This window comes from Morganella sp. B601, assembly GCF_051172335.1.
GTDB lineage: Bacteria > Pseudomonadota > Gammaproteobacteria > Enterobacterales > Enterobacteriaceae > Morganella > Morganella morganii.
Window position 1 is genome coordinate 631791 of sequence record NZ_JBPIZE010000002.1, and the last position, 57671, is coordinate 689461.

Annotated in this window: 50 protein-coding genes (1 of these 50 only partly in view); 21 read left to right on the forward strand and 29 right to left on the reverse strand. The window is 52.4% G+C overall.

Annotated elements, in window-relative coordinates; genetic code table 11:
- Positions 1-14 precede the first annotated feature (14 nt).
- Positions 15-1478, forward strand: a complete 1464-nt coding sequence (mgtE, locus tag ACSBQN_RS07725) for a magnesium transporter (protein ID WP_004235243.1) — start codon at positions 15-17, stop codon at positions 1476-1478.
- A gap of 670 nt (positions 1479-2148) precedes the next feature.
- A complete protein-coding gene (locus tag ACSBQN_RS07730) occupies positions 2149-3498 on the forward strand; it encodes an MFS transporter (protein WP_036405811.1) in 1350 nt (449 codons plus the stop codon).
- Positions 3499-3560: 62 nt separating this feature from the next.
- Here the strand turns inward: ACSBQN_RS07730 and ACSBQN_RS07735 are convergent, their stop codons facing one another.
- Positions 3561-3983, reverse strand: coding sequence for a DoxX family protein (locus ACSBQN_RS07735; protein ID WP_004239916.1), 423 nt, complete (start codon positions 3981-3983; stop codon positions 3561-3563).
- Between the two features lie 401 nt (positions 3984-4384).
- Between ACSBQN_RS07735 and phoC the strand changes: the two genes are divergently transcribed.
- Entirely contained in the window at positions 4385-5134 is a 750-nt protein-coding gene (phoC, locus tag ACSBQN_RS07740) for an acid phosphatase PhoC (protein ID WP_004235240.1), read from the forward strand.
- 49 nt (positions 5135-5183) lie between these two features.
- On the opposite strand, the gene ACSBQN_RS07745 is transcribed toward phoC, so the two are convergent.
- Entirely contained in the window at positions 5184-5543 is a 360-nt protein-coding gene (locus tag ACSBQN_RS07745) for a hypothetical protein (RefSeq protein WP_004235239.1), read from the reverse strand.
- 286 nt (positions 5544-5829) lie between these two features.
- On the opposite strand from ACSBQN_RS07745, the gene ACSBQN_RS07750 reads away from it, so the two are divergent.
- The 5 genes from ACSBQN_RS07750 to baeR are packed head-to-tail and all read left to right on the forward strand — an operon-like array spanning position 5830 to position 15368.
- On the forward strand, positions 5830-7047 hold the full coding sequence (locus tag ACSBQN_RS07750) for an MdtA/MuxA family multidrug efflux RND transporter periplasmic adaptor subunit (protein ID WP_004239913.1): 1218 nt from the start codon (positions 5830-5832) through the stop codon (positions 7045-7047).
- On the forward strand, positions 7047-10187 hold the full coding sequence (locus ACSBQN_RS07755) for an MdtB/MuxB family multidrug efflux RND transporter permease subunit (protein WP_024473316.1): 3141 nt from the start codon (positions 7047-7049) through the stop codon (positions 10185-10187). The genes ACSBQN_RS07750 and ACSBQN_RS07755 overlap by 1 nt, the downstream gene beginning before the upstream one ends.
- Positions 10184-13276 carry a multidrug efflux RND transporter permease subunit MdtC gene (mdtC, locus tag ACSBQN_RS07760; RefSeq protein WP_024473317.1) on the forward strand — a complete coding sequence of 1031 codons (3093 nt, stop codon included), beginning with the start codon at positions 10184-10186 and terminating at the stop codon, positions 13274-13276. The genes ACSBQN_RS07755 and mdtC overlap by 4 nt, the downstream gene beginning before the upstream one ends.
- Positions 13273-14634: a two-component system sensor histidine kinase BaeS gene (gene baeS, locus ACSBQN_RS07765; protein ID WP_024473318.1), complete on the forward strand. Its 1362-nt coding sequence runs from the start codon at positions 13273-13275 to the stop codon at positions 14632-14634. Before mdtC ends, baeS begins: the two co-directional genes overlap by 4 nt.
- A 14-nt stretch (positions 14635-14648) precedes the next feature.
- A complete protein-coding gene (gene baeR / locus ACSBQN_RS07770) occupies positions 14649-15368 on the forward strand; it encodes a two-component system response regulator BaeR (protein ID WP_024473319.1) in 720 nt (239 codons plus the stop codon).
- A gap of 56 nt (positions 15369-15424) precedes the next feature.
- Here baeR and ACSBQN_RS07775 read toward each other — a convergent pair whose 3' ends face one another.
- On the reverse strand, positions 15425-16186 hold the full coding sequence (locus ACSBQN_RS07775) for a hypothetical protein (protein ID WP_024473320.1): 762 nt from the start codon (positions 16184-16186) through the stop codon (positions 15425-15427).
- A gap of 218 nt (positions 16187-16404) precedes the next feature.
- Here ACSBQN_RS07775 and yegQ point away from each other — a divergent pair, with 218 nt between their 5' ends.
- The 3 genes from yegQ (at position 16405) to fbaB (ending at position 20044) form a co-directional block, all read left to right on the forward strand.
- The gene (gene yegQ, locus ACSBQN_RS07780) at positions 16405-17796 is read left to right on the forward strand and encodes a tRNA 5-hydroxyuridine modification protein YegQ (protein ID WP_024473321.1); all 1392 of its coding nucleotides are present in this window, start codon (positions 16405-16407) and stop codon (positions 17794-17796) included.
- Positions 17797-18037: 241 nt separating this feature from the next.
- Positions 18038-18931 (forward strand): lipid kinase YegS, encoded by an 894-nt coding sequence (gene yegS, locus ACSBQN_RS07785; protein ID WP_024473322.1) that lies wholly within the window; start codon positions 18038-18040, stop codon positions 18929-18931.
- A gap of 63 nt (positions 18932-18994) precedes the next feature.
- Positions 18995-20044, forward strand: a complete 1050-nt coding sequence (fbaB, locus tag ACSBQN_RS07790; protein WP_004235228.1) for a class I fructose-bisphosphate aldolase — start codon at positions 18995-18997, stop codon at positions 20042-20044.
- A gap of 203 nt (positions 20045-20247) precedes the next feature.
- On the opposite strand, the gene rluF is transcribed toward fbaB, so the two are convergent.
- The 3 genes from rluF to cspE all read right to left on the reverse strand — a co-directional run bounded on the left by rluF (position 20248) and on the right by cspE (position 22423).
- Positions 20248-21144, reverse strand: coding sequence for a 23S rRNA pseudouridine(2604) synthase RluF (gene rluF / locus ACSBQN_RS07795; protein ID WP_214177223.1), 897 nt, complete (start codon positions 21142-21144; stop codon positions 20248-20250).
- A gap of 48 nt (positions 21145-21192) precedes the next feature.
- Positions 21193-21990 (reverse strand): bifunctional hydroxymethylpyrimidine kinase/phosphomethylpyrimidine kinase, encoded by a 798-nt coding sequence (thiD, locus tag ACSBQN_RS07800; RefSeq protein ID WP_024473324.1) that lies wholly within the window; start codon positions 21988-21990, stop codon positions 21193-21195.
- A gap of 223 nt (positions 21991-22213) precedes the next feature.
- Positions 22214-22423 carry a transcription antiterminator/RNA stability regulator CspE gene (cspE, locus tag ACSBQN_RS07805; protein WP_004239901.1) on the reverse strand — a complete coding sequence of 70 codons (210 nt, stop codon included), beginning with the start codon at positions 22421-22423 and terminating at the stop codon, positions 22214-22216.
- 479 nt (positions 22424-22902) lie between these two features.
- Here cspE and pagP point away from each other — a divergent pair, with 479 nt between their 5' ends.
- Positions 22903-23508, forward strand: coding sequence for a lipid IV(A) palmitoyltransferase PagP (gene pagP / locus ACSBQN_RS07810; protein WP_046024465.1), 606 nt, complete (start codon positions 22903-22905; stop codon positions 23506-23508).
- 56 nt (positions 23509-23564) lie between these two features.
- Here pagP and ACSBQN_RS07815 read toward each other — a convergent pair whose 3' ends face one another.
- Positions 23565-24965, reverse strand: coding sequence for an amino acid permease (locus ACSBQN_RS07815; protein WP_024473326.1), 1401 nt, complete (start codon positions 24963-24965; stop codon positions 23565-23567).
- 151 nt (positions 24966-25116) lie between these two features.
- Positions 25117-25251, reverse strand: a complete 135-nt coding sequence (locus ACSBQN_RS07820; RefSeq protein WP_004239899.1) for a PhoP/PhoQ regulator MgrB — start codon at positions 25249-25251, stop codon at positions 25117-25119.
- Positions 25252-25458: 207 nt separating this feature from the next.
- Between ACSBQN_RS07820 and ACSBQN_RS07825 the strand changes: the two genes are divergently transcribed.
- The 3 genes from ACSBQN_RS07825 to brnQ all read left to right on the forward strand — a co-directional run bounded on the left by ACSBQN_RS07825 (position 25459) and on the right by brnQ (position 28369).
- On the forward strand, positions 25459-25842 hold the full coding sequence (locus ACSBQN_RS07825; protein WP_024473327.1) for a helix-turn-helix domain-containing protein: 384 nt from the start codon (positions 25459-25461) through the stop codon (positions 25840-25842).
- A gap of 240 nt (positions 25843-26082) precedes the next feature.
- A complete protein-coding gene (gene yidA / locus ACSBQN_RS07830) occupies positions 26083-26889 on the forward strand; it encodes a sugar-phosphatase (RefSeq protein WP_434991642.1) in 807 nt (268 codons plus the stop codon).
- Between the two features lie 157 nt (positions 26890-27046).
- The gene (gene brnQ, locus ACSBQN_RS07835; protein ID WP_214167435.1) at positions 27047-28369 is read left to right on the forward strand and encodes a branched-chain amino acid transport system II carrier protein; all 1323 of its coding nucleotides are present in this window, start codon (positions 27047-27049) and stop codon (positions 28367-28369) included.
- 54 nt (positions 28370-28423) lie between these two features.
- Here brnQ and ACSBQN_RS07840 read toward each other — a convergent pair whose 3' ends face one another.
- Positions 28424-29251 (reverse strand): N-acetylmuramoyl-L-alanine amidase, encoded by an 828-nt coding sequence (locus ACSBQN_RS07840; RefSeq protein ID WP_036405837.1) that lies wholly within the window; start codon positions 29249-29251, stop codon positions 28424-28426.
- 194 nt (positions 29252-29445) lie between these two features.
- Here ACSBQN_RS07840 and ACSBQN_RS07845 point away from each other — a divergent pair, with 194 nt between their 5' ends.
- Complete coding sequence (locus ACSBQN_RS07845; RefSeq protein WP_036406505.1) at positions 29446-30057, forward strand: glutathione S-transferase family protein; 612 nt, start codon at positions 29446-29448, stop codon at positions 30055-30057.
- A gap of 35 nt (positions 30058-30092) precedes the next feature.
- Here the strand turns inward: ACSBQN_RS07845 and ACSBQN_RS07850 are convergent, their stop codons facing one another.
- Both ACSBQN_RS07850 and ACSBQN_RS07855 read right to left on the reverse strand, forming a co-directional pair.
- Positions 30093-30743: a CatB-related O-acetyltransferase gene (locus tag ACSBQN_RS07850; RefSeq protein WP_214167436.1), complete on the reverse strand. Its 651-nt coding sequence runs from the start codon at positions 30741-30743 to the stop codon at positions 30093-30095.
- Positions 30744-30907: 164 nt separating this feature from the next.
- Positions 30908-32362, reverse strand: a complete 1455-nt coding sequence (locus tag ACSBQN_RS07855; RefSeq protein ID WP_004235201.1) for an alanine/glycine:cation symporter family protein — start codon at positions 32360-32362, stop codon at positions 30908-30910.
- A 1087-nt stretch (positions 32363-33449) separates the two neighbouring features.
- On the opposite strand from ACSBQN_RS07855, the gene ACSBQN_RS07860 reads away from it, so the two are divergent.
- Complete coding sequence (locus ACSBQN_RS07860) at positions 33450-33626, forward strand: GhoT/OrtT family toxin (RefSeq protein ID WP_004235197.1); 177 nt, start codon at positions 33450-33452, stop codon at positions 33624-33626.
- A gap of 6 nt (positions 33627-33632) precedes the next feature.
- Here the strand turns inward: ACSBQN_RS07860 and ACSBQN_RS07865 are convergent, their stop codons facing one another.
- Both ACSBQN_RS07865 and ACSBQN_RS07870 read right to left on the reverse strand, forming a co-directional pair.
- On the reverse strand, positions 33633-33803 hold the full coding sequence (locus ACSBQN_RS07865) for a hypothetical protein (RefSeq protein ID WP_158001753.1): 171 nt from the start codon (positions 33801-33803) through the stop codon (positions 33633-33635).
- A 76-nt stretch (positions 33804-33879) separates the two neighbouring features.
- The gene (locus ACSBQN_RS07870; protein ID WP_024473333.1) at positions 33880-34080 is read right to left on the reverse strand and encodes a hypothetical protein; all 201 of its coding nucleotides are present in this window, start codon (positions 34078-34080) and stop codon (positions 33880-33882) included.
- Positions 34081-34996: 916 nt separating this feature from the next.
- Between ACSBQN_RS07870 and satP the strand changes: the two genes are divergently transcribed.
- The gene (gene satP / locus ACSBQN_RS07875; RefSeq protein ID WP_004235192.1) at positions 34997-35566 is read left to right on the forward strand and encodes an acetate uptake transporter; all 570 of its coding nucleotides are present in this window, start codon (positions 34997-34999) and stop codon (positions 35564-35566) included.
- Between the two features lie 65 nt (positions 35567-35631).
- Here the strand turns inward: satP and ACSBQN_RS07880 are convergent, their stop codons facing one another.
- A complete protein-coding gene (locus tag ACSBQN_RS07880; protein WP_004235190.1) occupies positions 35632-36171 on the reverse strand; it encodes a YfaZ family outer membrane protein in 540 nt (179 codons plus the stop codon).
- Positions 36172-36467: 296 nt separating this feature from the next.
- On the opposite strand from ACSBQN_RS07880, the gene ACSBQN_RS07885 reads away from it, so the two are divergent.
- Positions 36468-37910, forward strand: a complete 1443-nt coding sequence (locus tag ACSBQN_RS07885) for a catalase (protein WP_036405845.1) — start codon at positions 36468-36470, stop codon at positions 37908-37910.
- A gap of 61 nt (positions 37911-37971) precedes the next feature.
- On the opposite strand, the gene menE is transcribed toward ACSBQN_RS07885, so the two are convergent.
- From menE to ACSBQN_RS07915, 6 genes are all read right to left on the reverse strand, one after another.
- On the reverse strand, positions 37972-39363 hold the full coding sequence (menE, locus tag ACSBQN_RS07890) for an o-succinylbenzoate--CoA ligase (RefSeq protein ID WP_201893238.1): 1392 nt from the start codon (positions 39361-39363) through the stop codon (positions 37972-37974).
- A complete protein-coding gene (menC, locus tag ACSBQN_RS07895) occupies positions 39363-40334 on the reverse strand; it encodes an o-succinylbenzoate synthase (RefSeq protein WP_354633257.1) in 972 nt (323 codons plus the stop codon). Before menC ends, menE begins: the two co-directional genes overlap by 1 nt.
- Positions 40334-41191, reverse strand: coding sequence for a 1,4-dihydroxy-2-naphthoyl-CoA synthase (gene menB / locus ACSBQN_RS07900; RefSeq protein ID WP_004235182.1), 858 nt, complete (start codon positions 41189-41191; stop codon positions 40334-40336). The genes menC and menB overlap by 1 nt, the downstream gene beginning before the upstream one ends.
- 13 nt (positions 41192-41204) lie before the next feature.
- Positions 41205-41978, reverse strand: a complete 774-nt coding sequence (gene menH / locus ACSBQN_RS07905; protein ID WP_024473337.1) for a 2-succinyl-6-hydroxy-2,4-cyclohexadiene-1-carboxylate synthase — start codon at positions 41976-41978, stop codon at positions 41205-41207.
- Positions 41975-43645 (reverse strand): 2-succinyl-5-enolpyruvyl-6-hydroxy-3-cyclohexene-1-carboxylic-acid synthase, encoded by a 1671-nt coding sequence (gene menD, locus ACSBQN_RS07910; protein ID WP_434991643.1) that lies wholly within the window; start codon positions 43643-43645, stop codon positions 41975-41977. Before menD ends, menH begins: the two co-directional genes overlap by 4 nt.
- 126 nt (positions 43646-43771) lie before the next feature.
- A complete protein-coding gene (locus tag ACSBQN_RS07915; protein WP_036405850.1) occupies positions 43772-45103 on the reverse strand; it encodes an isochorismate synthase in 1332 nt (443 codons plus the stop codon).
- Between the two features lie 184 nt (positions 45104-45287).
- Between ACSBQN_RS07915 and ACSBQN_RS07920 the strand changes: the two genes are divergently transcribed.
- Both ACSBQN_RS07920 and ACSBQN_RS07925 read left to right on the forward strand, forming a co-directional pair.
- On the forward strand, positions 45288-46487 hold the full coding sequence (locus ACSBQN_RS07920) for an alpha-xenorhabdolysin family binary toxin subunit A (protein ID WP_036405853.1): 1200 nt from the start codon (positions 45288-45290) through the stop codon (positions 46485-46487).
- Positions 46488-46501: 14 nt separating this feature from the next.
- The gene (locus ACSBQN_RS07925; RefSeq protein WP_036405857.1) at positions 46502-47488 is read left to right on the forward strand and encodes an alpha-xenorhabdolysin family binary toxin subunit B; all 987 of its coding nucleotides are present in this window, start codon (positions 46502-46504) and stop codon (positions 47486-47488) included.
- A 43-nt stretch (positions 47489-47531) separates the two neighbouring features.
- Here the strand turns inward: ACSBQN_RS07925 and nuoN are convergent, their stop codons facing one another.
- The 9 genes in view from nuoN to nuoF are tightly spaced (at most 49 nt apart) and all read right to left on the reverse strand, a layout consistent with a single transcriptional unit that may run on beyond the window.
- The gene (gene nuoN / locus ACSBQN_RS07930) at positions 47532-48989 is read right to left on the reverse strand and encodes an NADH-quinone oxidoreductase subunit NuoN (RefSeq protein ID WP_024473342.1); all 1458 of its coding nucleotides are present in this window, start codon (positions 48987-48989) and stop codon (positions 47532-47534) included.
- 6 nt (positions 48990-48995) lie between these two features.
- A complete protein-coding gene (nuoM, locus tag ACSBQN_RS07935) occupies positions 48996-50516 on the reverse strand; it encodes an NADH-quinone oxidoreductase subunit M (protein WP_024473343.1) in 1521 nt (506 codons plus the stop codon).
- Positions 50517-50535: 19 nt separating this feature from the next.
- Entirely contained in the window at positions 50536-52377 is a 1842-nt protein-coding gene (gene nuoL, locus ACSBQN_RS07940) for an NADH-quinone oxidoreductase subunit L (RefSeq protein WP_036405863.1), read from the reverse strand.
- Positions 52374-52676 (reverse strand): NADH-quinone oxidoreductase subunit NuoK, encoded by a 303-nt coding sequence (gene nuoK / locus ACSBQN_RS07945; protein ID WP_004235168.1) that lies wholly within the window; start codon positions 52674-52676, stop codon positions 52374-52376. The genes nuoL and nuoK overlap by 4 nt, the downstream gene beginning before the upstream one ends.
- Positions 52673-53209 (reverse strand): NADH-quinone oxidoreductase subunit J, encoded by a 537-nt coding sequence (gene nuoJ, locus ACSBQN_RS07950; RefSeq protein ID WP_004235166.1) that lies wholly within the window; start codon positions 53207-53209, stop codon positions 52673-52675. The genes nuoK and nuoJ overlap by 4 nt, the downstream gene beginning before the upstream one ends.
- Positions 53210-53222: 13 nt before the next feature.
- Complete coding sequence (gene nuoI / locus ACSBQN_RS07955; RefSeq protein ID WP_024473345.1) at positions 53223-53765, reverse strand: NADH-quinone oxidoreductase subunit NuoI; 543 nt, start codon at positions 53763-53765, stop codon at positions 53223-53225.
- Between the two features lie 14 nt (positions 53766-53779).
- A complete protein-coding gene (gene nuoH / locus ACSBQN_RS07960; protein WP_354633255.1) occupies positions 53780-54757 on the reverse strand; it encodes an NADH-quinone oxidoreductase subunit NuoH in 978 nt (325 codons plus the stop codon).
- Entirely contained in the window at positions 54754-57486 is a 2733-nt protein-coding gene (nuoG, locus tag ACSBQN_RS07965) for an NADH-quinone oxidoreductase subunit NuoG (protein ID WP_434991644.1), read from the reverse strand. Before nuoG ends, nuoH begins: the two co-directional genes overlap by 4 nt.
- Before the next feature lie 49 nt (positions 57487-57535).
- Positions 57536-57671 carry the 3' end of an NADH-quinone oxidoreductase subunit NuoF gene (nuoF, locus tag ACSBQN_RS07970; RefSeq protein ID WP_004239866.1) on the reverse strand. The gene runs 1217 nt beyond the window's last position, so only the last 136 of its 1353 coding nucleotides appear in the window; its start codon lies off the right edge, out of view; it ends in the stop codon at positions 57536-57538.

The window sequence follows — 57671 nt, forward strand, 5'->3', positions numbered from 1 at the left end:
TGTAAAGGAAAATCATGTCTGAACACAGTTTCTCCATTGACAATTCATCACCGGTCAATCCGCACTCCCAGCGGCTGGCTCACATTCGTCAGCAGGTTTTGCCCCTGTTCCTCAACGACTCACAGTTTGTGGAAACCATTCTGGGCACCGCCGATGAGCATGCCAGGCTCAGTGATGATGAACTGCATTCAAAATCGAAGTTAGTCAAAAATCTGCTGACTGACCTCCACGCCGCTGACCTTGCGGATATGCTGGAAGCCCTGCCCTATGATGAGCGTCTCGCGCTCTGGCATCTGATTGATAACCACCAGCGCGGGGAAGTGCTGGTGGAAGCCTCTGTGTCCGTGTGGGACAGTCTGATTAAAGATATGTCAGACAAAGAGCTGCTGCGCGCCGTTGCCACCCTGCATGTGGATGAGCAGGCGTATATCGCCGAGCACCTGCCGCGCGATACCATGCGCCGCCTGCTGACCTATCTGGAACCAAGTCTGCGTAACCGCATCCGCACCGTTCTTCAGTACCCGGCGGACAGTATCGGGCAGATGATGGACTTTGAGTTTGTCACCGTGCGCGGCAATGTCCCGCTGAAAACGGTTCAGCGTTTTCTGCGCTACCGCAGCAATATCCCGGAAGCCACCGATAAAATCTTTGTTATCGACAGCAATAATATTTTGCAGGGCGAACTGCCGCTGACTACCATTCTCACCCAGTCGCCGGACAAACTGGTCTCTGATGTGATGAAAACCGAGCCGGTCACCTTCCTGCCGGATGAAAAAGGCGAAGATGCTTCCGGTGCGTTCGAACGTTATGACTTAATTTCCGCCGCGGTTGTGGATAATAACGGGCGGCTGCTCGGGCGGCTCACCGTTGAGGATATCGTTGATAACCTGAATGAAGAGAGTGAAGAAAACATCCGCCGTATGGGGGGTTTAAGCCCTGAAGAGGATGTGTTTGCCCCGGTCGGCCAGGCGGTGAAAAACCGCTGGGCGTGGCTGGCGATTAACCTCTGTACCGCGTTTGTGGCTTCCCGCGTGATTGGTGTGTTTGAGCATACCATTTCCCAGCTGGTTGCACTCGCGACCCTGATGCCGATTGTTGCCGGTATCGGCGGTAATACCGGTAACCAGACCATCACCATGATTGTCCGCGCTCTGGCGCTTCACCAGATCCAGAAAGGCAGTTTTTCCTTCCTGCTGCTGCGTGAGCTGGGCGTTGCCTTTATCAACGGCGTAGTCTGGGGCGGGATTATGGGGGTCGTTACGTATCTGCTCTACGGCGATATCGCTATGGGCGCCGTGATGACGCTGGCTATGGTACTTAACCTGCTGATGGCTGCCATCATGGGTGTGCTTATCCCGCTGACGATGATGAAACTCGGACGCGACCCGGCACTCGGCTCCAGTGTGATGATCACCGCCATCACCGATACCGGCGGATTTTTCATCTTTTTAGGTCTCGCCACCCTGTTCCTGGTCTGATTTTTGCTCAGACAGTCCTCTGCGGCCACGGAAAGAGAAGTTTTGCTTCTGCTCTCCGTGGCCGTTTTTGACTCTTCCGGCTGCGTTTCTGCCCTCTTGTCATCACCCCGCCACAGAGTATTATGATGCCGGACTGACAATATCCGGTGAATATGATCACTTCTGTACTGCTGCTCTGAAATAATCCTCATGCCGCTCACACTTATTTATATTTATTTACCGCTGTTAATTCACGGGTATATTGATAAGCCTTATTCATATAATGCTATTAATCGTATTTTATAAACCCGTATTACTGGTAAATAATAATAAGGGCTGAACCTTTAATTATTCCGCTAATTATCTGTTCCGGTTTTCATAATATGCTGTCATTCCGGATTCCTTAACGTTATCATCCGTGACGCAAATCATATTTAGTTCAATAATCCATCTTATGGCATAAAGCAAGAATGTTCATCTTGTTTTGGCCGATGCTGTTTACAATATACGGAACTTCTTGCTATAACAAAGCATACCCTCCGGTAACAGACAATTCCCGTTTTTTATTTCCGGTTATCCCTGTGATAACCGGGATGCTGTTGCCGCCACCTCTCTTTTGGGAAACACAAATGAGAAAAAAAATGACACGACCCCCGTCATTGAATAAATGAGTAAATAAAAGGACATAATTATGACAACCGATACATCGCCATTAAGTCAGCCTCAGGCAAGGCCATTAAATAAAAACGATTATAAAACACTGGGATTATCTTCCCTCGGCGGCACGCTTGAATTCTATGATTTTGTCATATTTGTCTTTTTTACCGGAACACTAACCCACCTGTTTTTCCCGGGTGATAACGAGTTTATCGCCCAGATGAAAACGCTGGGAATTTTCGCCGCCGGTTACCTGGCACGTCCGCTCGGCGGGATCATTATGGCGCATTTCGGCGATATTATCGGCCGCAAGCGCATGTTTACCCTGAGTATCTTCCTGATGGCGGTGCCGACACTGGTTATCGGTATGCTGCCGACCTATGAAAGTATCGGTGTGGCAGCACCTGTCCTGTTACTGCTGATGCGGATTTTACAGGGCGCGGCTATCGGCGGTGAAATGCCCGGCGCATGGGTATTTATCGCGGAGCACACACCGGAACAGCGCTACGGGCTGGGTGTCGGTACGCTGACCTCCGGGATCACCGGCGGTATTCTGCTCGGCTCTCTGGTTGCTATCGCAGTTCAGGCTTCTTATACTGCGGCGGAAGTGACTGCATGGGCATGGCGTATTCCGTTTATCCTCGGTGGTGTGTTCGGCCTGATTTCGGTGTATCTGCGCCGCTTTTTGCAGGAAACCCCGATCTTTAAAGAGATGGCGGCCAAACGGACATTGTCCGAAGAGATGCCGGTAAAAACAGTTCTGAAAAACCATAAAATGGCCTGTTTTGTCACCGCCGGGCTGACCTGGTCGTTATCCACCGCTATCGTGGTGATCATTCTGATGACCCCGTCCGTTGTGGTGGAAAAGATGTACGGCATTGATCGCACATTGTCATTACAGGCAAACTGCGTGGCCACGCTGACCTTAACCCTCGGCTGTATTTTCTGGGGCTGGCTGGAAGATAAAATCGGCAGCCGTGTGACACTGGCATTGTCCTGGGGCGGATTAGCGATCACCGCATTCCACTTCTACGGTGCACTGTCACCGGATATTGCGGCGGCTTCGCTGGTGATTAACTATGCGGTGATGGGCTTTTTTGTCGGTGCGATTGCCACCACACCAATCATCAGTACGCGGGCATTTCCGCCGGCAATCCGTTTCTCCGGCTTATCCTTTGCCTACAACATGGCTTACGCGGTATTCGGCGGCTTAACGCCGATGCTGACCGGCGCCTGGTTACAGAAAAGTGCAATGGCACCGGCGTATTATGTGGCAGGCGTGTCCGTACTGGCGATTATCATCGGTTTCTTACCGCTGGCACACAAAGGCTGGACAGCGCGTAAAGCACAGAATGTGAAAACTGTCGCAGCACAACAGTCTTAACGAAACAGATAAAACAGTAAGGGCGGATGATTATCCGCCCTTTTTCTTTTCCGTCTTCTGAATCAGCGCCAGGCAGGGTTTTTCATTACCGAATATTTACCCGGGCCGATAAAGGCCAGTGCAATACCGCTGATAAAGAAATACATCAGGCTTTCAATCGCCCATGCCCCGGTCGGATCCAGCATAAAGGTCTTATTCACACCGATCATCAGCCAGGCAACAATCATGGTAAAGGACACCAGCAAGGCGGACGGACGAGTCAGAATGCCGAGGATAATAAAGACCGGCGCGACAATTTCCCCGAAATAGGTACCGTAAGCAATAAACTCCGGTAACCCGAAAGAGGCCAGCAACCCTTTTATCCCCGCCGCGCCGGTGAGTAATTTACCGATACCGTGAAACAACATTAACCCGCCGACCGCCAGCCGCAGTAATAGTTTTCCGGCATCGTCGTGTGATAACAGCCTGTTGATTACACCTGTCATAATATACCCCTGTTGAATGAGAATCTTACTCATTGTGAGTATACGCAGTGATACGCAAAGCGGTAGCGGCAACATTCATTGACGGTAAAAACCGAAAAATCTCATTCATTTTAATTGTTAAGAATATGCTGGCAAAAACAAAACCCAACCCTTTATATTTTCTTATAATATCTGTGTGTTATCTTTTTCAATGCTATCGGTCAGGTCTTATTTATCCGTTCGTTAACAACACCCGCGCTGTTTCTGTCAAATTATCTGAAAATCATCATCAAAAATACTTACCTGTTTTCCGTCTGTTTCGTCACACTTTTTTGAAAGAGTTAACATCAATTTGCATCTCTCCGCCCTACACTGGCAAACAGGTTTCTGAGTAATACTGTTGTATCTGATAAGGAGATGTCATGAAGAAGAATATTATCGCCGGTTGTCTGTTCTCACTGTTTTCCCTTTCCGCACTGGCCGCGATCCCGGCAGGCAACGATGCCACCACCAAGCCGGATTTATATTATCTGAAAAATGAACAGGCTATCGACAGCCTGAAACTGTTACCGCCACCGCCGGAAGTCGGCAGTATTCAGTTTTTAAATGATCAGGCAATGTATGAGAAAGGCCGTATGCTGCGCAATACCGAGCGCGGAAAACAGGCACAGGCAGATGCTGACCTGGCCGCAGGGGGAGTGGCAACCGCATTTTCAGGGGCTTTCGGCTATCCGATAACCGAAAAAGACTCTCCGGAGCTCTATAAACTGCTGACCAATATGATTGAGGATGCCGGTGATCTTGCCACCCGCTCCGCCAAAGAACATTACATGCGCATCCGGCCGTTTGCGTTTTACGGCACAGAAACCTGTAATACCAAAGATCAGAAAAAACTCTCCACCAACGGATCTTACCCGTCAGGTCATACGTCTATCGGCTGGGCAACCGCACTGGTGCTGGCGGAAGTGAACCCGGCAAATCAGGATGCGATTCTGGAACGGGGTTATCAGCTCGGACAGAGCCGGGTGATTTGCGGCTATCACTGGCAGAGTGATGTGGATGCCGCGCGGATTGTCGGTTCAGCCGCTGTCGCGACATTACATTCCGATCCGGCATTTCAGGCGCAGTTAGCGAAAGCCAAACAGGAATTTGCACAAAAATCACAGAAATAAGCAGTGATATCTGGTCAGGGCAGTGCAATATCTGCCCTGAAATCCCTGTTTATTCCCACATCCAGCGATCTTCCCGATCCCAGCCTTTTGTTTTCATGCAGCTGTAGAAATAGCGGTTGCGGCTGTCTTCATTCACATCCATCACATAACTTTCCGTTACCGGTGTCTGCTCTTTGTAGGTTTTGCTGTTACCGCAGTCATCGTCTTTTTTGCAGCGTTTCTCCACATCCCGCATCACACTGCGCTGAGCAACTTCATTTTTCACCGGATAAAGCTTATGTGATTCCGGTTCACAAAAGGCATTTGCCTCTGCCCGTGTGTATTCAGAGCCGCCCGGAACTTCCACCCAGACAGAAGAACAACCGGACAACAGCAGCGCAGAGACAAGAATAAGTCTGTTTTTCATCATTATAGTGTGTATTATCAGTTTGTTAAGAATGCGTAATGTTACTGCACATCATAAACTGAGTAAACCGTACCGGTAATATTTCCTTAAGGGATGATAAAGCCACTGACATAAAGGCAGACTCCGCTGAAACCACGTATATTTACCTGTATCAACGTTATTTTCACAATTCTTCCATTTTTACGTTCAGATTTACCGGTACACTATCCCCATCATATTTCAGGCTGTTTTGTGCCCTTACGCGTACCCCGGCAGTACCGGGTAAAAAGGAATGATGAGTAATCCCATAATGAATAATGTACAAAAGAGAAAGAAACGCACAGGCATTACGATTGCCGTTCTCCTTCTGGGCGCAGCCGGTTACGGCACCTATCATTACTTTAACTCTGCGGCACCGGCCACCCCGCCTGCTGCCGGAAAACCGGGGGCTTCCGCAGGCAAAAACAGCAACCGTCCCGGCCGGCCGCCGCTGGCACCGGTGCAGGTAGCCAAAGCCGTTTCGGAGACCATTCCCCGTACCTTGTCAGCTCTCGGTACCGTGCAGGCGGCAAATTCTGTGACGGTGACCAGCCGCGTGGAAGGCCAGCTCATGCAAATCCATTTTGAGGAAGGTCAGAAAGTGAATGCCGGTGATTTGCTGTTCACTATCGACCCGCGTCCGTTTGAGATCCAACTGGCCCAGGCTCAGGGACAGCTCGCCAAAGATCAGGCCACGCTCGCCAATGCCCGCCGTGATCTGAGCCGCTATCAGAAACTCGCGGCCACCAATGTCATTTCGCAACAGGAGCTGGATACCCAGCAGGCAACTGTCAAATCGGCGGAAGCCGGTATTAAGGTGGATCAGGCCGCTATCGACAGCGCGAAACTGCAACTGACCTACAGCCGCATCACCGCACCTATCAGCGGAAAAATGGGTCTGCGTCAGGTGGATACCGGCAACTTTATTACCGCCGGAACTGCCATGCCGCTGGTGGTGATCAACCAGACAGCCCCTGCCGATGTGCTGTTTACCGTTCCGGAAAATGATATTCCGCTGATCCGCATGGCGCAGCGCACTATGCCGGAACTCACGGTCACCGCGCTGAGCAAAGATAACAGCATCCGCCTGGCTCAGGGCAAACTGCTGACACTGGATAACCAGATAGATGCCGCCACCGGCACAGTAAAAGCCAAAGCACGGTTTACCAATGATGATGACCTGCTGTTCCCTAACCAGTTTGTCAATGTGCTGCTGCAGGTCGGTCAGCTGGAAAATGCGGTAGTGATCCCGAATGCCGCACTGCAGATGGGAACCGAAGGCAATTATGTCTGGCTATTGGAAGCAGAGAATAAAGTCCGCAAACAGATTGTGGATGTGGAATTACAGACCCCGGAACGCGTGGTGATCAAAAGCGGCGTCAGCGCCGGTGATACCCTGGTGACTGACGGAATCGACCGTCTGACTGACGGCGCGCAGGTGGAAGTGGTGTCCGGTGAGAAAAAAGCCGCAGCCGGAGATAAGGCCTGATGTCCGGAAACAACCCTGAAACCCGTGCCGGCGGCCCGTCCCGCCTGTTTATTCTGCGTCCGGTCGCCACCAGCCTGTTTATGCTGGCGATCCTGCTGGCGGGGATTGTCGGTTACCGCATGCTGCCGGTTTCGTCGCTGCCGGAAGTGGATTACCCGACTATCCGCGTGGTCACACTCTATCCCGGCGCCAGTCCGGATGTGATGACCTCCGCCGTGACCGCGCCGCTGGAGCGCCAGTTCGGGCAGATGTCCGGACTGAAACAGATGTCGTCGCAAAGCTCGGGCGGTGCCTCTGTTATTACCCTGATGTTCCAGCTCTCCCTGCCGCTTGATGTGGCGGTGCAGGAAGTGCAGGCATCCATCAACGCAGCAACCAATCTGCTGCCGAATGATCTGCCTTATCCGCCGATTTACAGCAAGGTGAACCCGGCAGATCCGCCGGTGCTGACCCTTGCCGTCACATCTGATGCCATGCCGATGACGCGGTTGCAGGATATGGTGGAAAACCGCATCGCCCAGAAAATCTCCCAGGTGGAAGGGGTCGGTCTGGTGACACTCGCGGGCGGCCAGCGCCCTGCCGTACGGGTGCAGTTAAATGCCAATGCTGTCGCCGCTTACGGGCTGGACAGCGAAACTATCCGCACCGCGATTAACAACGCCAACGTCAACTCCGCCAAAGGGAGCCTTGACGGCCCGGCGCGTTCGGTAACGCTGTCCGCTAACGACCAGATGAAATCAGCGGAAGATTATCAGAACCTGATTGTCAGCTACAAAAACAATGCCCCAATCCGCCTGCGGGATGTGGCAACCGTACAGGAAGGACCGGAAAACACCCAACTGGGTGCCTGGGTTAATGATAAACAGGCCATTGTCATCAATGTGCAGCGCCAGCCCGGCGCGAACGTGATTTCCACCACCGATACCATCCGTGCTCTGATCCCGGAACTGGTGGAAACCCTGCCGGAATCCGTGACCGTAACGGTTCTGACTGACCGGACAGATGCTATCCGCGCCTCAGTCAAAGATGTGCAGTTTGAACTGTTTTTAGCGATCGCGCTGGTGATCATGGTGATGTATCTGTTCCTGCGCAATATGGCTGCGACCCTGATACCGGGAGTGGCAGTACCGCTCTCGCTGGTCGGTACGTTCGCGGTGATGTATTTCTGCGGCTTTTCCGTCAATAACCTGACACTGATGGCACTGACTATCGCCACCGGGTTTGTGGTAGATGATGCAATTGTGGTGGTGGAAAACATCGCCCGCTATCTGGAAAAAGGCGACAAGCCGCTGACCGCTGCCCTGAAAGGTGCCGGTGAAATCGGCTTTACCATTATCTCACTGACCTTCTCGCTGATTGCCGTGTTAATCCCTCTGTTATTTATGGGGGATATTGTCGGCCGCCTGTTCCGTGAGTTTGCCATCACCCTTGCGGTGGCGATCCTGATTTCCGGTGTGGTGTCACTGACACTGACACCGATGATGTGTGCCCGGTTTCTGAAACCGGAATCCGCTCACCGCCATAACCGCTTTAACCGCGCCACTGAACGCTTTTTTGAGCGGGTGATTGCCGGTTACGGCCGCTGGCTAACATGGGTGCTGCGCCATCAGTGGCTGACACTCGGGGTTGCGTTCAGTACCATGGCGATCACCGTCATGCTCTATCTGTTTATTCCGAAAGGCTTTTTCCCGATCCAGGATAACGGACTGATTCAGGGCACCCTGGAAGCGCCGCAGTCCGTGTCGTTTCAGGCCATGAGTGAGAAACAGCAGGCGGTCAGCCGTCTGCTGGCAGATGACCCGGCAGTTGCTAATATTGCCGCCTTTGCCGGTATCGACGGCAGCAATGCCACACTGAACACCGGCCGTCTGCAAATCACCCTGAAACCGCTGTCTGAGCGGGCTGACCGCGCGGAAGCTATCATCACCCGGTTACAGGAAAAGGCCGATACCCTGCCCGGCGTGAAACTGTATCTCCAGCCGTCTCAGGATCTGACAATTGATACCCAGACCTCCCGCACGCAGTATCAGTTTACCTTACAGGCCAATTCCCTGGAGGAGCTGGATCTGTGGGTGCCGCGTCTGATGACAGAATTAGAGAGCAGTGATGCCCTGACCGACACCGGCAATGACTGGCAGAATAAGGGACTGGTGGCCTATATCGATATTGATCGCGACACCGCGTCACGGCTGGGGCTGACCATGACCAACATTGATAACGCGCTGTACAATGCGTTCGGTCAGCGGCTGATCTCCACGATTTATACCCAGGCCAGTCAGTACCGCGTGGTGCTGGAAAATAACACGTCGCTGACACCGGGGGCGGATGCACTGAACAGTATCCGTCTGACCAATAAAGACGGCAATTCTGTGCCGTTGTCAGCCTTTGCCACTGTCTCGCAGCGCTTCGGGCCGCTGGCGATCAATCATCTGGCACAGTTCCCGTCCGCTACCTTCTCCTTTAATATCCCGGCAGGCGGTTCACTGGAAGCGGCTGTTAATGCGGTAAAATCAGCGGAGCAGCGTATCGGCCTGCCGAAGGATATCACCACACAATTCCAGGGTGCCACTCTCGCCTTTGAAAATGCCCTGTCCAACACCCTGTGGCTGATCCTTGCCGCTGTCGTGGCGATGTATATTGTGCTCGGCATTCTGTATGAGAGTTTTATTCACCCGATTACTATCCTCTCCACCCTGCCCACTGCCGGGGTCGGTGCCCTGCTGGCACTGATTATGGCGGGTAATGAGCTGGATGTGATCGCGATTATCGGTATTATTCTGCTGATCGGGATTGTGAAGAAAAACGCCATTATGATGATTGACTTCGCCCTTGCGGCAGAGCGCGAACAGGGGCTGTCGCCGTATGATGCGATTTATCAGGCGTGTCTTCTGCGTTTCCGCCCGATCCTGATGACCACCATGGCCGCGCTGTTTGGTGCGGTGCCGCTGATGCTCAGTACCGGGGTCGGTGCCGAGCTGCGCCAGCCACTGGGGGTCTGTATGGTCGGCGGGCTGATTATGAGCCAGATCCTGACCCTCTTTACCACACCGGTGATTTACCTGCTGTTTGACCGCCTGTCTCACTGGCGCGATAACGCCCGCTTTACCCCGGAAAGTGACAACACGGGAGCCTCATCATGAGGCTGTTCGCCCTGTTTATCGCCCGTCCGGTAGCCACGACGCTGATAAGCCTCGCCATCACTCTGTGCGGGGCGATCAGCTTCCTGTTCCTGCCGGTGGCACCGTTGCCGCAGGTGGATTATCCGGTGATTAATATCACGGCATCACTGCCGGGTGCCTCGCCGGAAACGATGGCATCGTCTGTCGCCACGCCGCTGGAACGCTCGCTCGGGCAGATAGCCGGAGTATCGGAAATGACCTCCTCCAGCTCCCTCGGCAGCACCAGTATCACCCTGGAATTTGAGCTTAACCGCGATATCAACGGTGCCGCCCGCGATGTGCAGGCGGCACTGAATGCCGCGCAAAACCTGCTGCCGTCCGGGATGCCGTCGCGGCCGCGTTACTATAAATCAAATCCGTCCGATGCGCCGATTATGATCCTGACGCTGACATCTGACACCCTCGATACCGGCAAACTCTATGATATCGCCTCCACCCGGCTGGCACAGCGCCTGTCACAGATTGAGGGCGTGAGTGAGGTTTCGGTCGGCGGCGGCTCGCTGCCAGCCGTGCGGGTGGAGCTTAACCCGTCACAGCTGTTTAACCAGGGGGTTTCCCTCGACAGTGTGCGCAAAGCGATTAGCGATGCCAACGTGCTGCGTCCGCAGGGCTCGGTGTCTGACAATGAACGCCGCTGGCAGATTGACAGTAACAGTGAACTGAAAACGGCGGATGATTATCGACCGCTGATTGTGCATTACAATGACGGCGCGGCGGTACGGCTGGCAGATGTCGCCACCGTGAAAGACTCGGTGCAGAACGTCCGCGCCGCCGGGATGAGCAACGGCAAGCCAGCGATTCTGCTGGTGATCCGCCGCGAAGCCGGTGCCAATATTATCGCCACGGTGGCCCGCATCCGCGAACAACTGCCGGTATTGCAGGATACCATTCCCGCCAGTGTGGATTTGCAGGTTGCCCAGGATCGCACCCCCACCATCCGCGCCTCACTGACCGAAGTGGAACGCGCACTGACCATTGCGGTGGGGCTGGTGATCCTGGTGGTGTTCCTGTTTCTGCGTTCCGGACGCGCCACTATTATCCCGGCGCTGGCCGTGCCGGTTTCTCTTATCGGCACCTTCAGTGCCATGTATCTGTGCGGGTTCAGCCTCAATAACCTGTCACTGATGGCCCTGACCGTCGCCACCGGCTTTGTGGTGGATGATGCGATTGTGGTGCTGGAGAATATCGCCCGCCATATTGAAAACGGCCTGAAACCGAAAGAAGCCGCGCTCAAAGGGGTCAGCGAAGTCGGGTTTACCGTGCTTTCCATGAGTATCTCCCTGGTGGCGGTGTTTATTCCGCTGCTGCTGATGGATGGTCTTGTCGGGCGGCTGTTCCGTGAATTTGCCATCACCCTGACCACCGCCATTGCTATCTCACTGGTGATCTCGCTGACACTCACTCCGATGCTTTGTGCACATCTGCTGAAAAACCGCGCGGCACCGGCACGGGAGCGCAAACGCGGCGCAGGCCGGATCCTGTTCCGCATCCAGCAATGGTACGGGCGCAGCCTGACCGTGGTGCTGGCACACAGCCGCTGGGTGCTGCTGATTTTCACCGGCACCATTGCCCTCGCAGTCTGGCTCTATATCTCTGTGCCGAAAACCTTTTTCCCGGATCAGGATACCGGGCGGCTGCTGGGCTTTGTCCGCGCTGACCAGAGCATTTCGTTCCAGTCGATGGAGCAGAAAATGCGCACCTTTATGCAGCGCATTCACAGTGATAAAGATGTTGCCAGTGTCACCGGTTTTACCGGCGGCGGACGGGTTAACAGCGGATTTATGTTTATCTCGCTCAACCCGCTGGATGAGCGGACAGACAGCGCCCAGGATGTCATTAACCGGCTGCGTGTCACCCTCGCGGATGAACCGGGCGCCAATCTGTTTCTGATCCCGGTGCAGGATGTGCGGGCGGGAGGCCGTGAGTCCAACTCCAGTTATCAGTACTCCCTGCTGGCGGATGATTTATCCCTGCTGCGTGAATGGGAGCCGAAAATCCGCAAAGCACTCGGTGAACTGCCGCAGCTGACCGATGTAAACTCAGATAAAGAAGATAAAGGCGCGGAGATGGCGCTGACTTATGACCGTGATGTGATGGCGCAGCTCGGGATCAGTGTCAATGATGCCAATAATCTGCTGAATAACGCCTTCGGTCAGCGGCAGATCTCCACCATTTATGAGCCGCTGAACCAGTATAAAGTGGTGATGGAGGTCGCGCCGCAGTATACGCAGGATGTCAGTGCACTGGATAAAATGTTTGTCATCAATAAAGAGGGACAACCGGTTCCGCTGGCGTATTTCGCACAGTGGCGTCCGGCGAATGCACCGCTGAGTGTTAACCATCAGGGATTGTCAGCAGCCTCGACGATCGGCTTTAACGTGGCGGAAGGCTATTCCCTGTCCGATGCGGTGGCAGCGGTCGAACGCACCATGGTGGAACTGGGAGTGCCGTCCGGGGTGCGCGGAACTTTTGCCGGGACCGCACAGCTGTTCCAGGAAACATTACAGTCTCAGGTGCTGCTGATTATCGCCGCTATTATCACGGTGTATCTGGTGCTCGGCATGCTGTATGAGAGCTTTATTCATCCGCTGACTATCTTATCCACCCTGCCCTCGGCGGGGGTCGGCGCACTGCTGGCGCTGCGCTTCTTTGATACGCCGTTCAGTCTGATCGCCCTGATAGGGATTATGCTGCTGATCGGGATTGTGAAGAAGAACGCCATTATTATGGTGGACTTCGCCATTGCCGCCCAACGCGGCGGGCAAAGTGCGCGGGATGCGATTTTCCGGGCCTGCCTTCTGCGCTTCCGTCCGATCCTGATGACCACGCTGGCCGCCCTGTTCGGTGCGTTGCCGCTGGCACTCGGCAGCGGAGACGGTGCGGAGCTGCGCCAGCCGCTCGGAATAACCGTAGTCGGCGGGTTGCTGGTCAGCCAGATCCTGACACTCTATACCACGCCGGTGATTTACCTGTTCTTTGACCGGCTGCGCCGCAAAAAAACCGGAGAATCCGCCGGGCAATCCGTTATCAGTACGGAGGGAAATGCATGAAAACCGGAATAGGTCACAAACTGTTTCTTGCCATTTTTGCCACCTGTATGCTGGTGGTGCTGACCATGCATCTGGCTATCCGTTTCAGTTTTGAGCAGGGCTTTCTCGGCTATCTTCAGCGCTCCGCCGAAGACCGGACGGAGATGATCGCCGATGTTGTCGCTGAACAATATGCCGATTACGGCAGCTGGTATTTTCTGCGCAATAATCAGCGCGGTTTTATGCAGGCGCTGCGGGCACTGGATACCGACCGCCACATGGAACATATGGAGCGCGGCTGGAAAATGCGTTTCTGGCTGCTGGATGAGGATGACCGCCGCCTGTTCGGGCACGGCCCGGTACCACCCGGCGAGCTCTACCGCAAACCGGTAAAATACAATGATAATATCGTCGGCTGGGTGGTAATGCCGGCGGATGACAATATCAACCGTGCCGCCGACCAGAGCTTTTCACATCAGCAGGCACGCACCAGCTGGATAGTCTCGGCGCTGGTGCTGCTGGTGACTCTGGTGGTCACCTGGCTGCTGACGCGCGGCTTCCTGCGTCCGGTCAAACGGCTGGCAGAAGGCACACATCAGCTGGCGGCGGGTAATTTCAGCAGCCGCGTGCCGGTTCACGGTAAAGATGAAATCGCGCAGCTGGCCAATGATTTTAACCAGCTCGCTTCCGCGCTGGAAAAAAATGAGCTGATGCGCCGTGACTACATGGCTGATGTCTCACACGAGCTGCGCACTCCGCTGGCGGTGTTACAGGGCGAACTGGAAGCCCTTCAGGACGGGATCCGCCAGCCGACACCGGAAACTCTGGCATCCCTGCTGGCGGAAGTGCAGACGCTGACAAAACTGGTCAGCGACCTGCATCAGTTGTCATTATCCGATCGCGGCTCACTCTCTTACCGCAAAGAGTTATGCAATCTGACCGATGTGATCAGCCGGTCTATCGGCGTGTTCCGCCACCGGTTGCAGGAAAAAGGTCTCACTGTCACGACGGAGCTGCCGGATCCCCTGATGATCTTCGGGGATGATGCGCGGCTTGGCCAGCTGTTCCATAATCTGCTGGAAAACAGCCTGCGTTATACCGATAGCGGCGGACAGATTGTGGTACGCGGACAGCAGGATGAAACACAGATCCGTATCGACTGGTCAGACAGTGCGCCGGGGCTGACTGAAGAACAATTTTCACAGATTTTTGAGCGTTTCTACCGCAGCGAATCCTCCCGCAACCGGGCCAGCGGCGGATCCGGGCTCGGCCTTGCGATTTGTGATAAAATCGCGGAAGCGCATCACGGGCAGATAAGTGCATCCGCGTCCCCGCTCGGTGGCGTGACCATCACTCTGATCCTGCCCCGCCCTGACTGACAGGAGTTGACTGCATGGAACAAAATGCTGAACTGATTCTTATTGTGGAAGATGAGCCGAAACTGGCTCAGTTACTGACAGATTACCTGCACGCCGCCCATTACCGCACGCACTGGCTGGCACGCGGCGGTGAGGTGACAGCCTGGGTGCAGGAAAATAAACCGGATCTGATTTTGCTGGATCTGATGCTGCCGGAGAAAGACGGCCTGACACTCTGCCGTGAAATCCGTCAGTTCAGTGATGTGCCCATCATGATGGTCACGGCCAAAACTGAAGAAATTGACCGCCTGCTGGGGCTGGAAATCGGTGCGGATGATTATGTCTGCAAGCCTTACAGCCCGCGTGAGGTGGTGGCACGAATCAAAACCATCCTGCGCCGCTGCCGGCGCAGTAACGATATGTCAGAGGATAAATGTGACACCCTGACTATTGATGAGGTGAATTATCAGGTGCGTTTCGGGACACAGAGCCTGGATCTCACTCAGGTTGAATTCCGCCTGCTGCGCACCATGGTGTCACAGCCGGGCACCGTGCTGTCGCGCAATCAGTTGCTGGATAATCTGTATGATGATTACCGCGTGGTAACTGACCGCACGATTGACAGCCATATCAAAAATCTGCGCCGCAAGCTCGGGCAGTTAGATGGTGACCGCGATTTTATTCATTCCGTCTACGGGCTGGGTTACCGCTGGGAAGGCGGACCGGCTGAGATTATTGCCGCCACCATTATCTGATAAAAAACGGCGGAATATCCGCCGTTTGTTGTTTTTCTGATTACTGAATAACTAAGTTACTGAATAACGGACGGACGCTTCAGCCGCGCCAGGATTTTATCAAGCGTATTTTGCTCATCCTGTAATAAATCCGCTTTTGCAATACGGAATGTCCGATCCAGCTCTGCTGTTCTGATATGCAGTTTCAGCGCAGCGCGGTTGTCTGTTATCACAGTGAAAGCACTCAGCGGCGCTTCATAGCAGACCGCGTACTGCCCCGGGGTAAACAGCAGGTTATCACCGGCAATCGCCAGCATCGGATAATACTGGATACGCCGCGCGTTAATCACCAGCACAATCGCCACCGCGACCATAATGCCGCCGATATCCATCCCGAACACCAGCAGTGCCACGCCGAGTATTCCGTACAGCACCGCCATACTGATCTGGCGCTGTTTATTGAATTTCAGCAGGACCTCAAACGGCAGTTGTGCCAGTTTCGGTACTGTTTTCAGTGAACGGTAGACCACGCGGTTGTAGTCGTAGAGGTAACCGACGATAAAGATAAAGCCCAGCGGAATAAAAATAATACCGCCGATCATGGCAAGAACCAGGCCCAGTTTCGGCTGGTTACGCAAGAATGCCAGACTGGCCAGCTGTGCGGCCATCCCGCCGGTCATCAGAATTTTCACGTACGGTAAGACTTCAATCAGTTGCTGCATCTGATAATCCAGTTCATCCCGGTACGGCTCAAGTGCCGACGGAATATAGGAGATAATCCCCAGGAAAATCAGGTTAAGAGCCAGACCGATCCAGACTGCAATATGACGTTTTTCCATGTATCCACGCTGTAACAGGCTATAGTAAATGATAGCGCGGCAGGAATTATCCGCCGCACCACTGAATTTAACGAAACTATATCAAATCGTTATCCGATATTCATGCCATTTTCAGTAATTCATTTGATACCGGGCGGATGACGCGCTAGAATCCAACGCCTTGATTACGCCTCCCCCTCCGGGGAAGGTTCTGACTTGAACTCAGATCGGAATACATTATGTTTACACCCGAATTACTCTCTCCGGCGGGCTCGCTGAAGAATATGCGCTATGCGTTCGCCTATGGTGCGGATGCGGTCTATGCCGGACAGCCACGTTACAGCCTGCGTGTCCGCAATAACGAATTTAACCACGAAAACCTCGCCAAAGGCATTCAGGAAGCCCACGATCTGGGCAAGAAATTCTATGTCGTGGTCAATATCGCCCCGCATAACGCCAAACTGAAAACCTTTATCCGTGACCTGGAGCCGGTGATTGCCATGGGTCCGGACGCACTGATTATGTCTGACCCCGGTCTGATCATGATGGTGCGCGAGCATTTCCCGCAGATGGATATCCATTTATCCGTTCAGGCCAATGCCGTAAACTGGGCAACCGTTAAATTCTGGCATCAGATGGGGCTGACCCGTGTGATCCTCTCCCGTGAACTGTCACTCGAAGAAATCGCTGATATCCGCAAAAATGTGCCGGAAATTGAGCTGGAAGTGTTTGTTCACGGTGCACTGTGCATGGCCTACTCCGGCCGCTGCCTGCTCTCCGGTTATATCAACAAACGTGACCCGAACCAGGGTACCTGCACCAATGCCTGCCGCTGGGAATATAAAGTCGAGGAAGGCAAAGAGGATGTGGTCGGTAATATCGTCCACAAGCAGGAACCGATTCCGGTGAAAAACATTGAGCCGACCCTCGGTGCCGGTGCCCCGACAGACAAAGTGTTCCTGATTGAGGAAGCACAGCGTCCGGGCGAATATATGACCGCGTTCGAAGATGAACACGGCACCTATATTATGAACTCCAAAGATCTGCGGGCTATCGAGCATGTCGAAAAGCTGACACAGATGGGTGTTCACTCCCTGAAAATCGAAGGCCGTACCAAATCCTTCTATTACTGCGCCCGTACAGCACAGGTTTACCGCCGTGCCATTGATGACGCTGTTGCCGGAAAACCGTTTGACCCGTCACTGCTGACCACGCTGGAAGGCCTCGCACACCGCGGTTATACCGAAGGGTTCCTGCGTCGTCATACCCATGACTCTTATCAGACGTATGAGTACGGTTATTCCGTTTCCGATTCCCAGCAGTTTGTCGGCGAGTTTACCGGCAACCGCGTGAACGGACTGGCTGAAGTGGATGTGAAAAACAAATTCTCCGTCGGCGACAGTCTGGAACTGATGACCCCGAACGGCAACATCAGCTTTACCCTCGATGCCATGAATAACCGCAAAGGGGAAGCCACCGAAGTCGCGCCGGGTAACGGTCATATTGTCTACCTGCCGGTACCGGATGATGTAAACCTGGAATTTGCATTGCTGATCCGTAACTTACCGGGCACCAGCACCCGTAATCCGCATATGCCGGAATTTACCGACGCTGCGGCCACCAACGGGTAAAATTCTGAATTTTCGAATCCGATCACAACAATCACGTTAGTTATTTCGTAGTATCGGACAGGAAAATGAAGAACTAAAACGCAACATGTAATACCAGGAACCACCTCCTTGGTTGGCTCAATCTCCCTTGAGCCAACCTTTTCTTTTTGTGCCCTTCTCTTTTTTCTCCGCTCATTTTTCCCGGCATAAACCGCCCGTGTTTGTTATCTTTAAAAGACGTAATCTGAACACGGAGTCTGATATGGCGGAAACGCATATAGTGGTTCTTAACGGAAAACGTGCCGGTGATGACGGTATTCGTCAGGCTGTCCGGCACCTGCGGGAAAGCGGTGAGGATATTCAGGTACGGGTGACGTGGGAGCCGGAGGATATTCCCCGCTTTGTCCGCGAAGCCCATCAGCTGAAAGCAGCAACCGTGATTGCCGCCGGGGGCGACGGCACGATTAATGCCGTATGCAGTGCTCTGATGGCATATCCGGCTGAAAAGCGCCCGGTTCTCGGTATTCTGCCGCTCGGTACCGCCAATGATTTTGCCACCGCAGCCGGAATACCGGCGGATAAAACCAAAGCCCTGCTCCTGGCCGCAAAAGGCAGCGCGGTCGCCATTGATATCGGCTGTATCAATGAATCTCATTATTTTATCAATATGGCTACGGGCGGATTCGGCCCGAAAATCACCACAGATACCCCGGAAGCCCTGAAAAGCACCTTCGGCGGTGCCGCGTATTTTCTCCACGGGCTGACACGCAGTGATTTGCTGAAAGCGGATCACTGTACTATCAGCTGTGATGATTTCCACTGGCAGGACGACGCACTGGTGATTGGTGTCGGCAACGGCTGCCAGGCGGGCGGCGGACATAAACTGTGTCCGGATGCGCGGATCAATGACGGTCTGCTCAACCTGAGTATTCTGCCCGAACGCAACTGGCCGCGCTCACTCTGGAACAGCCTCTTTAATGAGGGCGAGGCGGAAGGCGTCATCATGAAGCGCAGCACACGGATCACCATCAACGCGGCACATGAGATGGTGTTTAATCTCGACGGCGAACCGCTGACTGGTCAGCAATTCACCTTTTCCGTGCTGCCTGAAGCGATCCAGTGCCGGTTACCGCCACACTGCGGGTTGTTATCTTAAACACAATCCACGACAATCCGTGACAATTTTATAACACGCTACAGGAATCGGAGTTTACATACCATGACTGATATCGTTAAGTTGTTAGGCAATGATGCATCATCTCTTCTTGAACACACCTGCACCACCATTCCCAAAGACAATCTTTATCTGCCGGGCGATGACTTTGTCACCCGCGTGATGATTGACAATAACCGGCCGAATACCGTACTGCGCTCCATGCAGTCACTGTTTAATCACGGCCGTCTGGCGGGAACCGGTTATCTTTCCATTCTGCCGGTAGATCAGGGTGTTGAGCACTCTGCTGCAGCCTCTTTTGCCGCCAACCCGCTCTATTTTGATCCGAAAAATATTGTCGAGCTGGCTATCGAAGCAGGCTGTAACTGTGTTGCCTCTACCTACGGTGTACTGGCTTCTGTTGCCCGCCGCTATGCACACCGCATCCCGTTCCTTGTCAAAATCAACCACAATGAAACCCTGAGCCTGCCTGCGCAGTATGATCAGACACTGTACGCCAGTGTTGAACAGGCTTTCGAAATGGGCGCGGTGGCTGTCGGGGCGACGATTTATTTCGGCTCACCGGAATCCCGCCGTCAGATAGAAGAAATCTCTGCGGCCTTTGAACGTGCCCATGAACTGGGCATGGTGACCGTGCTGTGGGCTTACCTGCGCAACCCGGCCTTCAAAAAAGACGGGGTGGATTATCATGCCAGCGCGGATTTAACCGGCCAGGCAAACCACCTTGCGGCTACTATCGGTGCGGATATCGTCAAACAGAAAATGGCGGAAAACAACGGAGGCTTTAAAGCCATCGGCTTCAGCCATACTGATGAGCGCGTTTACAGCACACTGACCACGGATAACCCGATTGACCTGGTCCGTTATCAGCTGGCGAACTGCTATATGGGCCGTGCGGGGCTGATTAACTCCGGCGGTGCGTCCGGTAATAATGACCTGGCGGATGCGGTCCGTACTGCGGTGATCAACAAACGTGCCGGTGGTATGGGGCTGATCCTCGGCCGTAAAGCCTTTAAGAAATCGATGAAAGACGGGGTGGCACTGATTAATGCAGTGCAGGATGTGTATCTCGATAAGAAAGTGACGATTGCTTAAATGCAAAACAGGCCGGATAACCGGCCTGATTTTGTGCTCCCTGTTTGTTCCGGGGAGCTGCTGATAACGGGCAAAACGAAAAGCCGCTGTAAATACATCCCTGTAAGCTCAGACGCGTCATCCATGACGCGCATGCTTTTCGTCCGCCTGCCCGTTATCCGCTTATTACCTGTACTGCAGATTACTTTTCAGCAGACAGATAATTATCGTTTCTTCTTCTTCCGCCCTGCCTGGGCAAAACGCTGGCGGTTGCTATCACTGTTGCTCTCTTTCTTCTTCTGCTGTTTATCTGAACCCGGATAAACCGGCGGAGCAACTTTAATTTTGTTATCACGCTTCTGCGGTTTTGCAGCCGGCTTTTTGACTTTTTTATCTTCAGAGGAAGATTTCTCAATCGCATCAAAGAGTTCAACCAGCTCGTCATCCGTTAAATCACGCCATTCCCCCACCGGGATCCCGGTCAGGCTGATATTCATGATGCGGACACGCTCGAGTTTCGTCACTTCATAACCGAAATGCTCACACATGCGGCGGATCTGACGGTTCAGCCCCTGAATCAGCGTGATGCGGAAAACAAACGGCGCTTCCTGCTTCACTTTACATTTTTTGGTAACGGTACCGAGGATCGGCACACCTGCACCCATACCACGGATAAAATCATCGGTGATTGGTTTATTTACCGTCACCACATACTCTTTCTGGTGATCGTTACCGGCACGCAGAATTTTGTTTACCAGATCGCCGTGGTTAGTCAGGAAAATCAATCCCTGTGAATCTTTATCCAGGCGGCCGATAGGGAAGATACGGGTACTGTGATTGACGAAATCGACAATATTATCTTTCTCGCCTTCATCGGTGGTGCTGACGATACCCACCGGTTTATTGAGGGCAATCAGCACCAGATCATCCTGCTCCCGCGCCTCAATCAGTTGTCCGTTGACTTTAACCACATCACCCGGCATTACCTGTGAGCCGATAGCCGCACGTTTGCCGTTGATCAGGACCAATCCCTGCTCAATATAGCGGTCCGCATCCCGGCGGGAGCAGATACCGCTTTCGCTGATGTATTTATTAAGACGCACAGATGAACCCGTTTCCATATCTTCCCCCCTGAAAAGCGCGCAATATACACCAATTATCGTGTGATATCACCACCACTGATAAAAATGGTGAACCGGGCCATGTCCGTGCCCCACTTCCAGGCTGTCTGCCGCCGCCAGCGCCCCGTGCAGATACTGTTTTGCCGCCTCCGTGGTTTCCGCCCAGTCCGCACACTGAGGCCGCAGTGCCGCCATTGCCGCAGACAATGTACAGCCGGTGCCATGGCTGTTTTTGGTCGGAATACGGGTTGAGGTAAAGCGGTGGCGGCCATCCGGCAGAAACAGCCAGTCAGGGCTTTCGGCGTTATCCAGATGTCCGCCCTTCAGCAATACGGCGTTTGCCCCGGCGGCCATCAGTGCCTCGCCCTGCCGCAGCATCATTTTTTCATCTGTGGCGACGGACGTTTTCAGCAATGCCGCCGCTTCGGGAAGATTGGGGGTAATAACCGAAACGTGAGGTAATAATTCAGAGATCAGTAAATCAACCGCTTCGGCTTTCAGCAGCGGATCGCCGCTTTTCGCCAGCATGACTGTATCCAGTACCACATACGGCACAGGATACTGACGCAGTTTCTCAGCCACGGTGCGGATCACGCCGCCGTCAGACAACATACCAATCTTGGCGCTGTCAATTCTGACATCCGTCAGTACCGCATCCAGTTGCGCTGCGACAAATTCCGGCGGGACAGAATGAACAGAATTTACACCACAGGTATTTTGTGCCACCAGCGCCGTCATCACCGTGGTGCCGTAAACGCCCAGTGCAGAAAAGGTTTTTAAATCTGCCTGAATACCCGCGCCGCCGCTCGGATCTGTTCCTGCAATGGTTAATGCGTTGATTCTCACCTGATATCTCCTGTTTTACTGTACCACTCTGTATAGTGAATTATACGCATCCGGTGACAGGAAACCACCGCAGAACAGGCAATAAAAAACCCCATGCCCGCAAGGGCACAGGGTCTGAATTTGCGTCAGTGATATACACTCGTCGTTAAAACGGCTATCAGGCTGTCGCGTTGACCACGCTGGTAAAACCAACTATCAGGGGCAATCTTATTGCCGGAGATAATTATGCTTTAGTGACGTTGGCAGCAGCAGGGCCTTTAGGACCATCCTGCACTTCAAATTCAACTTGTTGGCCTTCAGCAAGTGTTTTGAAACCATCGGTCATGATTGCAGAGAAGTGTACGAACACGTCTTTGCTGCCATCAGCTGGAGTGATGAAACCAAAACCTTTTGATTCGTTAAACCACTTAACGGTGCCTTTAAGTTTAGCCATTGATAAAATTCCTATCCTACAAATTTGCCGATAACCGGCGATATACAAACTAGTCGTTACTGCTTAAAAAACAGAAGCGTACCTCGTTTACCCATTTGAGTTATCACATAGGACAGGTCGGAAATCAAGCGATTTTTTCAGCGGGAAGATCTGGTGCACATATTTAGAAATATTAATAACATGTTCAGGTAAATTTATACGGAAAATTGATAACCGCTTGTGTTTAAACATATAAAAAAATTACAACTTTGTTCCTTTCCTGCAAGAACGATAAGCTGCCTTACTTCATTATTTCCGGACTAAGAATCTGCCTGGTTCCGGTGTCCGTTGATATTTTGTTTAGATTTAAGCCGGATTAGCAGTATAAAAATAATATAAAATCTATGTTACTATAATTCTTGTCTATTAATTAGCATCATTTGTTATGAGCAAAATAATCGTTTTAGGATAAATGATTATTGTCACACCAGGAGTCATTCATGAAGCTTTCTTTAAGCACAATCAGCGCCCTGACGCTCACCTCTCTGCTGATGGCCGCACAACCCGGAGCAGCGCAGGAACAGGACACATTAAAAAGTGACAGCGTCACAAATGATACAACAGCTTCAGAAGGACTGTGGGGAACGTTTAAACGCAACGTCACCAACGTCTGGCAATCAGACCAGTATGATTTATATGTCCCGTTCTGGACGTGGCATAACCGCCTGACCTACGACAAAGAAAAAACCGATAAATACAATGAAAAGCCGTGGGGGGCCGGGTTCGGCAAATCCTACTATGATGAGGATAATGACTGGCACAGCCTGTACGCCATGGCATTTAAGGATTCACACAATAAATGGGAGCCGATTGTCGGTTACGGGTTCCAGAAGATGTGGATGCCGCACGGGCAGGACGGGTTCAAAGCCGGTGTCGGCTTTACCATTGGTGTGACGGCGCGGGATGACTATCACTATATCCCGATCCCGGTACCGCTGCCGCTGGCGTCGGTGGAATATAACCGCCTCGCGATTCAGGCCACTTATATTCCGGGCACTTACAATAACGGCAACGTCCTGTTTATGTGGGCCCGCTGGCAGTTTTAAGTACTTTTGAACATAAAAAAACCGGGGATTTTTCCCCGGTTTTTTATTATCTGCAGTTATGCTCTCGCGGCACGGCGGTGTTCATAATAGCGGTATGTCAGCCACAGGAAGCCAATCCAGAACGGCAGCAGGATCACTGAAATCCGCAGACCATCCATCAGGGCAATCAGCACCAGGATAAAGGCCAGGAACACGAGACAGATATAGTTGCCCCACGGATACCACAGTGCCTTAAAGAACGGCTCCACACCCTCTTTCATCTTCGCCTGACGGAATTTCAGGTTGGAGATACAGATCATAATCCAGTTAATCACCAGTGTGGTAACCACCAGCGACATCAGCAGAGAGAACGCTTCTTTCGGCAGCAGGTAGTTGATCAGGATCCCCACTGAGGTGACCAGACCGGACAGAATAATCGAGTTCACCGGCACACCACGCGGACTGATGCGCTTCAGGAATGCCGGCGCATTGCCCTGACGGGCCAGGCTGTAGAGCATGCGGCTGTTGCTGTAAACACCACTGTTGTAAACAGAGAGAGCGGCAGTCAGTACCACCACGTTCAGCACATGGGCAATCCACAGGTTGATATTGCCCTGCACAGAATCCGCAGCACCAAAGGCATGCCCGATTTCACGGAAGATCAGCACAAACGGGCTGACGTTCTCGACAATTTTTGTCCACGGATAGAGAGAAAGGATAACGGTAATAGAACCGATATAGAAAATCAGGATACGGTAAACCACCTGATTGATAGCTTTCGGAATACTGTAACGCGGATTTTCCGCTTCCGCTGCCGCCAGACCGACCAGTTCGAGGCCGCCGAAAGAGAACATAATGATCGCCATTGCGAAAATCAGTCCGCCCCAGCCGTGCGGCATAAATCCGCCGAACTCCCAGAGGTTACTGACAGACGCCTGCGGGCCGCCGTTACCGCTGATCAGCAGATAAGCACCAAAGGCAATCATGCCGAGAATGGCCACCACTTTGATCATGGCAAACCAGAATTCAGTTTCCCCGTAAACCTTGACGTTCACCAGGTTTACCAGGTTTATCAGCACAAAGAAAACTGCCGCAGAGATCCAGGTCGGGACATCCCACCAGAATTTAATATACTCGCCGACCGCCGTCAGTTCCGCCATGCCCACCAGAACGAACATCGCCCAGTAGTTCCAGCCGGATAAAAAGCCGGCAAAACCGCACCAGTATTTATGGGCAAAATGGCTGAATGACCCGGCAACCGGCTCTTCTGCCACCATCTCACCAAGCTGGCGCATGATCAGAAACGCGATAAACCCGGCGACTGCATAACCGAGCAGGACAGAAGGCCCCGCCATCTGAATCGTTGTGGCTGTTCCCAGAAACAGCCCCGTACCCACAGCACCACCCAATGCGATAAGCTGTATGTGTCTGTTTTTTAATCCGCGCTTGAGCGTCTGCTCCTGCTGTACTTCTGACATTAGATCCTCTGTAACGGCTATATTATTATTCTGCGTCGTGCATTACTGCATCCTGAAAAGTTTAAGCCCGTTATTAAAACATCATTTTGCTGCCTTGAATACCGTTAGCAACAAGATAATCAGAGGGAAAAGGCAAAACTCAGCCCTTATCTTACGGAAAAAATTTCGTAATTTCACAGATTCCCAGCATAAAATCCTCACGCTGATCACAGTACTTATCGAGCGCCGCAATATAAAAAAATACACCGGCAACAATCAGCAGCAGGATAATTATGATTTTTTTCATGTTTCGCCTATTTTCATCTGAATTATACCCGTTAACAAGATTTCGTTACATTCCGGTCTCGTCACATACTTTAGCGGAATGAGTGTGCTGTTTCACAAAAAAATTCATTTCATCAGCAGGAAGCGCATAAACAGATAACACCCTGTTTTGTCATAATGAAATAAACTTGTATACTTGGAAAACCCTGAAACTGAGCCGAAATCATCAATGCCGCAAGATAATCATGTCGCACTTGTGTGCGCACTTAGTAAATGGATAGAAAACCACACAGGTCGTGTTATCCACCTCGAAGAACTGGCTGCCTATTCCGGGTACTCGCTCTGGCATATGCAGAAGATCTTCAAAGAAGTTACCGGGATTTCGCTCGGCAAATACATCCGTCAGCGCCGTCTGGCCGGTGCGGTTAACGCCCTGCGCCGGAGTGAACAGACTATCTTTGATATCGCCCTTGATTTCGGTTTCGGGTCGCAATCTCATTTCACCTATATGTTCCGCAAAGAATATAACATCACCCCTTACGACTACCGCCAGAACCCGGATATCACTCTGGATATCAAAGAGCCGTGGCATTTCAGTCATGACTGTAACTAAGGCAACTTAAACAATTAATAACAAAACTATATTTAGTCATATGATTTTAACTATCTTATTCAGCATTCAGATTGGCAGGACAAATCCCTGCCGCAGTACAACATACGGTGTATCCGGCTGTTTTTGATGAATAACGGCAATCTTATCGCGCAACGGGCGGTTTTATTGACATCCCCCCGAAATGGCGGCATAACATTTTAACTGTCTGTTATTTTGTTGCCGCTGTTTTCAGGAGCCTGCATGTCCGTAAAACTTATCGCCATTGACCTCGATGGCACCCTGCTTAACTCTCACCATCAGATTACCCCCGCTGTCAGTGCTGCTGTCACCCGCGCAAAAGAGAAAGGTCTGCATGTTATCCTGACGTCCGGCCGCCCGTTTAACGGCATTCTGTCCTACCTCCGTGAACTGGGGCTGGATAAAGAGAATCATTACTGCATCAGTAACAACGGTGCGGTGATCCATGATGCCGAAACCGGCGAGCCGGTGATTGAAACGCTGATGGATTTTGAGGATTACCGCTATTTTGAGGCGCTGGCCCGGGATATTAACGTGCATTTTCATGTACTGAGCAACGGCGAAATGTTCACCACAAACCGTGATATCAGCCACTACACCCTGATGGATGCTTACCTGACACAAACACAGCTGCACTATCGTCCGCTGGCAGAAATGGACAGCGAAATGCAGTTCAGCAAATTTATGATGATTGATAACCCGCTGCGCCTGAATGAAGCCGCCGGGTATATCCCGCAGGTCTCCTTTGACAGCTACAATATTCTGCGGACAGCGCCGCATTTTGTGGAGATCTCTGCCAAAAACGCCACGAAGGGACAGGCTGTTGCACTAATCACCGAAAAACTGGGGCTGACACCGGATAAAGTCATGTGTATCGGCGATCAGAACAATGATATTTCCATGCTGGAGTACGCCGGGGTGGGTGTCGCAATGGGCAATGCCGCCGACCATATTAAGCAAAAATCCGGATATGTGACAACCTCAAATGATGAGGATGGTGTGGCAGCAGCCATAGAAAAGTTTGTGTGACCGGGATTATATTTTTTCAAATTCCCCTGATTAGTGAATTTGTTCCGTTTACTCTTCTGAGTCTTTTAATCAACCTGTATTTTGTTACTATTTTAACGGTTTCATTTAAAAAATAACTAAATCACAGTATTTAATTTTAACATGTACAGGTTGTTTTATGTTTTCAACAAAAGACATGCTCGTTCTCGGGATGATGGTTTTTGCGCTTTTCCTGGGTGCGGGCAACATAATTTTTCCGCCGATGGCGGGTTATCACTCGGGAACTGACTGGTTCAGTGCCTCTCTCGGATTTATCGTCACCGGCGTCGTTCTGCCATTTCTCACCCTGATTACTGTTGCGGTCAAAGGCCGTGGTGAGCGGCTTTCTGTCGATCTGCCGCGCTGGGTTTCTGTGACATTCTGGGTGGCGCTCTATCTGATCCTCGGCTCAACATTCGCCATGCCGCGTGTCACCAACACCGCGTATGAACTGGGTTTTCTGCCGCTCGGTTTCGTTGAGAAAAGCACCGCCAGCCATCTGATTTTTGCCTTTGTATTTAACTTCGTTTCTATGTTTTTTATGCTTAAACAGGGAACGATGATCAGTGCCATCGGTAAGTTTATGACCCCGGCCCTGCTGTTCCTGCTGGTTGCCGTGGGGATCGCCGTGGTGCGCACCCCGCTCTCCCCGATTAATGAACCGATCAATCAGTATGTGGATTTTGCGTTCTTCTCCGGTATTGTCGATGGTTATCAGACCATGGATGTGCTGTCCGCAATGGCATTCGGCGGTATTGTTGCCCGTGCGCTGGCCTCTCGCGGGATCACCTCACCGCAGGACGTGGTGATTATCACTATCAAAGCCGGGCTGATTGCAGTCGGCCTGCTGGCTGCACTCTACATCTGTCTGTTCTACCTGGGTGCGACCAGTGATGCTGTTTCACAGACAGCCACCAACGGCGGACAGATTTTCTCCCGCTATGTCGATGCCCTTTACGGCGCGCCCGGTACCTGGCTGATGTGCAGTATCGTACTGCTCGCCAGTATGACCACCTTTGTCGGCGTGACCAGTGCCTGTGCGGATTTCTTCGCGACATTCAACCCGCGCCTGGATTACCGTTTCTGGGTGGTGGTATCCACACTGCTGACCACCATTGTCTCCACCTTCGGCCTTGATACGCTGCTGCGCGTCACCATTCCGGTGCTGCTGCTGATCTACCCGACCACTGTTGCACTGGTGTTCCTGCAGTTTGCCCGCCGTAAAATGCGTAACCCGCGCTTTACCTACGGCTTTACTGTCGCGGTGCTGGTGGTGATGAGTGCGTTCGACACCCTGAATAACATCGGTCTGCTCAATGAAAATGCGCTGGCAGTGTTACACCGGATGCCGCTTTTTAAGGAAGGGATCGGCTGGTTACTGCCGGGCGTGATTGCCTTTATCATCTCGTTTGTTGCCGGCAACATGAGACCGGCAAAACCGCAGCCGGATGCGGCCGCGTAAACACAAAAGCCCGGTTATTTAACCGGGCTTTTTTATTCCTGCCGCTGATACTTGTCAGTTATATTTCTTCAGCAATGCTTTCACCAGTGCCAGGGTTTCCGCATCCGCTTCCCCGTTCACCTTGTGAGAGCGGAAATGCATCTGGAACGCTTTAATCACATTGCGGGTTTTTCCGTCCGCCTTACCGGTCAGCGGGATCTCATAACCGTATTTTTTCAGTGCCTGCTGTAATTCACCGACACTGATTTTATCCGACGGATGCCGGTTGCCGAGAAAACGTTTTACATCGGGAGCATCCGGCCAGGCACCGACCCCGCGTTTTGCCAGATATTCCCACGGGAACATCGGGCCCGGATCCAGTTTGCGCTGCGGCGCGATATCACTGTGCCCCACCACATTCTGCGGGGCAATGTTATGCCGCGCTATCACATCCTGTGCCAGTTTTACAATCAGGTCTATCTGTGCAGTCTGATACGGCACCCAGCGCTGCCCGACAGACATTTTCACTGTGCCGGGATTGACAATTTCCACGCCGATCGAGCTTTTATTCAGGCTGCTTTCCCCGCGCCAGTGACTTTTCCCCGCATGCCAGGCTTCATTGCCCTCCGGCACCAGTTGCAATACCACCGGTTTACCGTCACGCACCGCAGGGATTGTCGGCACCAGATACTGAACACTCACTCCACCGGCAGTCAGCACACGCAGCGATGCCTCATCATTCAGTGCGGTATAATGGAAAACCAGATAATTATTCGGTTTGGATAGCCACGGCTCTTTGATACTTCGCTGATCAACAATATACTCACCGCGATCAATATACCGGCTCTGATTACTGCATCCTGTCAGTACCAGCGCACACACCAGACACACACTACGCCACATCTTTCTTTGTCCTGTACAATGTTATCCGGCACGATGCCGGTACAGCCCCTTTCCCGGGAAATATCACGACCGCATTATTCACAACGGACATAATATCATGGCCGTGTATTATGACGACTTCACTGCGGCAGTGCTATGCTCTGAAAGCGAATCATCATGATGTTTTTCAGATTTTTATTCACACGGAGAATAAAATGGATATTTACACCTACCCGAAGTCGCGCTCCATCCGTGCCACCTGGATGGCAGAAGAGCTGGGTCTTGATTATCAGTGTCACTTTACCGATGTGATGTCCGCTGAAAAGCAGGTCCCCGGAAAAAACCAGAAAGTCCCGGCACTGTCTGATAACGGGCTGGTTATTTTTGAATCCTCCGCTATCTGCATTTATCTGGCACAAACTTACGGCAATGGCCGCTTTTACCCGCAGGATCCGAAAAAACAGGCCATCGTAAATCAGTGGCTTGCCTATATTATTTCGGAGCTGGAAGGTCCGCTCTGGATCATACTGAGACACGCCGTGGTTCTGCCGGAAGCTATGCGGCAGCCGGGGGCAATTGAACCGGCAAAAGCGGATTTTCTGCGGGCAATTAAGGTGATTGAGCAGGAGATCAGCGGAAAAACATGGCTGTGCAATGATGATTTTTCTGTGGCAGATATCTTCTTATTTCATATCTCACGCTGGGCAATGATGCTGGGCTTTATATTGTCAGAGGATTTGGTGCATTACACCGGCGAGCTGGAAAAGCGCCCGGCATTGCAGCGCGCCCGTCAGCGGGAGCAACAGGCGGCTGAAAACGCACGATAAAAAATACCCGCCGCAGCGGGTATTCAATAAGTCAGTTATGACTGAGTGAGTTTTTCTGTTCTGTCATACTGTTCTGACGCTGCTTTCAGCCCGGCAAGATCTGCCGAACAAATCAGCGGTTTCAGGGCATCAAACTTCGCCTGCGGCCAGTCATAAAGAGACAGCGCCAGCAATTCGCGGATGGTACTTTCATCAAACCGGCTGCGGATAAAGGCAGCCGGATTACCGCCAACGATAGCATAGGGTGGTACATCGCGGACAACCACACTGTTCGCAGCAATCACTGCGCCCTCCCCGATAGTCACACCCGGCATAATCATGGCCCGCATGCCTATCCAGGCACCATCACCAATCCTGGTATCCCCTTTACCGATATAAGCCTCATCAATCATATCCGGAAACGGATAGAGGCTGAACCAGTCATGGCGGTGTGTATGATTGCCGCCCATCAGGATCACAGCTTCTGCCCCGATACAGACATAATCCCCGATATACAGCTCATCTACTTTCCAGCTGAGCTGCCAGTCGCGGCTGATTTCATCGCCCTGTAAATAGCGGACAACAGAAGCTTCAAAGCCATTATCCCAGCAATCGCTGTAATAACTGTGCGTACCTTTGATATGAATATTCGGGTTTGTAACGGTTTCATGTAGCCGTTCGCAAACGGACCAATGCTTTTGTTTCATGGTAAATCTCATTATTTAATGGATAGTTACCACAGAACGCTATTCTGTGGTGATGTACTCGCGTTCAAAGCACATCACGCCGGGTTATCCTCGCCCGTTTCAGCCGGGGATTGTCCATTATTCTCTCCCATACAGAAAAACACCCGCAAACGCGGGTGTTATCATCAGTTAACCTTTTGTTCGACCAGCGGTTCCGGTACTTCTTCCCAGATGCCGTCTTCGACCTGTTTACGGATTTCAGGATAAAGGTTGATATCAAACTGCGGTAATTTCCCCGTTTTGCGCTGTTGGTTATAATCTTTCGCCAGCTTAAATGCAACGCCGGATAACAACAGAATAGCAATCAGGTTAGTCACCGCCATCAGCCCCATCGAGAAATCAGCCATTTTCCAGACCAGCGGCATTTCTGACAGCGCCCCGAACATCACCATTCCCAGCGCCGCCAGACGCAGCACAAACAGCCCTTTGGTGTGTTTATGCTCGAGAAACACCATATTGCTCTCCGCATAAGCGTAATTAGCAATAATGGAAGTAAAGGCGAAGAAGAAGATAGCCACGGCCACAAAGGTGGATCCCCAACTGCCGACAACCGAGCTCAGCGCCAGCTGTGTGATCTCAATGCCATTGATATCGCCCGGCGGATTATCCAGCACCCCGGAGGAGAGAATAATCATCGCGGTGGCACTGCAGATAACCAGTGTGTCCATAAAGACCCCCAGCATCTGCACATACCCCTGGGAAACCGGATGCGGCGGGAACGGTGCAGCAGAAGCCGCAGCATTCGGTGCGGAGCCCATACCGGCCTCATTCGAGAACAGACCGCGCTGCACGCCGTTAATCATGGCCTGCGCCACGCCGTAACCGACAGCACCGGAAACGGCTTCCTGTAAACCAAAGGCACTTTTGATAATCAGCATAAAGACATCCGGCAGACGCTCGGCGTAATGCCCCATCACCCAGAAAGCGAGGATAAGATACGCAACCGCCATCACCGGCACCACCAGCTCCGCCACACGGGCAATCGAGCGCAGACCGCCGAAAATAATCACGCCGCAGATAACCACCAGCAGGGCACCGACATAACCGGCATCCGCACCAAAGGCCATTTTGGACGCCTGGGCAATCGAGTTAGCCTGAACCGCGTTAAAGACCAGCCCGAACGCGATGATCAGGAAGACAGAGAACAACACGCCCATCCAGCGGGCTTTCAGTCCGCGTTCCATATAATATGCCGGTCCGCCGCGATAATTTCCCTGGTCGTCCCGTGTTTTATAAAGCTGTGCGAGTGTGCTTTCGATAAAGGATGTTGCCATCCCGATCAGGGCGACCACCCACATCCAGAAGATAGCACCGGGGCCACCTGCAGTCAGGGCGATAGCCACCCCGGTCAGGTTTCCGGTACCGACCCGCGCGGCCAGGCTTGTACAGAGCGCCTGGAACGGCGAGATGCCGGATTTATCCGATTTCTTACTGTGCTTTAGCACGCTGAACATGTGTCCGAAGTGACGGAATTGGATAAATCCGGTACGAAATGTGAAGTACAGTCCGATACCCAGTAATAAATAGATGAGCAGGTGGTTCCAGAGCAGTCCGTTTAATGTATTAATTATATCGGTCAAAGTTATACCTCTTATATTGCTGTGCTGATTTGCGGCGAATAAGCCCCTTAACGAATGACAGGTAGTATCCGTGTTGTCATATCTGACAGTGATTGTTTAAAAAAAAGACACCTCTTATTAAGAATCAGCCCGACTTTACCATAAGAAATATTTCCCTGTATATTTTTTTATTTCTTTTTTTTGTTCTATTTATCAGCGTTACTTTTTCGCATTAATACAGCGTTTAATCCGAACTATTAACTCAATGAACGCCATCCTGAAAACACTAACATGCCTTTATTTTCATGATGTTATGATTATTTATCTTCTCTGGACTTATTCATTTACTGATACTTTCAATTTACCACCCTATTCTATTTTAATGTCTGATATTAAAACACATGATTAAATCATGGTTAAAATAGCCCATCAATTATTCGTTATTTTTAAAGAATGACATAGTTTAAAGTATTCGTTCAATAAAACAGAATTGATAATAATGAAATTTAAAAATAAAATTAATCAGTAAAATAAAATCTCCGGTTATTCCGGAATGATATAGCTGTTTTTCATTACCGCAAATCTGCCGCAGCACCGGGGATACCCGTCAGCCTGCCGATCACTGCTTACCTCAGGCGGGCTCTGATTCCGGGCCAAACTATGCTCTGCGACACACTCCTGTGAAAAAAAGCTTTCACCGCAGACCTGTTTCCGCTAACATAGCGCTATATAATCTGTTATATACCGGATTGTATACATTGCTCTTAATATATTTTTGCCGGTCAGCTGACCGGCAATTTTTTTGTCTGCGATATCTGATTACGACGACTGAAAATGTGATCCAGCCCGGCATTCAGCATAAAGACAGGAATAACCGTGTAGTAATTTTGTCATTAATCATTATTATCAAAACAGATAATCGTGCATTTCTTCGTTATTTTTCTTTATTTTTGCTCCCTTACGGGAGCATTTTCTTATCAGCCGGGCTGTAAAACACCGCTGCCGGCACGGAAAATCATAAAAATTCCGGTGCCGGCAGCAGATCCGCCATGATTTATCACGCGGGGTGAGGTACACTACCCTCATCAGTTTAACTAATGTAACCGTTATGTCCTCTGCACAGATTTTACTGACTATCTACGCAACAGGTGGTCTTCTTTCATTCATTCTGACTTTTTTCCTGACAAAAGATCCGAACCCGTTTTTCCGCCTGCTCAGTTGCCTGCTGATAGCCCTCACCTGGCCTATGTCATTACCGGTGGTTATTTTATTCTCACTGTTCTGACAGGTTTTAAACCCACAGTATTCCCGCAGTCACCACCAGACAAAAAAGCACCAGCCGCCCCCATGTCAGAGAACTGCCATGCTGCTGCCGTAATGCATTTATTTCAGGTGCCAGTGCGTAGCCGCGCTGACAAATACGGCGACGGATATGGCGGGTAAGGAAAAGACGGAATAACAAAAGAGAACCGCAACCACAAAAAGAGAGGGATTATGCGGCTGAGTTCTCCTTTATTCAGAATTATGGCTGATAACAATCAGTCCAGTGCATTGATCGCTTTCTCATAGATGACATTCATAAAGTCATCATTCTGCTGTTCCCAATATATTTCCGGCATCACCTGAATGGCTTCTTTAGTAACCGGCTCGCCACTTTTGCATAAAAGGACAGCGGCTCTGCCGATTGCCTGGCAAATTTCGCCATAAATATATGCGTCGCTAACTCGTTCTGAAATCATATCTGTGCCTATTTATTTTAATATAACTACTGCCTTTCCGTCTTTACTTAAGACATCAGGGCATTGCTGTTGACTGACACCCCGGTAAGAATTATCTAAAAATTCCCTGTGATTTATTACCGTCACATTACATTTAATGTTCAAAGAAAAACATATTATTCCGGAGAATATTTTTTTGAAAACAGCGAAAAGTGAATGGTATCAAATAGTTATGCTACCTTTGTGTTATCATTGCTACGAATTGTTACTTTTCGGTTGTTTATTGGTTAATACCATGTCATGCGATATGTGCTTTTTCGCTATTAAAATACATAAATTTATAAATTTTTTACCCGCATAAATAACGTCCTTTTTCCCCGGTAAATAAAATATATTAAATCACTTCGCCATACTCATTTATGGATTATTATAATCATATAAAATCTCAATACTCCATCAACGGGCAGTGATTCACATTATTCCTTTACTGTTTGTGTGGGAACAAAGGTATTTACACAATATACGTATATAAGTATTAACCGATGTATACCTCTCGTTTAATACGTAGTTATGATACTTTAGTTAATCATTCTTTTATTAATAACAGTAATAAATCAGCTGAGCCATACTGTTATTTTTATTTCCTTATTTAAATAAGATAATAAAATATTTCATCGTAATTACGCCTAATCATAATTTGAATACACTTATTACCGGTCAAAAAAACAGGTTATTCTGAACAGCAGGTAAACACACCCGAGCCGCCATATTTTTAAACAAATCTGTCGTAAACAAGACATCTTGTTTTACAATATATTAATATTTAACATTTACCCTGCAAAAATCAGTTTTTTATAGTTGTATTTCTGTACATTTCCCCTTATCATCCGCGCCTTTGAATAGTGTGTCTCTCCTTTATTTATCTGATTGAGGTTCTATGAGCTCTGACCGTATTGCGAATCCAGGCCCGCTGGGCTTACTGGGATTTGGTATGACGACTATCCTGCTGAATGTCCACAACGCCGGATTCTTCCCGATGGCTTCTGTTATTCTGAGCATGGGGATTTTCTACGGTGGTATTGCGCAGGTCATCGCGGGTATTTTTGAATTTAAGAAAGGAAATACGTTCGGTGCGACTGCCTTTACGTCGTATGGCTTTTTCTGGATAAGTCTGGTCGGCATACTACTGATGCCGTCAATGGGATTCGGTGAAGCAACCAGTCATGAATTCCTGGCTGTCTATCTGGCACTGTGGGGTATTTTCTCGTTCTTTATGTTTATTGCCACACTGAAAGCAAACCTGACCCTGCGCGCGGTTTTCTTTTTACTGGTGATTTTATTTGCCCTGCTCGTTATCGGTAATGCTACCGGTAATGCCGCATTACTGAAATTTGCCGGTTATGAAGGTATTTTATGTGGTGCGACTGCATTTTATCTGGCAATGGCTGAAGTTCTGAATGAACAGTATGGCCGGACAATTTTACCAATCGGTGAACGTCACGCCTGATGACACGATTTCTGTATAAAAAAACCCGTTCACTGAACGGGTTTTTTTTGTCTGCAAAACGGGGATCAGAAACTCAGACCTGCGCCCAGATAAGCGCCATCCGCAATACGGTTTTCATGACCGCTGTTGGATTCAACTTCAATCTTACGGTAACCGGCTTTTACATTCAGCGGGGCAAATACTGTCCAGTTTGCACCGACATCCGCTTCTTTATAAGAGTCGTTACCGGAAGTCAGGCCTGACGGCGCACCGTAAAACTCACCGTAAACACGTACTGACGGCAGAATGCTCCATGCCACACCGACACCCGGTGCCACGGCCATGCCTTTCTTACCCACTTCAGGATCGATGTAAACCGCTTTACCGCCGACACTCGCGGAAACCGGGCCCAGCGGGAAAGCAAATTTGGCACGCGCGCCGCCTAACTGCCCCTGGTGATCACTGCGCGCCCAGTTACCGTCAAATGACAGACCGGAGTACGGGTCACCTAAGCCCACATTGATATCAGTAAATTTCTTACCGGCTTCAACATCCATAGAGATTGCGTTTGCAGCACCTGCCGCAAGCATTAGTGTTGCAGCCACAGCTGCTTTATATTTTTTCATTTTTGCCACCACATAAATTCAGACAGGGTTTCGGGCATTTTCCCCGAAACTGTCACCGTTTGAAAGTTAATATTCTGATTTTTATGTAAAGTTATCTATATTCGCCATCAATAGGTCACACCAATCCATCAAATCGACACATTCTTTTTATGACAGTGCTATATTTTATACCAGGTTATAAATACAGATAAAAACAACAATGCTCAGTGCAATTTATGACTTACCTTGCTGATTTTGCACATCGCGCCAATTTCTGCAATCAGTGTCTTTTTTCCTTTACCGACTGGAGATATGTGATGAAAAAGAAAGGATTAACAACGGCTGCGGGCGCCCCCGTCGTTGATAACAACAATGTCATGACTGCCGGAAAACGCGGCCCGATGCTGTTACAGGATGTGTGGTTTCTGGAAAAACTGGCGCATTTTGACCGCGAAGTGATCCCTGAGCGCCGCATGCACGCCAAAGGATCCGGTGCGTTCGGTACATTTACCGTCACCCATGATATTACCCGTTTTACCCGCGCAAAAATTTTCTCTCAGGTCGGTAAAAAAACCGATATGTTTGCCCGCTTCTCCACCGTGGCCGGTGAGCGCGGCGCGGCAGATGCAGAGCGCGACATCCGCGGCTTTGCCCTGAAATTTTATACCGAAGAAGGTAACTGGGACATGGTCGGTAACAACACCCCGGTGTTCTACCTTCGTGACCCGCTGAAATTCCCGGATCTGAACCACGTGGTAAAACGTGACCCGCGCACCAACCTGCGCAATATGGCTTATAAGTGGGACTTTTTCTCTCATCTGCCTGAATCCCTCCACCAGCTGACCATCGATGTCAGTGACCGTGGTCTGCCGCAGAGCTACCGCCATATGCACGGCTTCGGCAGTCATACTTACAGCTTTATCAACGGTAATAACGAACGGTTCTGGGTGAAATTCCATTTCCGCTGCCAGCAGGGTATTGCCAACCTGATGGATGATGAAGCAGAACAGTTAATCGGGAAAGATCGTGAAAGTTCACAGCGTGATCTGTTCAATGCGATTGAAAAAGGCGATTATCCGCGCTGGAACCTGCAAATTCAGGTAATGCCGGAAACCGATGCGGCAAAAGTACCGTATAACCCGTTTGACCTGACCAAAGTATGGCCGCATGCGGATTATCCGCTGATGGATGTTGGTTATTTCGAGCTGAACCGTAACCCTGAAAACTATTTCTCCGATGTGGAACAGGCGGCATTCAGCCCGGCCAACGTGGTTCCCGGCATTGGTTTCTCACCGGATAAAATGTTGCAGGGCCGTCTGTTCTCCTACGGCGATGCTCACCGCTACCGTTTAGGGGTCAATCACCATCAGATCCCGGTCAATAAACCGCGCTGCCCGTTCCACAACTATCACCGTGACGGTGCAATGCGTATCGACGGTAACAGTGGTAATGCGGAAACGTATGAGCCGAACAGTGCCGGTCTCTTTCAGGAACAACCTGATTTCAGCGAGCCGCCGCTGTCTGTGGACGGTGCCGCCGACCACTGGAACCACCGCGAAGATACCGATTACTTCAGCCAGCCGCGTGCGCTGTATGAATTACTCAGCGACGCCGAGCATCAGCGGATGTTTGCCCGTATCGCCGGTGAACTGGTACAGGCAGCCGAAGAAACACAAGCCCGCCAGATAGCGCTGTTTAAACAGGTGCATCCGGAGTACGGTGCCGGTGTGGAAGCCGCGATCGCGAAACTGAAAAAATAATCGTGTGATAACATGACAAAACCGCTGCGTTCACTGACCGCAGCGGTTTTTTTATATGAACTCAGTTGGTATGAAAACGATCCTGCGCCATCTGAATCAGCGGTGCGCGGGTGCGTTTGATGCCGCTGCCCGCATCTGCTTCCGGTAATGCATAGCAGGCCGCCGGGCGCATAAATGCAGGCAGTTCCGCCAGGCACCAGTCACTGAAATGCTGCCGCTGCTCGTCTGTCCAGTCATCATAATCACGGATCAGATACACCGGCACGGCACCAAACTCCTCACTGCTGACCGGTACCACCAGACACTCCGTGATCAGCGGATAGTGCATAAGCTGCTTTTCTGTCACTTCCGGCTGCACATTCTCACCACCGCAGCAGAAAAGATTATCCAGCCGTCCGTCGATCACCAGCTCACCGTCCTGCATATGGCCTTTGTCGCGGGTCGGATACCAGCCGTCATGAGAAGGCAGTGTATGCAGTGCACCATTCAGCCAGACACCGGCAGCAAAACTGTCACCTTTAACCAGGATTTGCTGTTGTTCATCCAGGCGGATATCTTTGCCGTGCAGCGGATGTCCGACACCCGGTTTGCCGTCCGCCCGTTTGGCACAGACAGTTGAGGCAAATTCAGTCATACCGTAGCCGCACCAGCAGCGGATCCCGCGGGCTTCCGCCGCTTCCGTCAGCGCAACAGGGATAGCCGCACCACCGAGCAGAACATCCCGCAGCGGCGGCAGCGTGTCCGGTGACTGCAGCAGACGCCAGAGCTGTGTCGGCACCAGCGAAGCATGAGTACATCCGCGCAGCGATTCCGCCAGCGTTTCCCCTTCCGCCCTGAGAACCATTTCCCCGCCCTGCAGCAGCCAGCGCCAGAGAATCCCCTGGCCGGAAACATGACACAGCGGCAGCGATAACAGCCAGCTGTCACCCGCCTGATAGTTAAGCAGTGAAACCACACCCTGTGCCGCAGCCAGATGCGCGACCGGACGGTGGGCAATGGCTTTCGGTAACCCGGTGGACCCGGAGGTCAGGATCAGTGTTGCCAGCCGTTTCGGATGCGGGATCACGTCCGGCGGTGCTGTGCCGGTCACGGACGGATCCAGTGTTTTCAGCGGCAGCGCGATTGTACCGTCGCTGCGGTCACACACATAATCCGCATCGAGAGACGCGACCAGTTCTGTCTGTAACCCGCGCGGCAGTGCGGGATTGAGTGTCAGAATCACTGCCCCGCAGCGCAGCAGCGCCAGAAAATCGATCACCAGCTCTGTGCTGTTTTTGCCGCGCAGCACCACGCAGTTACTTTCCCGCAATCCCTGCAGATAAAACCCGGCGGCGCGGGCATCCGCGAGGGCCGCCAGTTCTGTCCATGTCAGCGATGAGTCCGCACAGCGCAGCGCGGTTTTGTCCGGTGTCTGCTGAGCATGCGCAACCCACGGCCATTGTGCTGCCGTCATTACCATTGTCCTGTCTGAGTTAATTGATCTGCGGTTATCAGTGTCAGTGTGCTGCCCGGCCACGGGCGCACCAGCTGTGACTGCATCAGGGAGAGCGTATCCAGCCCCGGCAGGGTATCCGGCGTCAGCCATCCGGCAAGACGGGCCAGTTGTGTCAGGCCGAAACTGCTCTCCACCGAGGAACTGAGCACCGCCTGCAACCCTTCGCGGTGCGCCGCTGTGATCAGTTCACGGCAGCGGGCGATACTGCCCGTCAGCGTGGGTTTGATCACAATCGCTGCCACGCCGGGCTGTGCTTTTACCGTAAATCCCGGTTCACGGACAGATTCATCCCAGGCGATAGCAATACCGGTATCCTGCGCATAACACAGGGATTCTTCCGGCGTTCTGCACGGCTCTTCGAGAAAATCAATCCGGGCGCGGTGTTCCGGTGCCACATATTTCGCGAAACCGTCCGCTTTGGTACGGGTCCAGCTGCGGTTGGCATCCAGGCGCAGACGCAGATCCGGCACTGCCTCCAGCAGCAGATTGACCACCATACCGTCACGGACCGCCTCATGCAGCCCGACTTTCACTTTGGCGATTTTCTCACCTTCCATGGCATCGAGCGCAAGGATCAGGTCATCCGGGTCACCGGTACAGAGCGGCGCTTTGCGGGTACTGAGGATCTGCGGCAGCGTATCATCCAGCTCGGCGAGTGCACAGCTCAGCCCGAATGCGACTGACGGCAGCGGACTTTCCGCCGGAAAGCTGCCCTGACACCAGGCTGTGATCCACGCTTCCGCCGCCTGTTGTGCTTCGGTGAGGGTTTCACGGCTGAATTCCGGCAGCGGGGAGATTTCCCCCCACCCTTCGCGGCCATCCTCCCGCAGACAGACCAGCAGGCCGTCGCGGGTTTTCAGGCGCTGATTACGCAGAATAACGCCTGCCTCCATCGGCAGGCTGAAACTGTATAATGTGGCGTGGCGCATTACGGGTTACGTTTGAATTTAGAGAAATCCGGTGAGCGTTTTTCGTTGAATGCGTTACGCCCTTCCTGACCTTCTTCGGTCATGTAGAACAGCATGGTGGCATTACCCGCCAGCTCCTGCAGACCGGACTGGCCGTCACAATCCGCATTGAGTGCCGCTTTCAGGCAGCGCAGCGCCATCGGGCTGTTTTCCAGCATCTCACGGCACCAGCGCACGGTTTCTTTTTCCAGATCCGCGTAAGGCACCACGGTGTTGACCAGTCCCATATCCAGCGCTTCCTGTGCATTGTACTGACGGCACAGGAACCAGATTTCACGGGCTTTCTTCTGGCCGACAATCCGCGCCATATAAGAAGCGCCCCAGCCGCCGTCAAATGAACCGACTTTCGGCCCGGTCTGACCGAATACCGCATTATCCGCCGCAATGGTCAGGTCGCAAATCATGTGCAGCACATGGCCGCCGCCGATAGCATACCCCGCCACCATCGCCACCACCGGCTTCGGACAGGTACGGATATCACGCTGTAAATCCAGCACATTCAGATGATGAGTGCCGCTGTCGTCACGGTAACCGCCGTAATCACCGCGGATTTTCTGGTCACCGCCCGCACAGAAGGCTTTTTCGCCCTGTCCGGTAAAAATAATGGTGCCGATGCCGTCATCATAACGGGCATTCGCCAGCGCACTGATCATCTCTTTCACTGTTAACGGACGGAACGCGTTGCGCACCTGCGGACGGTTAATGGTGATTTTGGCGATACCGTCTTTTGATTTATGAAACAGAATATCCTGATAATCGCCGGTGCAGTCGACCCATTCAACCGGGGCAGAGAGCTTTTCTTCGCTCGGATACATCATAGCGGTGAGTTCCTTAAACAGAATGTGATGATAAAAATGTCCGGACTGCCTCCGCAAACGCGGCGGGATTTGCCTGATGGGTGTTATGCCCGGCATATTGGATAGTCCGTAACGGAAAATGGTGTGCCTCTGCAATGGCGCGGAATTTACTGTCCCGCTCACCGCAGAGATAGAGCAGCGGCAGATTCAGGGCATGCAGTTTCTCCGCCAGCTGCGGCTGATGCCCGAGGGAGGTGCCCGACAGCATATCCGCGATCGCAAAAGCATTATGATGCAGATGCTGTTCTACCCGCTGCTGCCGCTGAACCTCATTGAGATCAGCAAAAACGCCCTGACGATACCAGTCATACAGCACCGATGCCAGCGGACGTTCACGTAACTGTTGTGCCCAGCGGTTATCATGCAGCAGCCGGGCATTGCGCTCATCGAGTGTGGCAAGCCCGGGATTCCCGGCTTCAATAATCAGCCCGCGCAACCCAGCCCGGTCACCGTATGCGGCGTGATACATCGCCAGCCGCCCGCCGAGAGAGTAGCCAATCAGCCAGTAATCGTCTGCCTGATGTGCGGCCAGGGTATCAGCAATCAGTTGACTGACATGCGGAAAATTTTTTGCGCGGACGGATTGTGAGCCACCGTGACCCGGTAAATCAATCAGTAATGAAGGATAATGTCCGGCTTCTGCTGCTGCCGTCAGCCACTCTTCTTTATTTCCCCACAGACCGTGCAGCCAGACCAGCCACGGGCCGGGCCTGTCCGCATAACAGCGCTGTGCGGCCAGAACCGTCATTGTGCGGCCTCACGAACCAGCTGCTGAAGGTATTTTGCGCCCTCGTCGCCGTTTGTCACCACCTCAATTACGGTCGCGGAGTGCTGTGACCAGGCTTTGCTGACGGCGGCTTTCAGTGACGGCCAATCCTGCGGGGCACTGTAACTGAGGCCGAACATCTGCGCCGCACCGGCAAAACTGACCGACTGCGGCATGCAGTAAAAGCGCTGACGCTCCTGCTCCGGTGTCGGCAGCATGGAGAAAATTTGTCCGCCGTTATTGTTGACGATCAGCAGCACAAACGGCCCGGAGGTGTAACGCAGCAGCGCCAGGCTGTTAAGATCATACAGCGCGGAGATATCCCCGACGACAGCAAGTGCCGGTTTGGCACTGCCGCGCTGAACACCGGCCGCTGTGGAAATCAGGCCGTCGATACCGCTCGCGCCCCGGTTGCTGTATACCGGATAGCCGCACGGCAGCTGAGCAAACGCATCAATCAGCCGGACAATCAGACTGTTACCGGCAAATAAAATACCCTGCGGCGGCAGCAGTTCCGGCAGACGGCAGGCAATCTGCGCTTCGCCCCAGCCATCGCCCAGGGTTTCTGTAACATGCGTGTTCAGTGCCCGCGTCCATTCCGCCAGTTGCGGAGCCCACGGTGTGCGGGTTTGTGCCGGATGATCATCCAGCCATTCACTGACGCTGCATTCAAATTTACGGCCCCGGTGATTTGCCGGGTCCAGCCGTCCCGGGATGGTATCCACAATCCAGTATTCCGGCGGTGTGCAGGCGGCCTGCCACTGTAACAACCGTTTACCGGTCAGGCTTGAGCCGAACTGGATCACCACATCAGCCTGAGCCAGTACTTCGCGGTAACGCGGAGATGCCAGCCAGAGATCCGCATGCGGTAACAACTGACCGGTCTGGGAGAGCACGTCGCTTATCAGCGGCCAGCCGAGGCATTCCGCCCACTGGCGCAACTGTTTACCTTCGGCGGCCTGCATACGTCCGGCAATAATTACGCCTTTTTTCTGCCGCCAGAAGAACCAGTCATCCACGCTGATCACCGATGTGCAACGGGTCTGCTGCAACCAGGGTTTATCACTCTGCCACCAGTTGCCGAGTTGTGCCTGCCATTCTTTGCCGGTCTGTCCGTCATCATCATACAGCGGCTCAGCAAACGGGCAGTTAATATGCGCTGCGCCGTGCTGCAGGCGGTTCATGATGTCATCGAGGGAAGAGACCAGCCAGGACGCAGGGATATCAAAGACCGGACGCGGCAGCGCCAGTGCGGCAAACGGATGAGAAGAAAAAATACCGGGCTGGCGGATAGCCTGGTTTGCACCGCAGTCAATCAGTTCCGGCGGGCGGTCGGCGGTCAGAAAAACAAGGCGTTCGCCGGTCAGTCTGGCCTCAATCAGTGCCGGATAAAGATTTGCCACCGCCGTACCGGAGGTGACAATCACCGCCACCGGCAGCCGGGTGCTTTTCGCCAGCCCCAGCGCCAGATGCGCGAGCCCGCGCTCATCAAAATGGGTGTGACAGATAAATTTGTCATTGCCGGCGGCAGCCAGTGTCAGGGGTGTTGACCGGGATCCCGGGGCGATACAGATATGACGCAACCCGTGACGGCTCAGCGCCTCCAAAATCACTTCCGCCCAGCGGCGGTTCAATGCACTGTTTGACATAGCTCACCTTTCCTGACCTGTAGTTCTCCGTAGTCTACGGATTGACTCAGGAAATACCTTAATGTAGTTCAATAAACCGGTGGATTATTTCACGGTTTCTGCCCCGGCAAGCAGAAAATTGCACAATCAGTGAGCGTCGCTCTCCAGCAGTGTTCTCAGACCCGCTGCTTTATTTTCGATTTCACACCATTCTGCCTGCGGATCCGAACCGGCGACAATGCCAGCCCCGGCATACAAATCCACCCGGCTGCCGCTGATTTTCGCACAGCGCAGCGACACCGCAAATTCGCTGCGTGACGGACTGCAATAACCGCCGCTGCCCGCATACCAGTCACGGTCAAACGGTTCGTTATCACGCAAAAAGGCCAGCGCGGCACTGCGCGGCAGACCGGCAACGGCGGCCGTCGGCTGAAGACGCTGTAAACAATTACTGTCACGGGGGGCATATAATGTGGCAGAAATAACACGGTAAAGATGCTGCACTTTGCGCAGGCGGATCACCGCCGCCGCACTCACATCCAGCGCACTGACAGCTCCCTGCAGGCGCTGACAAATATCATCAACCACCACACTGTTTTCATGCACATTCTTTTTATCAGCCAGAAGCCATTGCGCCGCTTGTGCCGCGCGGTCATCTTCCGGATAGTTTGCCACTGTTCCCGCCAGCGCTTCGGTATACAACTGAGCCCCGGCTCTGAAATAGAGGCGTTCCGGCGGTGAAGCCACAAACGCAGTATTTGGTCCGGTGGCAAGCATATAGTGAAAACAGTGATGATTGCAGTCACAGCTGGCCTGCATAAAGGCCGCCGGGGAGACCGGTGCGGACAGTTCCAGTGCGGTTTTACGGGCCGTCACCACTTTTTCCATTTCGCCGCCGGTGATAGCCGTCACCGCATCCGTCACCAGTTGTGTCCAGCCTGCTTCATCCGGCTGATGCCGCGCACTGATAACCGTGCTGTTCAAGGCCGGAATTTCTGTCTGCCAGACCAGCGAACGCAGAAATTCTGTGGTCTCTTCCGCCGGGCGGCGGCTGTCAATATTGACCAGAAACTGTGTTTCACTGCCGGATATCCGCAGTTCGGTGCGGGGAACAAACAGATAACTGCCGCCGGTACCCTGTGCCGGAGACGGGGTATCAAACTGCCAGCTGTTCAGCCCCCAGATCCGGATTTGACTCTGTGCCGGTAAGGTATCCAGCAGCGCCTGAGCATCACTGATATGCGTGAAACGACACACTTCCCCGCACACTGCCGCTGTTTCTGTGCCGTCGCGGTGCTGCCAATAGAATTGCGGCCAGCAGGTCTGCGCATTCAGCCAGCCGGTCAGCGCTGACGGAGGGAATACCGCTGCCAGTGACGGCGGCAGAGTCACAGCGTACTGATAAATACCATCGGGTTTATTTTTGTTATGCGTTATTTCAGTACAGACCTGAGAAATAAAATCAGAAAAAAGAGTCACTGCTTGCTCCGGATATGCAAAATGCGCGGGTCACTGTGATTATACGGTGAGATAAAAATTATTAAAACCATCCTTCTTTTTTATCCTTGTCACTGCTGTGCATTTTAAGCAATTAATGCGGAAACCGATGCTGTTTCGGCCTCATTCACCACGGAGTTATGTATCTCATTACAGGGAGATATTTATGCACACACAAACCATGCCGGCTGACCGGCTTATTACAGCTGATGAAATAGGCCCGGCCACATTAAAGTTACTTCTTAATGAAGAGGAGGATACTTTCCGGGCTGCAGGTATATTCACACATAATGATCTGGTTCATATTAAACGCTACATTAATTACGGAATGACACTCCCGAGGGAAAAAGAAGACGTAATTGAGTTTATCGGATACCGCGATACTGAACTGCCCGGTTTTGAGCCTCATAATATACAGAGTTTATTCATTCATGTTCACCAGCACGCACTGAGCTGGGATCATGTTGAATCCATGACCAAACAACAGGCTATTGATCTTGAAATTGCCGGTTCCGCTATTACAGCAACCGGTAGCTATATTCTTGATGCCATCAATGAAATGCCGGTGATCCGCAGGGCTGAAATTTCATTACAGGATGCAACTGCAGATAAATTAAGAGATATTACTTACAGGAGGCAGGATAACATTATTTCAGGAGAACTGACAAAAATATTGTCAGCAATGAAAGACGATATTGCGGAGGAACGACGAAAAACGCAGAAGGTGAAAAATATCATTTCACGCTTCCGGCTGGAAATGATCGGCGGAGCCGATGAATCCGGTAATGAAATTCCGTCGCTGATTTATGACGTCAAACGTAAACAGAAAATATTATTAAAGAATCAGGACAGCGATGCCACCAATGATCTGCTGTCTGAAATACGGGTCAGAAATGAAGAGATTGAAATCCTGAAGCGGGAGTACAATCAGTTTGTGAAGCTTTCATTCTCCGGTCTGATCGGCGGTATCATCGGGCTGATTATCACAGGGGGTATTTTTGGTTACCGCGCCGAACAGGTACGCCGCCGTAAAAATAAATTACTGGAAGAAGTAGCAGAGCTCGAAGAACAGATTATTTCCCGGCAAGCTATACAACAGCTGATTATCAGACTGGATAAAGAACTGAGCACACTGGACGGTTATTTTACTGATGCCCATGTTGCCGTCGATCATCTCGATTTCATGTGGCAGGTCATGCTGACAGAAATTACTGAATCCCTGAATACCTTTATGCAGATAAATGATGCATACAGCCTCTTACAATTTTCTTTGCATCTGAAAAAAATCACACTCCCCTGGCAACGTGTTCGTGGCTATGCAAAAGAACTCGTCGCTGTTTTTGATACTGCTAATCTGGCAGCATAATGAAGGAGATTATTATGATATATTCTGACATCAGTCCTGAAAACATTACCCTGGCACATATTAAAGCTAAAATTAATGATATCAGTAAAAATATTGAAACATTGTCATTACCTACCGCTGAGCTGCATGCTCAGCTCCGTGATATTAAAAAATGGCAGACACGGATGCTGAATATTATTTCATCAGAATCCGCAACCATTTATTCTCAGCTGCACAATTTAGATCCGGATATTCTATTTAATTCCCTCTCTGCGGATAACGGAGCTAATTCTTTTTCACTGCCTCATGAAAAACAGATTTACGGGTTTTTGCTCAGTCAGATTAATACCATCTATCATTCCGTGAATACGATTAACACTCAGTTTAATACTGAATATGATGCTACCGCGCTCCCGTTACTGCAGGGCGGATTATTACATCAGCAGTCCTACCTGGACAAAACGATCACCCTGGCACTGCCGGATATTGAAAAATTCACCTGTGATAAATTATATTGGGAGGAAAAACTGGCTGTGATTATTCAGTCAGAAGAGATTATTCATCAGCGCGGATTTCAGTCAATCTTCGGTACAACCACACTGCCAACCGCTGAACAACTGAAGGATGTGGAGTTATCCTCTTCCGAACGATTTATTCTCAATGAACTCCAGCGTGTTATTTCCGCTGTAGTAAATACTCTGACAGAGGGGCTGAGCTATGCTCAGCTGGTCGATACCAGAACAACAGTCAGTCAACGGATCTATGACCTCAGTAAAATTATCCGTAATCTGAAAAAAGACCTGAAACACATGCAGGATCAGATGCAGGAAGTCAGTAATGCGCAGGTGTTACTGCCTGAGCTGCGGGAATTTAACAACCGGATCAGTACGGTATTATTGCACTGGCTGCAAAGTGTCAGTCAGTATGAGCCTTATTTAAGCCAGAATGTCCCTCTTCCCGGGCTCGATAGCCTTATTCTGGCGCACCGCCGCTATTTTTCGGTCTTTATCGGTATGGCATAAAAAAACCGGGCTGAATTCAGCCCGGTTTTTCTCAGTACAAATATCAGTAACTCAGAACTGCAAATCCGGTCAGTGTGATAAACGGCTGCGGCCAGATACCAAGCACGACCACGATAATCGCGGAGAGCAGAACCACAATACCGCCTGCACTCATCGCCCAGTTGGACGGTGCCATACGGGCCGGTGATTCCGAACCGCGGATATAGAGGCTGATCATCATACGCAGGTAGTAATACAGACCGATTGCACTGCCCAGGACCACAGCGGCTGTCAGCCACCACAGTTCCGCATTCACGGCGGTCGCCACCACGAAGAACTTACCGATAAAGCCGAACGTCATCGGGATACCCGCCAGGGACAGCATCATCACGGTCATGACCGCAGCCAGAACCGGCTTACGCCAGAACAGGCCGCGATAGGCATGCAGGGAATCCGCATCCGGCCCGGTGTACGGACTGGACATCAGACTGACCACACCGAACGCACCGAGGCTGGCAAACAGATAACCGGCCAGATAGATACCGGCCGTTTCTTCCGCCAGTTTCGGGTCATTCACCGCGATAAAGGCCACCAGCAGATAGCCGAGGTGTGCGATCGAAGAGTAACCCAGCATACGCTTGATGCTGTTCTGGGTGATCGCCATCAGGTTACCGAACAGGATTGAGGCAATCGCAATCACCGTCAGAACGATCTGCAATGTCCCGGAATCCGCCATCGGCGCGAGTACCAGCAGGCGCAGCACCGCAGCGAAAATCCCGATCTTGCTGGCGGTTGCCAGAAAGGTGGAGACCGGTGCCGGAGCACCCTGATACACATCCGGTGTCCATAACTGGAACGGGAACAGTGACAGTTTAAAGCCGATACCGACAATCATCATCCCCAGTCCGGTCAGGACCAGCGGCTGGTGAATCTGACTGTCCGCCAGGCTGCGGCCTAAGCCCTGAAAAGATAAGTCACCGGATTCCGCGTACAGCAGCGCCATCCCGAACAGCAGGAACGACGAGGCCGCCGCTGACATCAGCATATATTTGATGGACGCTTCCAGAGAACGCTTCTGACGGAAGGCATAGCCGATCAGCCCGAACAGCGGCAGCGTCAGCAGTTCAATCCCGATAAAGAAAGATGCCAGGTGATCCGCACCCGACAGCAGGATGCCGCCGAGTGTGGCAATCAGTACCAGCAGATAGAACTCTTCTTTGTTATCCGGATAGGTCTCCAGCCACGAATACGCAAAGGTCGTGGTGGCCAGTGACGAAATCAGGATAAGCCCGGTGTAAAACATGCTGTAGCCGTCGACGTGCACCAGCGGTGTCACATCCATCGCCGGCTGCTGTCCGACAAAGTACAGAGACAGCAGCGCGAGGTTCAGACCAATGACGGTCAGTGTGGCATTAATAAAGTGATCGCGTCGCCACGCAATGGACAGCATCACAACCACCACTGTCAACCCGATAATCAGCAGTGGTGAGAGTGCGATCAGTTGTTGAGGAGTTATTGTCATGGCGCGTTACAACCCTGTATTTGAAATTGAAGCAGTGTACCACTGCTGAATGTTTGCCATCGCCGCAGACGAGGTATCCAGCACCGGCTGCGGGTAAACACCCAGAATCACCAGTAAGACCACCAGCAGCATCACGATGGAAAATTCACGCAGATTCATGCCCGCGATTGGCTCTTCAGACTTCGGTGCACCGTAATACGCCTGCTGCATCATCCACAGCGCGTAAACAGAGGCAAACACCAGACCCGCCGAGGAAATCACGGTGATCAGGGTGTAGCTGCCGAAGCTGCCGAACAGGATCATGAATTCACCGACGAAGTTACCGGTGCCCGGCATCCCGAGCGTTGCCACCGCAAAGAACAGTGACAGTGCAGGCAGGAACTTAATCCGCTTCCACAGACCGCCCATCTGACGCATATCACGGGTGCCGAGGCGCTCATATAACTGACCGCACAGAATAAACAGACCCGCCGCCGACAGACCGTGTGCAATCATCTGCACCACCGCCCCCTGATACGCCAGCATACTCGCCGAGTAAATCGCAATCAGCACAAAGCCCATATGTGACACGCTGGTGTAGGCGATCAGACGCTTGATATCCGTCTGTTTGAACGCCATCCACGCGCCATAGAAGATACCTACGACACCCAGCCACATCGCAATTGGTGTGAAGTCCGCAGAAGCTTCCGGGAACAGCGGCAGACTGAAACGCAGCAGACCATAAGCTGCGGTTTTCAGCAGGATCCCCGCCAGGTCGACAGAACCGGCTGTCGGCGCCTGACTGTGTGCATCCGGCAGCCAGCCGTGCAGCGGAACTACCGGCATCTTGACCGCAAATGCGATAAAGAAGCCCAGCATCAGCATATACTGCACACCGTAACTCATCGGCGTGTTCAGCAGATCTTCATACGCGAAGCTCCACTGGCCGGTGGCGTTATGATGAACAATCGCCAGTGCCATAATGGCAATCAGCATCACCAGACCGCTCGCCTGGGTATAGATGAAGAACTTGGTCGCTGCCCCGATACGGGTTTTGCCGTCGGAACCGCTGTGTCCCCACAGTGCGATCAGGAAGTACATCGGCACCAGCATCATTTCCCAGAAGAAGAAGAACAGGAAAAGATCCATTGCCAGGAACACGCCCATCACACCGCCGAGGATCCACAGCAGGTTCAGATGGAAGAAGCCCTGATACGGCTGGTTTTCCCCCCAGGAACAGAGGATAGCCAGCAGGCCAAGCAGCGCGGTCAGCACCACCATCAGCAGCGACAGACCATCCAGAGCCAGATGAATATTGATACCGAAACGCGGGATCCACTCCAGGAAATACTGCTCCTGCCAGTCCGGAACACCTTTCGGGTTAACTAAGCTGTAGTTCCCCTGCATCCACAGATACAGAGAAAGAAATAACGTGATCCCCATCGCCAGCAGCGCGATCCAGCGCGGCAGCTTTGTGCCGAAGCGCTCAGCCTGCCAGCACAGCAGGCCGCCGATGAAGGGAAGTAAAATCAGCCAGGGTAATAGCATGGCGCAATGTGTCCCTTATTTAAACCAAAAACAGCAGAGCGAGAACCAGCACTGCACCCAGCCCCATAGAGGCGATATACCAGCGGACCTGTCCGTTTTCACTCAGGCTCAGTCCTTTGTTACTCCAGCGGGCAAACAGCGCAGGCAGATTCATCAGGCTGTTCAGCGGGTCACTCTGCAGCAACCAGCCCACCGCTTTGAACGGCTTAACAAAAATCGCATCATACAGGTCATCAAAGCCCCATGCGCGGAACCACCAGGCCGAGAAGAAGCGTCCCGGCGCGGAATTCGCAACCGCTGTCACCAGCGTACGACGGCCCAGCCAGAGCATTGCAGCCAGCACAATCCCCGCCACAGCAACCACACCGGAAATAATTTCGGTAGTCAGTTTGCCGTCAGCAGAACCGGTAATGGTTTCCGCCGGGAACACGCCGTGCAGCGGTTGCGGGATAAAGGCACCGGCGGCAGTGGAGAGCACCATCAGCACCAGTAAAGGGAAAGTATGGGTAAAGCCTTTCACCGCATGCGCCTGTGTATGCTCTTTGCCGTGGAACACGATGAAAATCATCCGGAAGGTATAGAGCGATGTCATAAAGGCACCGACCAGACCGGCGATAAACAGCGGGTTCTGACCCTGAACCACCGCGCCCCACAGGATTTCATCTTTACTGTAGAAACCGGCGGTGATGAGCGGCAGTGCGGCCAGTGCGGCACCGCCCACCAGGAAGCAGAGATAGACAAACGGAATTTTTTTCCGCAGTCCGCCCATCTTAAAGATGTTCTGCTCGTGGTGGCAGGCCAGGATCACCGAGCCGGAGGCCAGGAATAACAGGGCTTTGAAGAAAGCATGGGTCATCAGGTGGAAAATCGCCGCATCCCACGCCTGTACACCGAGCGCCAGGAACATATAACCAATCTGGCTCATGGTGGAATAGGCAAGAACACGTTTGATATCCGTCTGCACCAGTGCGGCAAAACCGGCCATCACCAGGGTGACAGCACCGACCACGCCGACTAAATGCAGCACTTCCGGTGATAACAGGAACAGCTCATGGGTACGGGCAATCAGATACACACCTGCGGTTACCATGGTTGCGGCGTGGATCAGTGCCGAAACCGGTGTCGGACCGGCCATGGCATCCGCAAGCCAGGTCTGGAGTGGTAACTGCGCGGATTTACCGACCGCACCGCCGAGGATCATCAGGGTCGCCCAGAAAATCAGGTCAGAACCGGCCGCGATATGCTGCGGAGCCAGAACCGCCAGTTCACGGAAGCTCAGGGTGCCCAGTTTATCCCACAGGATAAACATGCCGATCGCCAGGAACACATCACCGATACGGGTGACGATAAAGGCTTTCATTGCCGCCGCGCCGTTAGCCGGATTGGTGTAATAGAAGCCAATCAGCAGATAACTGCACAGCCCCACCCCTTCCCAGCCGAGGTACATCAGCAGCATGTTATCGGCCAGAACCAGAATTACCATACTGGCGATAAACAGGTTGGTGTAAGCGAAGAAGCGGGAGTAGCCCTCTTCACCGCGCATATACCAGGAGGCATACATGTGGATCAGGAAACCGACACCTGTGACCACACCAAGCATGGTCAGCGACAGGCCGTCCAGCACCAGGGTGACAGGGATGGAGAAGGAAGCGGTATCCATCCATGTCCACAGTGTCTGCTGATACACTCCGCCGCCGCTGGCGAAGAAATCCATCCCCGCCCACAGCGCCGTAAGTGCCGCAAGTCCCACCGAACCGGTGCCGATGGTGGCTGACACATTTTCTGACCAGCGGCCGCGTGAAAAGGCTAATAACAGAAAGCCAATCAGCGGCAGCAAAATGGTTAAAAAGAGTAAGTTCATCCGCGCATCTCACTGACTTTATCAATATCCAGATCCTGACGCTGACGATGCAATTGCAGCAACAGTGCCAGCCCGATACTCGCTTCAGCCGCCGCCAGGCTGATGGCCAGGATATACATCACCTGTCCGTCCGGCTGGTTCCAGTAGCTGCCGCCGACGACAAACGCCAGAGCCGCCGCGTTAATCATCACTTCCAGACCAATCAGCATAAACAGCAGATTGCGGCGGATCACCAGACAGGTGAAACCGAGGATGAAGAGCACAGCCGCGAGAATTAATCCGTGGTGCAGAGGGATCATGCTTTTTCCTCCGTGTTGCGCTGACTGACAATATCGCCGCCCGCTTTTTCGTCACGCCCGATGTGGTATGCCACCACCAGACCCGCCAGCAGCAGGAAGGAGGCCAGTTCAACCACCAGAACATACGGGCCGAACAGACTGATACCCACCTGTTTCGCGGTAACCACCTCACCGGCGATACCGTTATCTTTCAGAGAGCTGATGCCGTAAATCATCACGCCGAGCAGAACCGCCGAAAGCAGGCCCGGCCCCATCCAGACAGACGGGGACAGCCATTTGCGTTCCTGGTCGACAACCGCCCGCCCGAGGTTGAGCATCATCACCACAAACACGAACAGCACCATGATGGCACCTGCGTAGACGATAATCTCCAGTGCCCCGGCGAAATAGGCGCCGAGAGCAAAGAAGACCGCAGAGAGTGCCAGCAGCGACGTGATCAGATACAGCAGCGCATGCACCGGGTTGGTCTGTGTGATCACACACAGCGTGGCCAGAATGGCGATCAGTCCGGCGACATAAAAGGTAATTTCCATGTATTTTCTCCCCTTATGGCAGCAGACTTTTCACATCAATCGGCCTGGCTTCATTGTCGGCTTCGCCTTTGGCTTTGCCCGCAACCGCCATCCCGGTTTTGTGATAGAAGTTATAGTCAGGATATTTACCCGGACCGGAGATTAATAAATCTTCTTTTTCATACACCAGATCCTGGCGCTTAAACTCACCCAGTTCGAAATCCGGCGTCAGCTGGATAGCGGTGGTCGGGCAGGCTTCTTCGCATAATCCGCAGAAAATGCAGCGTGAGAAGTTGATGCGGAAAAATTCCGGATACCAGCGGCCGTCCTCATGTTCTGCTTTCTGCAGAGAGATACAGCCAACCGGACATACCGCGGCGCACAGGTTACAGGCGACACAGCGCTCCTCACCGTCCGGGTCGCGCGTCAGCACAATCCGGCCGCGGTAGCGCGGCGGCAGGTAAACCGGCTCTTCCGGGTACATCTGGGTTTCGCGTTTATGGAAGGCATGAAGCCCTATCATCCAAATACTGCGTACCTGGGTGGCGAAACCAACCACTAACTCTTTCAATGTCATGGTTCAATCACCCCTTATTGAGCTATCAGGATCACGGCTGCTGTCACCAGCAGGTTTATCAGTGTCAGCGGCAGACACACTTTCCAGCCGAATGACATCACCTGGTCATAACGCGGTCGAGGCAGCGACGCACGGATCAGGATAAACATCATCATAAAGAAAGCGGTTTTCAGCGCGAACCAGACAAACGGCGGCAGGAATGGTCCGTGCCAGCCCCCGAAGAACAGCGTCACAATCAGGGCGGAAACTGTCACGATACCGATATATTCCCCGACGAAGAACAGACCGAACTTCATCCCCGAATATTCAATGTGATAACCGTCCGCCAGTTCCTGTTCAGCTTCCGGCTGGTCAAACGGGTGACGGTGACACACTGCCACGCCCGCAATCGCAAAGGTGATAAAGCCGAAAATCTGCGGAATGACGTTCCAGACTGTGCTCTGCGAGTTGACGATATCCAGCAGGTTAAAGGAACCCGCCTGCGCCACCACACCCAGAACCGAGAGTCCGAGGAACACTTCATAACTGACCGTCTGCGCCGATGCACGCATTGCGCCGAGCAGTGAGTATTTGTTGTTACTCGACCAGCCCGCGAACAGCACGGCATACACCGCCAGTCCCGCCAGCATCAGGAAGAACAGGATCCCGATATTGAGATCCGCCACCACCCAGTCCGGGCTGACCGGCACAATTGCAAAGGCCAGCAGCAGCGAGGTGAATGCCACCATCGGTGCCAGGGTGAAGATAAAGCGATCAGCGAATTTCGGTGTCCAGTCCTCTTTAAAGAACATTTTGATCATGTCCGCGACCAGCTGGAGCGACCCGCCCCAGCCCACACGGTTCGGCCCGTAACGGTTCTGGAACAGCCCCAGCAGGCGGCGTTCACCGAAGCTCATAAAGGCACCGCAGGTCACAACCACCAGCAGGATCACAATGGCTTTGAAAACATTAATCAGCACATCGATTAATTCAGGTGTAAACCAGCTGCTCATTGTGCCACCTCCTGCAGATTAACCGCCGCACCCGCCAGTACCGGCGAAATGCCCGGCATACCCAGCGGCAGACCGATTTGCCCGGCTGTCAGTTGTGTGCTGATGCGCACCGGCAGTGTCAGTATGCCGTCAGACAGCTGTACCGACAGAATCTGACCTTCCGCCACATTAAGCTGCTGTGCATCCTGTGCATTTAACATCACATAGCTGTCCGTCATACGTTCCTGAATCACCGGCGCCCGCTGTGATAACTCCTCACTGCCGAACAGGTGATAATACGGCGCAACCGTCCAGACATTCTGCTGCGGCGCAAATGCCGCCGGGATGGCGCTGAAATAATCCATACCGCCGTCTTTTTCGCTGAACAGACGCACACCCGGATCACCGAAACGCAGATGACCGCCTACTTCCGCCTGGAATTTGTTCCATGCCTGCGGTGAGTTCCAGCCCGGCGCCCAGGCAAACGGAATTTGCTGACGCGGTGCTGCCGGGCTGTTGTTCCCCTCCATCGAGAAGGCAAACGCCGTGTCTTTATCCTGCGGCTGACGCTGCTCGTGTACACTGACATTCGCCAGCATCGCGGTACGCCCGCTGTAGCGGTGCGGCTCACGGGCCAGTTTCTGTCCGCGGATACGGAATGCGGCATCCGGTGCGGCATCTTTGATACCGGCCAGGTGCGGCATCTGCTCAATGCAGGCATCAATCACATGATCAAGCTGTGACCAGTCACGGGTGTTTTCATTGAGATCATTGTACAGGGCAGTCAGCCAGCGCCAGCTTTCATGCATAATGATAGATTTGTCGTAGAAGGATGGCTCATACACCTGGAAGAAACGCTGTGCACGGCCTTCGTGGTTGATGAGTGTGCCGTCACTTTCCGCAAAACTGCTGGCGGAGAGGATAAGTGATGCTTTATCCATGATGTCAGTGCGCTGATGATCCAGCACAATCACATTTGCTGCGGCATCCAGCGCACGGTCAACGGCGGCTTTATCCGCATGGCGGTAAAGATCGTTTTCCATCACCACCACGGTGTCCGCGCTGCCGTCTGCCAGCAGAGCCAGTGCTTTATCCAGCGGCTGCGCTTCTGTCATCGCGGCACCAAAGCTGTTGGCTTCCGCGCCGACAAAGGTCAGCCCGGCATCAATGCCTTTATCTTTCAGTGCCCAGGCCACGTTTGCCGCAGCCTGAATCAGTGCATCACTGCCCGGATTGCTGCCGCTGATAATCAGCGGTTTTTTCGCACCGTTCAGCGCCTGTGCAATCATTTCAGCCTGTGCTTTCACATCCGCAGGTAAATCCGTGACTGCCGGCGCGGTGTTATCAATGATATTAGCAACAGCAAAGCCCAGACGCGCCTGGTCATCCACCGGCGCGTTGTAGTGCAGTGCCGCCACATCTGCCAGACGGGTGGTATCCACCGCCGTGACAAACAGCGGGTATTTCGCACGCTGACCGATATTCTGGATAGCGGCAATCTGCCAGTCCGCCACTTTCTGTGCTGCGGCCATTTCGCGGGCTTTGCCCTTCACGGCCTGACGGACAGAGAGTGCCACACGGGCAGCGGTCTGGGTCAGATCTTCACCCAGCACCAGCACGGCATCATAGTTTTCCATCTCACGCAGTGACGGGGTGTAGATACCGCCCTGCTGTAAGATTTCCAGCATCATTTCCAGACGGTGCTGTTCACCGGCTGACAGGCCGCTGAAGAAGTTTTCCGCCCCGACCAGTTCACGCAGTGCAAAGTTGCTTTCCACACTGGCACGCGGCGAACCGATACCGATGGTGCGTTTCGCGTGATACAGCATATCTGCCGCCGCGCGTTCTGCCTGCTCCGCATTAATAGTAAGCCAGTCATCACCACGGCGCTGCTGCGGCTGACGCGGACGGTCATCACGGTTGACATAACCGTAACCGAAGCGGCCTTTGTCGCAGAGGAAATAATGGTTGATGGTGCCGTTATAACGGTTTTCGATACGGCGCAGTTCGCCGTAACGCTCGCCCGGGCTGATGTTACAGCCGACGCTGCACTGCTGGCAGACGCTCGGTGCAAACTGCATATCCCATTTGCGGTTATAACGTTCAGAGTGGGTTTTGTCGGTAAAGACCCCGGTCGGACAAATTTCCACCAGGTTACCGGAGAATTCACTTTCCAGCGTGCCGCTTTCCGGACGCCCGAAGTACACGTTGTCGTGTGCGCCGTAAACCCCGAAATCTGTACCGTCCGCATAATCTTTGTAGTAACGGACACAACGGTAACAGGCGATACAGCGGTTCATTTCATGTGCAACAAACGGCCCCAGCTCCTGATTCTGATGAGTACGTTTTGTGAAGCGGTATTTGCGCACTGAATGCCCGGTCATGACGGTCATATCCTGAAGATGGCAGTTACCGCCCTCTTCACAGACAGGACAATCGTGCGGATGGTTGGTCATCAGCCATTCCACCACACTTTCCCGGAACTTTTTGGCTTCTTCATCATCAATCGAGATAAAGGTGCCGTCCTGTGCCGGTGTCATACATGACATTACCAGACGACCACGGGTGTCATCGGCATTCTGATATTGCTTTACCGCACACTGGCGGCAAGCGCCGACGCTTCCCAGCGCCGGATGCCAGCAAAAATACGGAATATCAAGTCCGAGCGAAAGACAGGCATGCAGCAGGTTATCCGCGCCGTCGACTTCATATTCTTTGCCGTCTACATGTATTGTAGCCATAGTCAGCATGCTTCCAAAAGGCCTGCTATGCAGGCGTTAAACGAAAATCCGTAAGGGATCACCAGCGCTGCTTCAGCAGGTTCGGCTGGATCCCGGCAATGGTCTGCACGTTGCCGTAAACCGGCTGTACGATCCCCGCTTCAAATTCATCACGGAAATATTTGATCGCACTCTGTAACGGCTCTACCGCGCCC

Coding starts and splice junctions, on each gene's coding strand:
- ACSBQN_RS07845 (WP_036406505.1), top strand. CDS start 29,446: ATGGATATTTACACCTACCCGAAGTCGCGCTCCATCCGTGCCACCTGG.
- ACSBQN_RS07825 (WP_024473327.1), top strand. CDS start 25,459: ATGCCGCAAGATAATCATGTCGCACTTGTGTGCGCACTTAGTAAATGG.
- nuoN (WP_024473342.1), bottom strand. CDS start 48,989: ATGACAATAACTCCTCAACAACTGATCGCACTCTCACCACTGCTGATT.
- ACSBQN_RS07920 (WP_036405853.1), top strand. CDS start 45,288: ATGCACACACAAACCATGCCGGCTGACCGGCTTATTACAGCTGATGAA.
- ACSBQN_RS07735 (WP_004239916.1), bottom strand. CDS start 3,983: ATGACAGGTGTAATCAACAGGCTGTTATCACACGACGATGCCGGAAAA.
- ACSBQN_RS07925 (WP_036405857.1), top strand. CDS start 46,502: ATGATATATTCTGACATCAGTCCTGAAAACATTACCCTGGCACATATT.
- ACSBQN_RS07850 (WP_214167436.1), bottom strand. CDS start 30,743: ATGAAACAAAAGCATTGGTCCGTTTGCGAACGGCTACATGAAACCGTT.
- nuoI (WP_024473345.1), bottom strand. CDS start 53,765: ATGACATTGAAAGAGTTAGTGGTTGGTTTCGCCACCCAGGTACGCAGT.
- mgtE (WP_004235243.1), top strand. CDS start 15: ATGTCTGAACACAGTTTCTCCATTGACAATTCATCACCGGTCAATCCG.
- brnQ (WP_214167435.1), top strand. CDS start 27,047: ATGTTTTCAACAAAAGACATGCTCGTTCTCGGGATGATGGTTTTTGCG.
- ACSBQN_RS07860 (WP_004235197.1), top strand. CDS start 33,450: ATGTCCTCTGCACAGATTTTACTGACTATCTACGCAACAGGTGGTCTT.
- nuoJ (WP_004235166.1), bottom strand. CDS start 53,209: ATGGAAATTACCTTTTATGTCGCCGGACTGATCGCCATTCTGGCCACG.
- nuoG (WP_434991644.1), bottom strand. CDS start 57,486: ATGCTGACTATGGCTACAATACATGTAGACGGCAAAGAATATGAAGTC.
- nuoH (WP_354633255.1), bottom strand. CDS start 54,757: ATGAGCAGCTGGTTTACACCTGAATTAATCGATGTGCTGATTAATGTT.
- ACSBQN_RS07815 (WP_024473326.1), bottom strand. CDS start 24,965: ATGTCAGAAGTACAGCAGGAGCAGACGCTCAAGCGCGGATTAAAAAAC.
- nuoK (WP_004235168.1), bottom strand. CDS start 52,676: ATGATCCCTCTGCACCACGGATTAATTCTCGCGGCTGTGCTCTTCATC.
- nuoM (WP_024473343.1), bottom strand. CDS start 50,516: ATGCTATTACCCTGGCTGATTTTACTTCCCTTCATCGGCGGCCTGCTG.
- nuoL (WP_036405863.1), bottom strand. CDS start 52,377: ATGAACTTACTCTTTTTAACCATTTTGCTGCCGCTGATTGGCTTTCTG.
- baeR (WP_024473319.1), top strand. CDS start 14,649: ATGGAACAAAATGCTGAACTGATTCTTATTGTGGAAGATGAGCCGAAA.
- menC (WP_354633257.1), bottom strand. CDS start 40,334: ATGCGCCACGCCACATTATACAGTTTCAGCCTGCCGATGGAGGCAGGC.
- yegQ (WP_024473321.1), top strand. CDS start 16,405: ATGTTTACACCCGAATTACTCTCTCCGGCGGGCTCGCTGAAGAATATG.
- yegS (WP_024473322.1), top strand. CDS start 18,038: ATGGCGGAAACGCATATAGTGGTTCTTAACGGAAAACGTGCCGGTGAT.
- menB (WP_004235182.1), bottom strand. CDS start 41,191: ATGATGTATCCGAGCGAAGAAAAGCTCTCTGCCCCGGTTGAATGGGTC.
- menE (WP_201893238.1), bottom strand. CDS start 39,363: ATGACGGCAGCACAATGGCCGTGGGTTGCGCATGCTCAGCAGACACCG.
- ACSBQN_RS07730 (WP_036405811.1), top strand. CDS start 2,149: ATGACAACCGATACATCGCCATTAAGTCAGCCTCAGGCAAGGCCATTA.
- baeS (WP_024473318.1), top strand. CDS start 13,273: ATGAAAACCGGAATAGGTCACAAACTGTTTCTTGCCATTTTTGCCACC.
- ACSBQN_RS07870 (WP_024473333.1), bottom strand. CDS start 34,080: ATGATTTCAGAACGAGTTAGCGACGCATATATTTATGGCGAAATTTGC.
- mdtC (WP_024473317.1), top strand. CDS start 10,184: ATGAGGCTGTTCGCCCTGTTTATCGCCCGTCCGGTAGCCACGACGCTG.
- menD (WP_434991643.1), bottom strand. CDS start 43,645: ATGTCAAACAGTGCATTGAACCGCCGCTGGGCGGAAGTGATTTTGGAG.
- yidA (WP_434991642.1), top strand. CDS start 26,083: ATGTCCGTAAAACTTATCGCCATTGACCTCGATGGCACCCTGCTTAAC.
- ACSBQN_RS07820 (WP_004239899.1), bottom strand. CDS start 25,251: ATGAAAAAAATCATAATTATCCTGCTGCTGATTGTTGCCGGTGTATTT.
- phoC (WP_004235240.1), top strand. CDS start 4,385: ATGAAGAAGAATATTATCGCCGGTTGTCTGTTCTCACTGTTTTCCCTT.
- ACSBQN_RS07750 (WP_004239913.1), top strand. CDS start 5,830: ATGAATAATGTACAAAAGAGAAAGAAACGCACAGGCATTACGATTGCC.
- ACSBQN_RS07840 (WP_036405837.1), bottom strand. CDS start 29,251: ATGTGGCGTAGTGTGTGTCTGGTGTGTGCGCTGGTACTGACAGGATGC.
- fbaB (WP_004235228.1), top strand. CDS start 18,995: ATGACTGATATCGTTAAGTTGTTAGGCAATGATGCATCATCTCTTCTT.
- ACSBQN_RS07880 (WP_004235190.1), bottom strand. CDS start 36,171: ATGAAAAAATATAAAGCAGCTGTGGCTGCAACACTAATGCTTGCGGCA.
- ACSBQN_RS07885 (WP_036405845.1), top strand. CDS start 36,468: ATGAAAAAGAAAGGATTAACAACGGCTGCGGGCGCCCCCGTCGTTGAT.
- pagP (WP_046024465.1), top strand. CDS start 22,903: ATGAAGCTTTCTTTAAGCACAATCAGCGCCCTGACGCTCACCTCTCTG.
- ACSBQN_RS07745 (WP_004235239.1), bottom strand. CDS start 5,543: ATGATGAAAAACAGACTTATTCTTGTCTCTGCGCTGCTGTTGTCCGGT.
- rluF (WP_214177223.1), bottom strand. CDS start 21,144: ATGGAAACGGGTTCATCTGTGCGTCTTAATAAATACATCAGCGAAAGC.
- ACSBQN_RS07755 (WP_024473316.1), top strand. CDS start 7,047: ATGTCCGGAAACAACCCTGAAACCCGTGCCGGCGGCCCGTCCCGCCTG.
- cspE (WP_004239901.1), bottom strand. CDS start 22,423: ATGGCTAAACTTAAAGGCACCGTTAAGTGGTTTAACGAATCAAAAGGT.
- menH (WP_024473337.1), bottom strand. CDS start 41,978: ATGACGGTTCTGGCCGCACAGCGCTGTTATGCGGACAGGCCCGGCCCG.
- ACSBQN_RS07775 (WP_024473320.1), bottom strand. CDS start 16,186: ATGGAAAAACGTCATATTGCAGTCTGGATCGGTCTGGCTCTTAACCTG.
- satP (WP_004235192.1), top strand. CDS start 34,997: ATGAGCTCTGACCGTATTGCGAATCCAGGCCCGCTGGGCTTACTGGGA.